Source organism: Bradyrhizobium ferriligni, assembly GCF_056837965.1.
Genome location: NZ_JBXEJO010000034.1, coordinates 56,092 through 98,543 on the forward strand (window position 1 = coordinate 56,092; position 42,452 = coordinate 98,543).

Here is a 42,452-nt window from a genome sequence, read left to right on the forward strand (position 1 = left end):
CGCCGGTCTCCCACTGGGTGCCCTCTTCGGGCGCGATGTTGGAGCCGATCACGACGCCGCCGGTAAGCGGCGCGATGGTCGAGGTGGGCTTCAGCGATTGCGTGTAGCTCGCATAGAGCGAGACCTGGTCGGTGAGCTTGAAGATGGCGCCGCCGAGCGGCAGCACCTTGTCGGCCGAGACATTGGTATTGGTGACGAACGGGCGGCCCTTGCCGGCGAGCTGGTCGTAATCCATGTAGCGCACACCGCCGACCAGCGCGAAGCGCTCGGTCAGATGCAGCGTGTCCTGGAAGAACAACGACCACTGGCCGAGCTTGTCGGTCTGGGCGCTGTCGGCGGCGGACACCGTCGTCCCCGGCGTGATCAGTCCATAGACCGGATTGTAGAAGTTGAAGCTCGGGGTCGCCTGCCGGATCAGGTTGTCGCGATAGATCGTGCGGTACTGGCCGTCGCCGCCGAACAGCACTTCGTTGCGCATATCGCCGAGCCAGACATTGCCCTGCAAATAGGAGGTGCCGTAGCTGGCATTGCTGAGCGAGCCCCAGGTGCCGTCATTGCTCCGGGTCTCGACGCCGGTCTTGGCGTTGACGCCGGTGATGCGGAGCTGGTTGGCGCTGAAGGTTTCGGTGTTGTAGCTGTAGGCCGCGAACAGCTTCCAGTCCTGGTTCAACCGGTGCTCGACCGAGGCCTGCATCAGGTCGGAGGTGCCCCACATGTTGTTGAAGGGCTCGTCGAGCCGGCGCGTCGCCGGGATCGCCAGCGGCGCCTTGGTCAGGGAATCGAATGCGGTGCCGCGGTCGAACGGCGTGATGAATTCGCGGTGCTCGTAGTTGAGCTGGACGGTGGTGTTTTCGCCGTACCAGGCCAGCGACGGCGCGACCAGCATTTCGCGTTGGCGCCCGAAATTGCGCCAGTAGTCCTCGCTCACGCCATAACCGATGAAGCGATAGGCGAGGCCGCGATCGCCGATCGGGCCGGTGATGTCGATGGTGCCGTCGGCTCCGGTCCTGGAGTTGGCGTAAGTCGAGCCGAGCAGGGTCACCGAACCGTGCTGATAGAGCTCGGGGCGCTTGCTGATCGTGTTGACGATGCCGCCGGGATCCATGATGCCATAGAGCAGCGACGCCGGGCCCTTCAGCACCTCGACGCTTTCGACCGCGGCGTTGAGGCTGCGGCCCTGCACCAGCGGCATGCCGTTGCGCATGATCGAGCCGTCGCGGTTGTCGCCGAAGCCACGGCGCATCACCGCATCCTGGGTGCCGGCGAGCGTATTGGCCTGGGTGACGCCGCTGACATTGGCCAGCGCGTCATCGAGGTTGCGCGGCAGCTGATCCTTCAGCACCTGCTCGGGCACGACGTTGACCGTCTGCGAGGTGTCCAGCGGCGAGGCGCCGCTGCGCAGCGTGGTTGAGCTCGGCATCGCGCGATAGTGGAGCTTGGCTTCGTTGAGCACCGCGGCGGCAGCTGCTGCGCGCTCCGCCGGTGTCGGCGGCGCCGGTTGGGCATTCCGGCCGCGCTGCCGTGCCGTGGCGGCCGCCTGCGTTCGCTGCGCCGGCTTTGCCGCGGCGGCGGCCGGCTTGCGCTTCTGCGTCGGCTGGTCGACCGAAACAGGCGGCAACGGGACGCTCGATTGGGCGTTTGCCGGAGTTGCCGCGGAGGCGACATCGGCGAGCAGGAATGCTGCGCCGATCAGCAAATGGGTGCGGCCCTTGTCGGCGGCATTTCGACGGTCGCCGACAACCCGGCCACCAGCATTCACAGGCACTCTTGGACTTCCGATTCACGCGCACTTGGTCACGCCGCGCCTCTAGCAGTCGGCGCGCGCGAAAAGAACCGGAGCAAACTTGAATCTCTCTAACAGGAATGGATTTGAATCGTTCTAAGACGCGACAGGGCCCGCGCGTGTGCGCGAGCCCTGAATCCCGTAACTTGCTTGTCGCGTCTGCGCGTCAGATGGCCGTGCGATCGTTGCCTGAGGCTGCAGCCGTCGTCCTGTCACATCTCAGGTGTATGGTTCGCCGTATGCCGCGCGATGCGCCTCACGACATCGCCAGGCTGACCGGTGCAGAGCCGACCATTCCCGTGCTGACGCCGTCGCGGGCCATCGATTCGATCGTGCCCCAGTTCTCGCGAAAGATCCGCGCCGCCTCGTTGGCGCTTTCCGCCTGGATCGTCAGACTGCACGCGCGTCTCGTGCCGTTGCTGGCGAGCTGGAAGTACAGAACATATCCAGACGATTCCGCACTCCGTGCGGCCAGCGGTGCCTGCTGCATGTAGGTTTTCCCCAAAGTGTTTTTGTTGTGCCACCCGCAGGCAGGATTTGACAGGGATGCGGCACAGTCGTGGTCGCGATCGAGCTAAGCTGAACGTTTGTTCATTTTGTTGGCCGGTGTTGCCAAGATTCAACACCGGGTGGAACTTGCTATAGCTCGTCACTGCAACTAAGCCGCGATCGCGGCATCAGCTCAACCGTCGTGGCGTCTACGCGTCGCCTTCTGGATGGACCATCAGCGTCTCTTGGATCGCGGTGGCGAGCATCGCGCCGTCACGGTCGTGGACGCGCGCGATCGACAGCCCGCGGCCGCCATCCGCGCACGGGCTCTCGGTTTCGACATGCATCCAGGCGTCCGGCGAAAATGCGCGATGAAACCAGATGCAATGGTTGAGGCTCGACAGATAGAGCGGCGCACGCGCCTGCAAGGCGTCGAGATGGCCGCCGACGCTGGAGAAGTTGAGCCACCAGTCCGAGAGATAGGCGAACACCGCGGCCTGGGCACGGGAACCGGCGGCGAGCGGTTGCCTGGATCTGATCCAGAAGCGCAGGCGCGGCTCTGCCGTCGCGGCCGAAAGCTGACGTTCGATCTCGGGGATGCGGAAATCCATGCTGGGCTTGATGTGCTGGGAATAAGGACCGAGCGGCCGCAACTGCGCCATCAGTGCATCGGGGATCATGCTCAGATCGGGCAGGCTTTCGGGATCCTCCGATCGTGCGAACGGCACCGCGTGCCGCGGGCCCGGCTGCGGCGCGCAGAATGTGGCCTGCGCGCTGAGCACGCTACGCCCGTCGCCTTGCGCGCCGACGATATGGCGGGAGGAGAATCGCTTGCCGTCCTGCAGGACCTGCGCGTCGAACGTGATGCGGCGGCCGGGATCGGCACCGCGCAGGAACAGGAGCTGCAGCATCGCGGCGGGACGATCTTCGGGCGCGCTGAGGGTCGCGGCCATCATCGCCTGGCCAAGGATCTGGCCGCCATAGGAACGGCCGTTGAGATTGCCGTCGCCGAACCGGCTGCGGTAGCGGAGCGGTGCGACGGTCTCGAGCGAGACCAGCGCCTCGGCCGCCCGGTTGTCCCATTGATCGCACCGGGCCTCGTTGCCCTCCGCGGCGCGCACGCCTTGCCCGTCCATCACATCGCCGGGAATTTCTGCGGGCCCGGATAGAGCGGATAGCCGGCGGCAACGCCGTATTCGCTGATGCCAAATCCGGTCTCGTTGCCGCTTTCGAGCCGGACGACATGGTCCGACAGCGTGCGTGCGATGGTGCGTGTCGTGGCGTCGTCGAGGTTCCAGATGTCGTGCGCGGCATGGTTCTCGCCGCGGTCATCGCCATGGGTCCAGCCTTGCAGGCCGCCATACATGCCGGCCTTGAGATAGAACCGGGTCGGTAGCCCGTGCATCCTGACCTGGCGCGGCTCGCCGCGATCGAAAGTGAAGGTGAAGTCGGCCACAGCGATGGTCTGGCCGAGCGGATCATTGGCCCATTCGATCGCATGCTCGACCGAGGTAACTTCGCGATGCGACACCGATCCGTCGGCCTCGCGGCGGAACTCGGTGCCCGAGAGGTAATGCGGCTTGCCCGGCGTGCGCTCCTTGATGAAGATCGACAGCGCCGACTCCGGGAACTGGAACATCGACCAGGTCCAGAAGAAATTGCGATGGGTCGCGACCGGCGGCCTGGTCTCGTCGGTGCGCATCTCGGAGCGCAGGCCCCAGGAGCGGTCGCGCTGCCCCCACCACAGCTCGGGCTCGATCTCGTAACGCTTGCCGTCGGCGACGATCCAGCCGCGCCAGCGGCCGAATTGCGAGACGCGCGCGAGGTCTTCCTCGACGACACCGTTGCGCTCGCGGAAATTCTGCTTCTCCTGCGCCGCCGGAAAGCTCGCCTTGAATTCGAGCGCGAAGCTGATGCCGGACGGATTGTCGGCGAGCGAGATCCTATGCAGGCTGTTACCCTCGACGATCTCGATCCTGAGCCCGCCGACTTCCGTGTCCAGCGGACGGGTCCCGAGCCGGCGCGAGGCGCGGAAATTGTGCTGGCGGCGGCCGATGGTGATGCCGGCAAAGCCGTCCATCACTTTGCGGTTCGGGTAATAGCCGAGCCCGATGTCGATCAGCAGTTCGCTGCCGTCGATCGGATGCGCGGTGTACCAGTAGCGCTCGGTGAACCTGACATCGCCGCCGCCTGCCCTGGCAAACGGTTGCGGCGTCTGGTGGCCGATGAGATCGTCCTGGGCTGTCAGCATTGTTCTTGTCCTTGTGTTTGAGCCGGTTCGGTCGGATGGGTAGCGCGGGATCAGTCCTTGGCCGGGCCGGCGCCCACGATGTCGCCGAACAGCACCCAAGTCTTGCCGTCGAAGCGGGCGAAACGGCGCTCGGTGATCGCTGCGTAGTCCTGCGGCGTGGTCTGGATCGTGATGCCCGGAAGCAGCATCGGCAGCTCGATGCCGCTGAGGTTGGTGGCCTGCTTCAGCACGTTCTCGCGCGTTAGATTGTCGCCGCAGCGCTGCAGGATGATGGCGCCGAGCTGGGCCGTGGTGTAGCCGGTCACCGCGATCACGTCGTTCGGGTCCATCCCCGGCATATATTTCGCGGCGAAGGCGAGATAGTCGGTCATGCCCTTGTCATTAGCCCAGGCCGGATCGTTCGGTGTCTTGTAGGAGGTCGTGGTCAGGATGCCGGTCGAGGCCTCGATGCCCGCCGGCACCAGCACGCCGGCGATCGAATTCGCGGTCGAGCCGAGGAAGATCAGCGGCTTCCAGCCGAGCTCGTGGATCTTGCGGATCGCCATCGAGGCGAATTTGTTTTGCGCGGCGATCAGGATGGTATCGGCGCCTGATGCCTTCAGGTTCACGATCTGGGAATCGATCGTGGGCTCGGTCGACTGATACATCGCCTCCTTGACGATCATGGTGTCGGTCCTGGCGCCGAGCCCCTCCTTCAGGCCGAGCACGAAATCCTTGCCGATGTCGTCGGCCTGCAGCAGCACGCCGATCCTGGCATCCGGCTTCTCGCGCAGCACGTAGCGCGCGATGATCCGGGACTCGTTGACGTAGGTCGGCGAGTAGGGCGTCGTCCAGGGGAACTGCTTGGGATCGTTCCAGCGGGTGCCGCCGCTCTGCACCAAGAGATGCGGAACGCCATTGCTGTTGAGATATTTCTGGATCGCGGCGTTGGTCGGCGTGCCGAACGGCGCCATGATCGCGAGCACCTTGTCGTTCTCGACCAGCGCGCGCGTCACCTCGACGGTCTTGGGCGGGCTATAGGCGTCGTCGCGGGTCAGGAAGTTGATGCGGCGGCCATTGATGCCGCCTTTCTCGTTCAGCATCGTGAAATAGGCGAGCATGGTTTTCGGGAAGCTCGCATAGATCGATGCCGGTCCGCTGTAGGGCGCGTTGGCGCCGAGCAGGATCTCGCTGTCACTGACCCCGGGGCCATAGGCCTTCTGGGCGTTCGCAGTTCCGAGCGCGCCGGTGAGCGCGAACGCCCACACCGCAAGCGTGACGATTGGCTTCCGCATCTTCCCCTCCCATGACGCCCTCTTTTGCGGGGCTGGTTGATCCGGCGATGGAAGCCTTCAAAGGCTTTACCCTTCGCATCGGCTGTGTAATAATAGACCGTCTGTCCGGATTATCAACTGGAATCTCCGGGCGGCGTATCGGCTTCACGCGTGACGGAAACATCCGCGCGCGTGCGCGGTCGCATGGCGGTTGAGGAGGAAACATGAAGCTGACGCAGGCGCTGATCGCGGCGGTGCAATTGCGCAAGGACGCACCCGGCACCATCCATGCCGGACGGTCGCGGAGTTGGAAGGAGATCGGCCGGCGCGTTGCCTGCGCCGCGGGCGGGTTGCGGCGGCTCGGCGTCGAGGCCGGCGACCGTGTCGCTATCCTCGCGCACAACAGTGACCTCTATATCGAGGCGCTCTATGCCATCGCCTGGGCGGGCGCGGTCGCGGTGCCGCTTAACACGCGCTGGGCAGTTGCCGAGAACGCCTATGCGATCGACGATTCCACGCCAAAGCTGTTGCTGGTCGACAAGACCTTCGCCGAAATCGCGTCGGCGCTGCGTGGTGCAAAATCACTCACCGCGATGGTCTATCTGGACGAGGGACCGGTCCCCGACGGCATGCAGGGTTATGATGAGCTTGTTGCGAACGCGCCGATCGCGGATGCGTCCGGCGCCTACAACGATCTCGCCGGCATCTTCTACACCGGCGGCACCACCGGATTTCCCAAGGGCGTGATGCTGTCGCACGCCAACATCATCTATGAATCGCTGGTCTGGATCTATGCGCTCCGTTTCCGCGAAGACACGCGGTATCTGCACTCGGCCGGCATGTTCCACCTGGCGGGCACCTCGCCGATGATCGCGCTGACCCTGGTCGGTGGCACGCACGTGACCATCGCGAAATTCGAGCCCGAGCTCGCGATGAAGACCATCGCCGAGCACAAGGTGGATTACTGCCTGTTCGTGCCGACCATGCTCAACATGATGCTTAATCATCCGTCCTTCGGCACGTATGATCTGAGCAGCGTGAGGGATTGCGAATATGGCGCGTCGCCGATGCCGGATGCGCTGCTGGTCAAGCTGATGCGCGTGCTGCCGAGCTGGCGTTTCCATCAGGGCTACGGCATGACCGAGAGCGCGGCGCTGGCGACGATCCTGCCTTGGGAGTACCACGCGCTGGAAGGGCCGCTGGCGGGCAAGCGCAAATCGGCGGGACGGGCGGCGCCCGGCGTCGAAATCCGCATCATCGATCCCGCGGGCAACGAAGTTCCGCGCGGCACCGTCGGCGAGATCGCGATCCGCGGCGCCGGCGTGATGCTCGGATACTGGCGCAAGCCCGAGGAAAGCGCGCGCGTGCTGCGCAACGGCTGGCTGTACACCGGCGACGGCGCCTGGATGGACGAGGACGGGTTTGTCTATATCGTCGACCGACTGAAGGACATGATCGTCTCTGGCGGCGAGAACGTCTATTCCGGCGAGGTGGAGAACGCCATCTTCCAGCACGAGCACGTCAAGGAATGCGCCGTTATCGCGGTGCCCGATCCGCAATGGGGCGAGGCGGTACATGCGATCGTCGTGCCGAAGGACGGTAGGAGTCTCGATTCCGAAATGGTGATCGCGCACTGCCGCACCTTGATCGCCGGTTACAAGTGCCCGCGTTCTGTCGATATCCGCCTCGAGCCATTGCCGCTGACCGGCTCCGGCAAGATCATGAAGTCGGCGCTGCGCGAGGAAAAGTGGCAAGGCTATACGAGGTCGGTCAATTGATGCCGGAGGCTGCGAAACGATCCGATCAAGATGTGCCGCGTGATGTGCCGGCGCCTGTTCGCCCGGTCGTGGTCAATGACGACGCGGTGCGGCCAGCACTCGCGCGGCATTTGTCGCGGATATCCGGGAGCCGGACGGAGATTGTCGGCTTCGGCCGCAAATCATCGGGTTTCTCCTGGATTACCTATGCGTTCGTGGCGCGCACTGCGGCTGAAGGTGACCGCAAACTGATCCTGCGCGTCGGTCCACCGAGCGGGCTCTTTGCGCCTTACTCGGTGCTGCCCCAGGTTTATGCGCTGCAGTCGCTGGCCGGCAGCGGCGTACCGGTGCCGACGTTGGTGTCATCAGAGCAGGATGGCGCCGAGATCGGCTTTCCTTTCTTCATCTGCGCGCATGTCGAGGGCGATGTTCCTACGCCCTGGGCGGCGAGCGGGCTTGATGTCGACCACAAGCGCGAGATCGCCCGGCAATTCGTCGAGATCCTCGCGTCGCTGCACCGGATCGACCCAGGCGCGACACCATTCGCTTCGCTGCAGCAGGGCGGGGAACGCGCCGAGCTGCGTGCGATCGCCGGCTGGCGCGCCTCTCTCGCGCGTCCCACTGCGCGCTATTATCCGCTGCTTGATTGGGGCGGGCGCTGGCTGCGCGACAATTGTCCGCAGCCGCCGCGCCGTACCATTGTGCATGGCGACTACCGGATCGGAAACTTCATCGAGCACCAGGGGCGGATCACCGCCATCCTTGATTGGGAGCTCACGCACCTCGGCGATCCCCACGAGGATCTGGCCTGGGCGATGATGCCGACCTTCAACGCCAGGAGCCGCAAGCTCTATGGCGTGCTCGAGCGCGCGGAGGTGATCGATCTCTATCAGCGTGCCTCCGGCATTGCCGTCTCGGACAAGAGTCTCGCCTTTTATGAGGCCTATGCGCTGTATCAGGCGGCCGCGATCCAGATGTGCGCGGTGCGCGCCTTCGAGGTCGATCGTTTCAACGACATGCGGCTTGCGGTGATGGCAAGCCAGATGCCCTCGATCGTGCGGGCCTTCGAGCGCGCATTGGAGGCCGCGGCATGAGTGCATCCTTCGAGCGGTTGATCGACGGCATCATCGATGCGCTGCAGAGCCATGTCGTGCCGAACAGCAGCGATGATTTCGTCCGCGGCCAGGTGTTCTCCGCGATCTACGCGCTGAACAGTATGAAGCTCGCCGCCGACTGGAAGGCCGGGCCGCTGCTCGAGCAGGTGCGGCTGCAGGACGATACTTTTGCCACGGTCAAACGATTGGCTGACGGCATGACGCATCCGGAGATTCCAGCGACGCCGCGCATCCCGAGCGACCCGTCCGACGCTGCCGCGATCGAGGCGCTGCGCGACGATGGCGACCGTCGGCTCGGGCAGCTTCTGCTCTGGGCGACCGGCGAGGGCGCGCGTGTGGCCAATCGCAATGCCGCGACCGAGATCGAACGCCTGCTGCGGCGGGCGACCTGCGACCAGCTGAAGATCGAGCTCGCGACAACGCCGAAGTCGATGCTGCAGCAGATCGCAGGCGGCGAACGCGACGGTGGCGCGGCGCAGGACTGAGCCCGTCGCATCGCCGGCTACCCGGAATTGCATCTTTGCGCAGTGTTCCGGGATTCATTGGTAGCGCCGGGAAAGAAGCTTGCCGGCCCGCGGTGCCCGTGCTATTAATTCACCGAACGGTCGTTCGGATTATTATTGACGATCGGTGAAGGCAACCGCTGCAGGCGGTCGGCGAGGGAGACGGAACGATGAACATGATGACCGACGCCTCGCCATGGGAACGGTTGATCCGGCCCGACCGGGTGCACGGATCGCTCTATACCGATCCCGAGATCTTCGAGGCCGAGCTCAAGAACATCTGGTACCGGACCTGGGTCTATGTCGGGCACGAGAGCGAGGTGCCGAACGCCAACGACTACGTCGTCAAGTCGATCGGCCCGCAATCCGTGATCATGACGCGCGACGAGCAGGGCAAGGTCAATCTGCTGCTCAATCGCTGCTCGCATCGCGGCAACCAGGTCTGCTCCTACGAGCGCGGCAATGCGCGCTCATTCACCTGTCCGTTCCATTCCTGGACCTTCGCCAATGACGGCCGCCTGGTCGGCTATGCCTTCCCGGACGGATATGAAGGGCAGGACAAGTCGCAGCTCGCGCTCGGTCGGGTGACGCGCGTCGCCTCCTATCGCGGCTTCGTGTTCGGCTCGTTCGCAGCCGACGGCCCGACGCTGAAGGAGCATCTCGGAGGCGCGGCCGAGACCATCGATCGCCTGGTGCGTACCTCGCCGGAGGGCGAGGTCGAGATCACGGCGGGTTTTCTCAAGCATCGCGTCAAGGCGAACTGGAAGTTCATCCTGGAGAACGAGTGCGACGGCTATCACCCGGCCTTCGTGCACACCTCGATCTTCGGCGTCGCCGACAGCATGATCGGCAAGCTCTACGGCGGCGCCTCGACCGCGCTGACGCGCGACTATGGCAACGGCCATACCGAGATCGACCTGCGGCCCGAGTTCCGCAAGCGCGATGCACCGATGAGCTGGTTCGGCACCAGCGAAGAACGGCTGCCGGACTACACCGCGCGCATGAAGGCCGCCCATGGCGACACCGCGGCGCGTGAGATCATGATCGACGGCACGCCGCATGTGATGATCTTCCCGAACCTGTTCATCGCCGAGATTCAGATGTTCGTGATCCAGCCGCTCGGCGTCGACGACAGCGTGCAGCACGTCACCGCGTTGCAGTTCAAGGGCGCGCCCGATCTGAACCGAAGGCTGCGCCAGCAGACCATGGGCTCGGTCGGCCCGGCCGGCTTCCTGCTCGCGGACGATTCCGAAATGTACGAGCGCTGCCATCGCGGCGTGCTGGCGCGCAATCCGGAATGGATCTTCCTCGGCCGCGGCGAGAAGCGCCAGCGGCAGGACGAGCTCGGCTTCACGGTCGGGCACGTCACCGACGAGGTGCCGTCGCGCGGGATCTGGACCCATTATCGCAAGCTGATGGAGCCTGACTGATGCTGTCGCGCGAGAGCAGCGCCACGTTGATGAGCGCCATCACCGCCTTCCTCTATCGCGAGGCGCGGTTGCAGGACGAGCATCAATACGAGGCCTGGGAAAAGCTCTGGACCGACGACGGCGTCTATTGGGTGCCGGCCAACGGCGCCGACATCGATCCGGAACGGCAGATGTCGATCATCTACGACAACCGCTCGCGGATCGCGCTGCGGGTCCGGCAGCTGATGACCGGCAAGCACTTTACCCAGACGCCGCAGTCGAACCTGCGCCGGCTGATCTCCAACATCGAATTGATGGACGAGCAGCCTGACGACGGCGACATCGCGGTCGCCAGCAACAGTCTCATTTTCGAGTCGAGCCTGCGTGACGACACGCTGTGGGCGGCACGCAATGAATACCGGCTGCGCCATGTCGATGGCGAATTGCGGATGGCCGCCAAGAAGGTCATCCTCGTCAACAACGACAAGGCGATCTACACGCTGTCATTCCTGGTCTAGGAAAGGTCTCGCCATGATCGACAAGGGCCCCGTCCTGCTCGACATCACCGACGGCATCGCGCGGCTGCGGCTCAACCGCCCTGATTCGGCCAACGGCATGAGCGCCGAGCTGCTCCGCGCCCTGTGCGACGCCATCATGGTCTGTCATGGTCATCCGGATCTGCGCGTCGTGCTGCTGAGCGGCGAGGGCACGAACTTCTGCGCCGGCGGCGACGTCCGCGCCTTTGCCTCCAAGGGCGAGAAGCTGCCGGACTATATCCGGCAGGCCACCGCGTATCTGCAGAATGCGGTGACCGGGCTGCTGCGGCTGGAGGCGCCGGTCATATCATCGGTGCAGGGCTTTGCGGCGGGCGGCGGCGGCTTCGGCCTGGTCTGCGCCTCCGACATCGTGATCGCGGCGGAATCGGCAAAATTCCTCGCCGGCGCGACGCGGGTGGCGATGGCGCCGGATGCCGGCGTCTCCGTCACGCTGTCGCGGCTGGTTGGCTTGCGGCGGGCGATGTCGATCCTGCTGACCAATCCGGTAATCCCGGCGGCCGAAGCGTTGCAGATGGGCATCGTCAGCAAGGTCGTGCCCGATGCCGAGCTTGCCGAGGCATCGCTCGCGCTGGCGCGCGAGCTTGCGGCCGGCGCGCCGAAGGCGCTGGCGGCGACCAAGCGGCTGGTCTGGGCCGGCACCGGGACCAGCATCGAGCAGTGCCTGTCGGAAGAGGCGCGCACCGTCGCCGAACTCTCGGGGATGGCCGATGCACGCGAAGGGCTCGCCGCGGTGATCGAGCGGCGCCAGCCCGTATTCACGGGGCGATGAGGTGGCGACCTTGCCATTCGGACGTCTCGATGGCCGCCGCGCCTTCGTCTCCGGCGGCGCGCGTGGCATCGGCGCCGCGATTGTTCGCAGTTTTGCCGGCGCAGGCGCCAGGGTCGTGATCGCCGATCTCGACGTCGCCGCGGCCTCGGAGCTGGCGCGCGAGACGGGTGCAGCGGTCGCAGGTCTCGACGTCAGCGATGCCACGGCCGTGCAAGCCGTGATGGCGCAGGATGGCCCATTCGACATTGTCGTCAACAATGCCGGCGTCGATCAGCACGTTTTCTTCACCGATACCACGGCGGAGGATTGGGCGCGGCTGATCGCGGTCAATCTCACCTCGGTGTTGGCCTGCACCCACGCCGCGCTGCCGGCGATGCAGGCGGCGCGCTTTGGTCGCATCATCAACGTCACCTCGGAAGCGGCTCGGCTCGGCTCAAAGGGCGGTGCCGTCTACTCGGCGGCCAAGGGCGGCGTGATCTCGTTCACCCGGAGCATCGCGCGGGAAAATGCACGCTATGGCATCACCGCGAACGCGATCGCGCCGGGACCGATCCGCACGCCGATGCTGGAGCAGGCCGTGGCCAAGGGCGGCGACAGGATCCTGCAGGCAATGACCGGCGCAACGCTGCTCGGCCGCCTCGGCGAGCCGGAGGAGGTCGCGGCCGCCGTGCTGTTCCTGGCTTCCGATCAGGCCGCCTATATCACCGGAGAGACGCTCGGCGTTTCCGGCGGCATGGGCATCGGCGGCTGAAATGGGCAGCGCGGACGACGATATCGCAATCACGCCGGTCGATCGCGCGATCGAGCGCTTGCGCGCGATCTATCGCGGCTGGACCCGCGATACATCGGTGGCGCAGATGCGCGACGACTGGGACGCCGCCTTTGCCGGCTGCTCGGTGCCGGTGACGTGCCAGCCGGTCTCGACCGGCGAGGTCGACGGCGAATGGCTCGTGCCGACAGACGCGCCTCGCGACAAGGCGAGCCTCTATTTTCACGGCGGCGGTTTCCGCATCGGCTCGGTCGCGTCGCATCGCGACCTGGCCGCACGGATTGCCGATGCATCCGGCTGCCGCGTGCTCTCGATCAATTACCGGCTGGCGCCGGAGCATCGCTTTCCGGCGGCGCTGGAGGATGCGCTGATTGCCTATCAGTATCTGCGCCATCAGGGGCTGGATCCGGCGGATATCGCCTTCGCCGGGGATTCGGCCGGCGGCAATCTCGTGCTGTGCACGATGCTGGCGGCGCGCGACCGCGGTTTGCCGCTGCCCGCCGCCGGCGCGCTGATGTCACCCTGGACCGATCTCACCGCGAGCGGCGCGAGCTATCAGAGCCGGGCCGAGGCCGATCCGATCCACCAGCGCGCAATGATCCTGGCGCTGGCGAAGAACTATCTCGGCAAGGACGGCGATGTCAGCGATCCCTTCGCCTCGCCGCTTTTTGCCGATCTCACCGGTCTGCCGCCGCTGCTGGTGCAGGTCGGCGACCGTGAGACCGTGCGCGACGATGCGACGGAACTGGCCGCACGGGCGAAGGCTGCCGGAGTCGACGTCGCGCTACAGGTTTGGGACGGCATGATCCACGTCTTCCAGATGTTCCCGGAGATTCCGCAGGCGCGAGAGGCGATCGCATCGCTGGCAGCTTTTTTGCGCAACCATCTTCACATCGGCCATGAGAGAGCGCCACAATGAACGTCATGACGTCGGATCCGCGCCAGCTCACTGAGACCGAGTTCCACTTTTCGGAGCAACCCAATCTGCCCGAGGAGCTGCGCATGCTGCGCGAGCAGGTGCGCCGCTTTGTCGAGAAGGAAGTGGTGCCGCATGCCGAGGCGTGGGAGCGCGACGGCAAGATCCCGCGCGAGATCTATCGCCGCATGGGCGCGCTCGGCTTCCTCGGCATGCGCCATGCGGCCGAATATGGCGGCACCGACATGGGGCCGCTGGCCTCGATGGTGTTCGCCGAGGAGCTGGGGCGCTCCAGCTTCGGCGGCTTCACCTCGTCGATCCTCGTGCATACCGACATGTCGGCGGTGCACATCTCCTTGCGCGGCACGCCGGAACAGAAGCAGAAATATTTGCCGGCGATCATCCGCGGCGAGACGGTCTGCTCGATCGCGGTGACCGAACCCGATGCGGGCTCCGACGTCGCTGGCCTCAAGACGCGCGCGCGGCGCGACGGCGATTTTTGGGTGATCAACGGCGCAAAGATGTTCATCACCAACGCGGTCTATGGCGACCTCCTGATCGTCGCCGCGCGGACCGATCCGCAGGCCAAGGGCAGCCGCGGCATCTCGCTGTTCATCGTCGAGCGCAACACGCCGGGCATTTCGGCAACCAAACTCGACAAGCACGGCTGGCTCTGCTCGGACACCGCCGAACTCGCGTTCCAGGACGTGCGCGTGCCGGCGGAGAACCTGCTCGGCGAGGAGAACAAGGGCTTCTATGGCATCATGGAGACCTTCCAGAACGAGCGCATCTGCATCGGCGGTATCTGCGCGGGCGAGTCCGCCAAGGCGATCGAGCTGACGGCGAACTACGTGAAGACGCGGCAGGCGTTCGGCGGCCCGCTCTGGAATCAGCAGGGCGTGCGGCTGAAGCTCGCCCAGCTTGCGGCGAAGGCGGCGGCGGCGCGGGCGCTGGCCTATCAGGCCGCCGAGCTCGCGGCGGCCGGGCAGGATTGCCTGCGTGAGGTCTCGATGGTGAAGGCGCTTTCGCCGGAGGTGCTGCATGAGGTCGTGCATGGCTGCCTGCAACTGCACGGCGGCTCAGGCTTCATGCGCGGCACGCCGATCGAGCGCATGGTGCGCGACGCTCGGGTGCTGACGATCGGCGGCGGTGCCACCGAGGTGATGCTGGAAGAAGTGGCGAAGCGGATGTGAACGCCGCGCCTGGAGCGGAAGCTGTCGACGCAGCCTTGTCCGCTCTTGCGATCGGTATCCTGGCGAGTGCGCGCGTGCGCAACCGGGCTTGAATTCTTGTGATCTCCGGCTATGTGATTGCGGCAGGGACTGGAGACGGCAATGACATGCAGCCGGATACGGCCAGCGCGCGTCGACGAGGCCGAGGAACTGACCCAGATCGCGGTGCGCGCGACGATGCGCAGTGGTTATGACGACGCGGCCGTCGCTCGGTTCATGCCGGGACTGAAGGTCAATCCTGCGCTGATCGCGGCCGGACTGGTCTTTGTGGCCGAGGACGAGCAGGGCAGTCAGCGAGGCTACACGGCCTTGAGACCTACAGGCATGGGCGGCCTCATTCTGCTCGAAGGCATTTTTGTCGATCCGACATGCGCGCGGAGCGGCTTTGGTACGCGGCTTTTCGAGACCGCAGTACAACTGTCGAGAAAGATGGCAGCAAGTGTCATCCTGATTTATTCGAGCCCACGCGCAGTGGAATTCTACGACCGTCTCGGCGCCATCAAGATCGGCATGACGCCCTTCGTATTTTCGCCCGAGATTCTATTGTCCATGTTCGCGTTCACGATACCTGCCTCTTAGCCTGAAGGCCGGACCTGGCCGACCGTTTGCGACATGATCCCCGGCTTCAGCCGCCAGTCCTCGCCAAAATCCGCGAGCGGATGGAAGAACAGCGGCTCGGTGGTTTCGAGCTGCCGCAGCCGCTCGGCATAGCCGTCGAGATAGCGGTGCCGTGTGGCCTCGTCGACGAAATTCACCGAATACGACACAAACGGCGGCAGCACCTTGCAGCCGGCATAGGCGAGCATGCCGTTCTGGATCGGCCACAGCACCACATCGAGTGCGCCGACCAGCCCGTCGGGTGCGCACATGCCGGGATAGGCGGCGGTCGAGGTCACGACCATGGCGCGGCGGCCGCTGAGGCCGCCGGTGTCGTAGCGGCGGCCGCTGCCGTAAATTGCGCCGTTGACGAACACGCGGTCGATCCAGCCCTTCATGATGGCGGGGACGGAGAACCACCACAGCGGAAACTGCAGGATCAAGAGGTCGCACCACAACAGCTTCTCGATCTCGGCGGCGATATCGCCGCTGAGCGCCCCGTGCTGCAGATTGTATTTCTGCTCGCGGTCATATTGCAGCCGGTCGGGAAACCGCCGCGCGCCAAAGTCTCCGGCAGTCGCCACCGGGTTGAAGCGCATGGCGTAGAGATCGGAGATCCTGACCGTGTGCCCGAGCGCGGTCAGTTCCGCCACCGACCGCGCCAGCAGTGCAGCGTTGAACGACTGCGCCTCTTGATGGGCAAAGACGATCAGGACCTTCATCTCTCTATTTCACCGGCTTGAAGCTGAGCGTCGCGGCGTCGGCCTGCATGATCTGCAGCTTCTGGTTGGAGAAGCGCACGCCGGGACCGAAGCTGATCGGCGCCATCACGCCGGTCTCGACATTCTTGGTCTTCTCCAGCTCCGCGATCGTGCAGGCCCAGGTCGGTTGCTTGCCGCAGCGCTCGATCGCCGCGATCAGGACTTTTGCCGCGGCATAGCCGGTCATGGTGTAGCGGTTGATGCCCTTGAACTCGGCCTCCGACACCAGCGGCTTGGCCTTCTCGAGGAACGCCTTGCCCGCCTCGCCGGCGAACGGCTCGACATAGTCGACCGCGTAGATGCCGTCGCCGGCCGGGCCCATCAGCTTCAGCACCGGCTCGATGCGGCCGGGCCAGAAGATGCCGGTCACCGGCTTGATGTTCAATTTCTCGAGCTCCTTTGTCATCGCGATGTTCTCGGCGATGATGCCGCCGGCCAAAAACACCTCGGCGGCGGAATCCTTCAGCTGCAGCATGTCCGACGAGAAGTCCTGCTGGCCCTTCTTGTAGTTGCCGCTGTAGACGACGTTCAGCTTCTTGGCCTTGACCACGGAATCGAAGCCGTCGCGCACGGTGATGCCGTAATCGTCGTCCTGGGTGATCAGGCCCCATTTCTTGCCGGGGTTCTTGTCGGCGAGGAAATTGACGAGGTGGATGATGCCTTCCTCGTAGGATTGCCCGACCACGAACACGTTCTTGCGCGGCGGCTCCCACAGGAATTTCACCGGCGCGACGTCGATCACGGTCGGGATACCGGACTTCTCGAGCACCGGCATCACCGCGATCGACTGGCCCGAGCCGGAGATGCCGAGCATCGCAAAGACCTTGTCGACGTCGATCACCTTCTTGACGCTCTGGATGGTGCGCGCGGTGACGTAGCCGTCGTCCTCCAGCACATATTTGATCTTGCGGCCGTTGATGCCGCCGGCAGCGTTGGCTTCGGCGATCGCGATCTTGTGGCCGATCGAGGCGGCGACGCCGAGCAGCGCCGGCGGGCCGGTCAGCGGCTCGACATCGCCGATCAGGATCTCGCTGTCGGTGATCCCGGGATCGGCGGCAGCAGCGGGCCCGACCGCAAGGCAGGCCGCGGAAAGCAGCAGCGAGGCCGCTGCCAGGTTCTTGATCATTGTCTCCTCCTCAAGGTGTTGCGTTTTTTGTTAGTAGCGCAGCGGCCAGTGCACCCAGGCCCGCCTGATGTCGTGCCAGGCGCCGACCAGCCCCCTCGGCTGGAAGCGCAGGAACAGGATGATGACGAGGCCGTAGAGCATGCTCTTCAGCTCCTGCGCGCCGGTCGTGAAGGTCGCGTCCATCTGTGCGCTGAACAGGCTGAAGACGATCCGTGTCGCCTCCGGCAGCAGCACGATCAGGATGGTGCCGAGCACCGCGCCGAGCGCCGAGCCGAGCCCGCCGACGATCAGGATCGCCAGCGCCTCGATCGAGAGCAGGAAGGGAAAGCCCTCGACGCTGACGAAGGAGAGATAGATGCCGTACAGCGCGCCGGCGATGCCGGTGATGAACGCCGAGGTGATGAAGGCGAACAGCTTGTAGGCATGCAGGTTGATGCCCATGACGCGCGCCGCGGTGTCGTTGTCCCTGATCGCGACGAAGGCGCGGCCGACCCGGCTGCGGCGGATGTTGAGGGTGGCGAACAGCGTCAGCCCCGCGGTGCCGAGGCAGAGATAGGTGAAGGCGGCATCGCTGTCGAAGCTGATGCCGAAGATCTCGGGCCGCTGCACCTGAATGCCGCGCGCGCCGTTGGTGAGCCAGCGCATCTCCAGGATCACGGTGTTGATGATGAAGGAGAAGGCGAGCGTGGTGATGGCGAGGTAAAGTCCTTTGAGCCGCAGCGACGGCGCACCGACGATCAGGGTCGCCAGCGCCGGCACCACGCCGGCGCCGAGGAAACCGACCAGCGGCGGCATGTGATACTTCGAAACCAGCACCGCATAGGCATACGCGCCGGTGACGAGGAAACCGACATGGCCGAGCGAGATCAGACCGGTGTAGCCGGTCAGGATATTGAGCCCGAGCGCGCCGGTGGCCGTGATCAGGATGATCATCAGGAACGACAGCGCGTAAGAATTCAGCAGGTAAGGTGCCGCGATCAGCGCCAGCAGCAGCACGGCCGACCATAGCCAGACCGGCGGGGAATCGATCAGCGCAACCAGTTCGCCATAGCTCTGCTTGTAATCGCCGGTGCGCATCACACCCTCTCGATGTCGCGTTCGCCGAAGATGCCGAACGGGCGGATCATCAGCACGATGATGATCATGGCAAAGCCCGCGACCTCCTTCATGCCGGAGCCGACATAGCCGCCGGCCAGGTTTTCGGTGATGCCGATCAGGAGGCCGCCGAGGCCGGAGCCGAGCACGGCGTCGAGGCCGCCCAGGATGGTGGCCGGAAACGCCTTCAGCCCGAGCTGGAACATCGCCGGCGATAGATCATAAGACAGCGCAAAGAACACCCCGCCGATGCCGGCGATGACCGAAGACGCGGCCCAGGCCAGCGCATGCACTCTTGTTGCGCTGATGCCCATCAGCAGCGCGGTGCGGTCGTCGGCTGCGACCGCGCGCATCGCGACCCCGATCTTGCTGTAGCGGAAGAACGCCCAGATCGCGGCAAGCAGCAGAAGCAGCGTCGCGATCACGGCAAGCTGCCCGGTGCGCACGCCGATGCCGCCGAGATGCACGATGCCGCGGCCCATGCCGATATCGAGGCCGTGCGGATAGGCGTCCCAGATGAAGTTGATGGCGGAGCGCAGGATCACGGCGAGCCCGATCGTCACCATCACGGTCGCGAATACCGGCTCGCCCAGCATCGGCCGCATCACGAGCCGCTCGATGATCAGCCCGAGCAGGACAGCGGCGAGAATCGCGCCCAGCGCGACGACGAACACATTGCCGCTGACCGTGGTCGAGATCGTCCAGGCAATATAGGCCGTGATCATGGTCATTTCGCCCTGCGCGAAATTGACCAGCCCGGTCGATTTGTAGATCACCGCGAAACCCATCGCGATCAGGCCGTAGATCGCGCCGATCGCGAGCCCCGAGATCAGCAGCTGGATCAGATACTGCATTCAGCCCTCCGCCCGGTAGATGATCGCGAGCTCGCGCGCGAACTTCTTCTCGATCATGGCGCGGCGTACCTTCTGCGTGGCGGTCAATTCGCCGTCGTCATGGTCGAGCTCCTTTTCCAGGATGGCGAACCGCCTGATGTTCTCGACCCGGGCGAACCGCTTGTTGGTCTCGTTGACGACGCGCTCGACGAGCTCATTCACTTCGGGAAGCTGCGACAGCGATTTGTAGTTGGTGTAAGCGAGCGCCCGGTCGCGCGCCCAGCGGCCGACATTGTCGTAGTCGACCTGGATGATGGCGCCGAGATACTTCCTGGCTTCGCCGACCACGATCGCTTCCTTGATGAACTCGGAATCCTTCAGCGCGTTCTCGATCTCCGACGGCGCGATGTTCTTGCCGCCGGCGGTGATGATGATCGCCTTCTTGCGGTCGACCACGGCGATCTCGCCATTGTCGAGGACATCGATGATGTCGCCGGTGCGCAGCCAGCCGCCGGGCTCCAGCGAGGCGGTCGAGGCGTTCTCGTCGAGGAAGTAGCCCTTGAAGACGCCCGGGTTCCGCAGCAGGATCTCGCCGTCGGTATCGCACTTCCATTCGGTCTGCGGCAGCGGCACGCCGCAGCCGCCGATCCGGTGATGGCTTTCGGTCTGGATGAAGGCGACGCCGCCGCTCTCGGTGAGGCCGTAGCCCTGTGATACCGGGCGGCCGATGATGTCGAAGAAGCGCAGCGTCTCCGGTGAGATCGAGGCGCCGGCACAGAGCCGGTGCCGGCTGTAGGCGAAGCCGAGATGGCGCTGCAAATTGCGGAACATCAGGAGATAGAGCAGCCCGTAGGCGGCGCGATCGGGCCAATTGTCGTTGCCGGCCTGCCGGCGGTCGGACAGCGTGCGGCCCCAGGCGAGACAGGCCCTGGTGAAGCTCTGGCGCAGGCGGCCGCTCTCGCCGAGGCGGAACAGAAAGCCCTGCTGCAGCTTCTCGTAGATGCGGGGAACGCCGACGAAGAAGGTCGGTGCGATCTCGCGGATGTTGATCGCGACGGTGTCGATCGATTCGGCAAACGAGACGGTGCCGCCGAGCACGAGATGCGTCACCGTGCCGTAGCAGCGCTCGGCGACGTGGCACAGCGGCAGATAGCTCACCGCCTCGAACGGCTTGTCGGCGATCCCGACGGTCCGGGCGTAGGCATAGGCGGCATAGACGAGATTGCGATGGGTCAGCATCGCGCCCTTGGGCGGACCTGTCGTGCCCGAGGTGTAGACGAGGATGCAGACGTCGTCGGGCGCGCCCTGGCTGATCAGGCGGTCGAGCGTGGCGTCGGCCTCCGGGTTCTGCTGCACGTAGGCCCTGCCACGCTCGCACAATGCGGCGAACGACATCAGCTCCGATTGCCGGTAATGCCGCAGGCCCTTCATGTCGATGCAGACGATGGCCTCCAGATCGGGAAGGCCGCCATTGCCCGCCATCGCATCCAGCACCTTGTCGGTCTGCTCCTGGTCGCCGGTGACGACGATGCGGGCGCCGGAATGCTTGACGATGTATTGCAGCTCGACCCAGGGATTGGTCGGATAGATGCCGACCGCCACCGCGCCGATCATCTGCACACCAAGATCGGCGTAAAACCATTCCGGCGTGTTCTCGCCGGCGATGGCGATCCGGTCGCCCGGCTTGATGCCGAGCGACAGCAGGCCAAGCGCCACCGCGCGCGCGGTGTCGTAATAGTGGCGCCAGGAATAGGGATTCCAGATGCCGTAATCCTTCTCGCGGAGCGCCAGCGCCTCGCCGTGCATGGCGGCGCGCTGCCGCAGCAATTGCGGGATGGTGATGGCGGCATCCGCAAGCGCGGCCTGCAACGCGTCGGCGCCGGTTGCCGGCGGGCTGCGCGGCGCGCTCGCTTGCAGCGGCGGATGAGCGGTGCGCAGGCTGTCCAGCGTCGACATCACGCGCCTGCCTTCATCGCCTCGGAGCGCTGGCCGCCGAGATAGGCCTCCGCGACCGCCGGATCGCGCCTGATCTCACCAGGCGTGCCTTCGGCGATCTTGCGGCCGAAATTCAGCACATGGACGCGGTCCGAGATGTCCATCACGATGCGCATCTCATGCTCGATCATCACGACGGTGATGCCGAGCTCGTCGCGGATGTCGAGCACGAAGCGCGCGATGTCCTCGGTCTCCTCCTGGTTCATGCCGGAGACCATCTCGTCGAGCAGCAACAGCTTCGGCTCGCAGGCGAGCGCGCGGGCGAGCTCGACGCGCTTTTGCTGGCCGTAGGACAGCGTGCCGACCACGGCGTCCCTGATATGCTCGATCTCGAGGAATTCGATGATGTGTTCGACACGCCGCCGTGCCGCGATTTCCTCCTTGCGGGTACGCCCGTAAAACCACACCGCATCGAGCACGGTCGAGCGCAGATGGGTGTGGCGGCCGGTCAGGATGTTCTCGACCGCGGTGCCGTGCTTGAACAGCGCGAGATTCTGGAAGGTGCGGCCGATACCGACCGCGGCGAATTTCCACGGCGAGATCGTCGAGAGGTCGATGCCGTCGAACGTGATGCGGCCGCCGCTCGGCCGCAGCACGCCCGAGATCATGTTGAACAGCGTGGTCTTGCCGGCGCCGTTCGGACCGATTACGCTGCAGATCTCGCCGGGCGCGACGCGCAGGCTGACGTCGGCGACCGCCTGCAGGCCGCCGAAGCGCTTTGACAGGTTCTCGACCGTGAGCAGCGCGGTCACGACAGCCACCGCTTGCGGCGCTTGTAATGCTTGACGTCGCGCAGGCTCTTGCGACCGGCGGAGGAGACGCCGAGATAGAATTCCTGGACGTCCTCGTTGGCGGTGAGCCTCGCTGCCGTGCCGTCGAGCACGACGCGGCCGGTCTCCAGGATGTAGCCGTAGTCGGCGATATCGAGTGCGCGCTGCGCGTTCTGCTCGACCAGCAGCACCGTCATCTTCAGTTCGTCGCGCAGCCGGACGATCACCTCGTAGATGCGGTCGATGATCAGTGGCGCGAGGCCGAGCGACGGCTCGTCGAGCGCCAGCAGCACGGGATCGGTCATCAACGCGCGGCCGATCGCGAGCATCTGCTGTTCGCCGCCGGACATGTAGCCGGCGATCTGGTCGCGCCGCTCATATAGCCGCGGAAACAGCGCAAACACCTTGTCGCGGCGCTCGCGCGCCTCGGCACTGGTCCTGGTGTAGCCGCCCATTTGCAGGTTCTCGTCGATGGTGAGTGCCGCGAACACGCGGCGGCCCTCCGGCACCTGCACGATGCCGCGGCGGACCAGCTCGTCCGGCGCAAGGCGATGCACCTCGTCATTGCGGAAGCGGATGCTGCCGTTCTCGATCACGCCTTCCTCGGTATAGAGGATGCCGGACATCGCCTTCAGCAGCGTCGATTTGCCGGCGCCGTTGGAGCCGAGCAGGGCGACGATGCTGCCCTCAGGCACCATGATCGAGACGTCGCGGATCGCCTCGATCGCATTGTCGTAGACGATCCGGATGTTGCGGAAGTCGAGCAGGCAATCCTGCGCCGGCGCGGCCTGCGGCGCTGCTTGCGGCATCGGATGCGGGATGGTCGTCGGCATCGCGCTCAGACCCGGCCGGCCGACAAGCGCGGGCGCGCGGCGAGGATAGCATCGGTGACGAGCTTCGCGGTCTCGGCGCAGGCCTGGGTGCCGCCATTGCCGTATTGCTTCACCGCGTCGCCGACGCACCACAGGCCATCGATGCCGGTCTCGCGCGGCAGATCGTAGCCGGCGCAGCTGCGTTGCGCCGGCCAGTCGTCGCGCATCACCCGGACCGAGAGGATTTTTGCCTGATCGAAATTCGCGAACTGCTCGCGCAGATCCTCGAGCGCGAGCGCGACCTCCGCGTCCGCATCGAAATCGCCGAGCGCGGGTACCGGCACGGCATAGGCGACGTAGAGGTGCCAGCCGGGTGGCGCCAATTCCGGGCAGGTGGCAGAGAGGTTCGCCATGTTGCAGAGCCGGCGCGTCTTGCCGAAGGTGACGATGCCGGGATGATTGATCAGCGGCTCGCGGCTCGCGACATTGATGACGATGTTGGCGGCCGGGCGAAGGTCGTTCTTCACCTTGGCGAGGTAGTCCGCCGGGAACGCCTCGCTGCCGGCAAGCGCGACCGTGGCCTTTGGCCCGGCATTGCTGATCACGAGATCGGTGTCGATCCGTACCCGCTCGCCGTTCCTGAGCACGGTGACGCCCTCGACGCGGCCGTTGGCGGTGTGGATCGTCGTCGCCGGCGTTTCGAGCCAGATGTCGCCATTGCGCCTGACAGCGTTGCCGAGGCTGTTCCAGACCCCGATCGTGCCTTGCGGGCAGAAGCCGAACTTCTTGAAGGCGCCCTTGCTGGTGAAATAGGTGAGGAAGGCGCGGGCCGGCAGCTCGGCGGCGTTGCAGGCGAAGATCGCCGCGCAGAGATTGCGGAACAGCGCGTGCACCGTGGCGTTGCTGGTGTAGCCCTTCAGCCAGTCTTCGGTCGATTGCCGCCCGTCGGGGAGGTTGCCGGAGCGGGCGTCGGCGAATTTCTCCAGGATGCGCGAGGCCTGTTTCGTCAGCTGCCCGAGCAGCAGCGACCAGCCGCCGCGGCCGACATCGATCACCTTGCCGTCGATGAAGAACGAGCTCGCGGGCTCCGGCGCGCGGATGTCGAGCGGGGCGCCGACGGTGTGGAAGGTTTCCTCGAACACGCCACCGAACTCGATCGCGATCGCCCCGATATTGACCTTGAAGCCGTCGATCTCCTCGGTCGAGGCGCGCCCGCCGAGCCGGTCCTTGTCGTCGACGACGAGCGTATGCAACCCGCCATGGGCAAGGCGCGCCGCGGCGCACAGCCCGCCGGCACCGGCTCCGATCACGACAGCATCGATCCTCTGAGAATCCACGCACAACCTCCCGCGATGCCGCCGGGTTGGTCCCGGCGTGCGCAATCCGCTTGCTTGATGGAAGACAGTCTAATATAATCCGACCGGTCGTTCAAATTATTTTTTGACGCAGGTCGCGTCATCGTGGGCGATCGAAGACTTCTGGTGGATGGTGCCCGCAAAGGGGAGGAGAGCGTGCGGCGGCGGTAGTATAGAGAGACAGCAGTCGCCCGATTCCGGCGGCGCCGATGGTGCACGAGAGAGACGGCAATGGCGCGGACGCGCTCAGAGAATTACGACGAGATTCAGCGGAACATTCTCACCACCGCCTGCGGCCTGTTCGCGCGGCAGGGCTATATGCGTGCCTCGATCGCCGACCTTGCGGATGCCTGCAAGCTGTCGCGCGGCGCGCTGTACCATTATTTCGATTCGAAGGAAGCGATCCTGTTCGCGATCCTCGACGCCCATATCCGCGAGATGATCACGGACGTCGAGGCCGCGATGGCCGAAAAGACGACGACGCTGGAGCAGTTCCGCGCCGCGATCCAGGCCATCGTCGCGCTGAATGCGCGTTCGAGCGACGAGCAGCGCGTGATCCTCAACGACCTCTCGTTCCTCGGCGAGACCGAGCAGGATGCGATCAAGGCGCTGGAGCGCCAGCTCGTCGACACGGTCTCGGATCTTCTGGTCAAGCTCGACAAGGAAGGCAAGATCGTCAAGCGGACCAAGAAAATCTACAGCATGATGCTGTTCGGCATCCTGAACTTCAGCCACACCTGGTACGATCCGAAGGGCGGGATCGATCCAGGGGAGTTCGCCGACATGGTGGTGGACCTGTTCCTGTACGGCTTCACCATGCCGGTGCCGGCAAAGGACGCCGCGCGGCCGCTCCGCCAGCGCGCCTGAGGCCATCGCGGCGCGCTCTGCGGCTGCGCGCCGATGATATCTCCCGCAGCGATTATTCCTCATCTCGTCTGCACATCATCGTGAAGGCCGAGACGTTGTCCCGCGCGTAACGCACGCGCGGCGCGCTGCGTAGTTCTGCCCACGAACGCCGCAACAGCGGCCGATGATGGCATCGCAGCGAGGGAAGAAACATCCAAATGAATCTGTCGTTCAACATCGCCGAACAGGGCGAGGGGTCTTATCGAGCGCTCGCGATCCTGCGCTGGGTCATGGTCGTGATCTTCGTGTCGTTCGGCATGCAGAAATTCACGCTGCAATCGGCGCAAGGCATCGCCCAGTTCATCGGCAACAGCCCGTTCATCTCGTGGCTTTCGGTGTTCGGTCTCCGAGGCGAGGCCTATGTGCTCGGGGTGGCCGAGTTCGGCATTGCGGCACTGCTCGTCGCCGGCGCGTTCAGCCCGCTTCTCTCGGCGATCGGCGCGCTGATGGGCGTCATCACCTTCGCGGTGACGTGGTCGTTCTTCTTCACGACGCCGGGGGTGGTCAAATGGAGCCTGTCGACCGATCCGATGGCCTGGAACCTGGCCGGCGAGTTCCTGTTCAAGGACATCGTGCTGCTTTGCGTCTGTCTCGTGCTGCTGTTGGCGTCGTTGCCGCGGTCGATCGTTCGCTTGCGCGCCACATAGGTCTCGCGCCGCGCGATCGATGGTTAATCGATGTTTAACGAGGCATCGCGCGCATCCCGCATCTGGAACAGGACAAAACGTCGCGGACGACCGTGTCTTGAAAATCGAATCCAATCGGCTTATGCAACCTTCGATTGACGAATTGTTGCTAGGAAGAAACGTCCCCGGTTGGGAGTGGAATGTGACGAAGTCAGAAATATCCTTGGCCCGATCGGCAAGCGCCGATCTTGCCTTTTCGTCGAAGCCCACTCCCGTCATTTTCAAACGTTCCGCATTTTTTTGTTCGATTGCAGTTCCCGCACCGTGGCTGGAGTGGGAGGGCGGTCGCGATCGCGGCTTCCGGAAGTGACCACCGGAACAGCGATCGGGCCGCCCCGTCCCCAGCCGGGATGGTAACGGCGCAAGACGCGTAATCGTGAATTCGGACGCATCGGTTCCACCGCTAGGATCGTGATGTTGCCATCTCTCGATGGTGAACAGACTCGCTCGCGGGTCACATCGCAACATCGTCCTGATTTCGTTCTTCATGAGACAATGGCTCACCGCCCGGATCGCGGCCGTCCTGCTCGTCGTCGCTGGTAGCGCGCTTGGGGTGGCGCGCGCGGATTCCGACATGGATGCGCAGATCAGGGACATCGTCACGACGGAACTCGCGCCGACCGCGACTGCGGCCGACCCAGGCGGCCTCGCCGCGGCGGTCTATGCCGGCGGCCGGGTCACCTTCTTCAACTACGGTTTCGCTGACACAGCGGCGAAGCGGCCGGTTACCCCGGACACGCTGTTCAATCTCGCCTCGTTGCGCAAGCTGTTCGAGGCGACGCTGGTCGCGCTCGGCACCGAGCGTGGCGAATTGCGGCTGGACGATCCCGTCAACAAATATCTGCCCGAGTTGCACGGCGACTACGTCAGCCGCGTCACCATCGGCGAGCTCGTCAATCATACGTCCGGGCTGCTGCTGCCGACCGACCATCCGCCATGGCCGGTCGGGACCTTCAGCCGTGATCAGTTCATCGCGATGCTCAATGCATGGACGCCTCCGGCAGGAGAGCGGCCGGGCAAGCAGCGCATCTACAGCCATGCCGGCTATGTCCTGCTGCAACTGGTGCTGGAGCGGCGCTATGACATGCCGATCGCGACCTTGATCGGGAGCCGTATCCTCAAGCCGCTCGGCATGACGTCGACCTTCGTTCCGGACCGCAGCGGGGGCGACCGTGCCACGATGGCGCCCGAGATGATGCAGCGTGTGGTTCAGGGCTATTCCCACGACGGCACAGCGATCGGTCCGCCGGGCAATCAGCAACGCTATTATGATTTTCCAGGCACCGGCCAGATGTTCTCATCGGCGCGCGATCTCGGCACATTGCTGGGCGCCTGCCTCGACGGCGCGGTGATCGATCCCGAATTGCGCGCGGCCTTGCAGATGACCGAGCGGGAGAGTTTTCGCGTCGACGAAAAGTTCGGCCAGGCGATGGCCTGGGAGCATGTGCGGCTGGACGGCGTCACCGTGATCGACAAGCCGGGCGGTCTCAATAATGCCTCAGCCTATGTTGGGCTGGTGCCCGCGCGCAGGCTTGGCATCGTGCTGCTCGCCAATCGCGGCGACTATCCGCACGAGATCGCGCGCTACAGAATTTTGCCGGCGCTCGCGCGACTCTAGTCGCAGGACGTGCCGGTCCAATGACACGGCCTGCGCGGCAGGGCAGGGGAAGCATGCAAAAATCGCGATGGCGCGGAACCATGATCGGCTGTATAAGCCGGTAGCTTCTTCTCCATTTTGAAGAGGCTGATATGACCGATCTGTATCCTGATTTGCACAATTGGCTTTCGCAACAGCCCCATGGGCTGCGAACCTTCAGGACCTTCCAGCAAAAACTCGAGATCCTTGGCAGGGACGACCCGGAGCAGCGCGGCGTTTGCCGGTTGCTGAGTGGTCTCGTCGGCAACTACGTCGAAACTTTCGACGAAGAGCCGTTGCCCGTCGCGGTCGCCGACCGCGCCTATGGCCGGCTGCTCGATCTCGTCGCAAGCCTTGATCTCAAGGGAAATCCCGACCGGCGCCTGGCCGACATCAACCGCGTCGCGTCCTGCGATCTCCTGAACTGATCGCCGCGGCTTAGCGCCGCGTCGTCGCGAGCTCGCGATAGAGGGCGGCGTAGCGGCCGGCGCGATTGTGCCAGGAGACATCGGTGGCCATGCCGGCTTGCTGCAGCCGGCGCCACGTCACCTTGTCGTTGAACAGCAGGTTTGCCTTGCGCAAGCCATGGGCAAGCGCATCCGAGGTCACGGGTGCGAACTTGACGCCGGTCGGCGCATCGCCGGTGATCGCGACTTCGTCGAAGTCGAGCACGGTGTCGGCAAGGCCACCGACATTGGCGACAACAGGGACTGCGCCGTAGCGCAGCGCGCACAGCTGGGTGAGGCCGCACGGTTCGAAGCGCGACGGCACCGCGAGCGCGTCCGCGCCGGCCTGGATCAGATGCGCCAGCGCCTCGTCGTAGCCGATCACGACCGCGATCCGTCCGGGATTGTCGTGCGCCAGCGCGGCGTAGCGATCCTGCAGGTCGCGATCGCCGCTGCCGAGCAGCGCGAGCTGGATGCCTTCCCCAAGCAGCGTCGGGATGTTCTCGAGCAGCAGGTCGAGGCCCTTCTGCCATGACAGCCGGCTGATGACGCCGAGCAGCATCGCATCCGGCGTGGGATCAAGCCCGAAGCGCCGCTGCAGCGCGGCCTTGTTCGCCGCGCGCTCCGCCGGCCGCTCGGCGCTGAAGCGCGCCGCGATGTCGGGATCGGTGGCCGGATTCCACACTGATATGTCGATGCCGTTGAGGATGCCGCTCAGCACGCCGGCGCGTTCGCGCAAGAGGCCGCCGAGCCCCATGCCGCCTTCGTCGCTTTGAATCTCCCGCGCATAGGTCGGCGACACCGTGGTGATGCGGTCGGCGAATTGCAGGCCGGCCTTCAACAGGCTGATGGTGCCGTAATATTCGACGCCGTGCAGCGTGTAGGATTCGCCCGGCAGGCCGAACGCGGCAAGCATGTCCGGCGAGAACTGGCCTTGGTAGGCGAGGTTGTGCACGGTCATCACCGTGCCGGGCCGCGGTTGTCCGGCATAATGCAGGAGGGCGGGTGCGAGGCCCGCCTGCCAGTCATGCGCATGCACGATGTCGGGGACGAAGGAGGTGATTGCGCCCTGGCCGATCTCCGCCGCCATCCGCGACAACGCGGCAAAGCGGATGCCGTTGTCCGGCCAGTCGCGTCCGTCCGGGCCGACATAGGGATTGCCTGGCCGCGCATAGAGATGCGGCGCGTCCAACGCGAACAGATCGAGGCCGTCATGCGTGCCGCCGAGCACGCGGATCGGCCCGCCGTAGAATTCCGGCCAGTGCAGCAGCGTCTCCGCCGAAGCCAGCGCCTTGAGCACGTCGGGATAGCCGGGCACCAGCGTCCGCGTCGTGACGCCGTGCTGCTGCAGCGCGGCCGGCAGCGCGCCGACCACGTCGGCGAGGCCGCCGGTCTTGACGATCGGGTAGACTTCCGAAGCGACCGCGAGGACGCGCAGTTGCGTCATGTCTCGAGCCTGTCGATCATCGCCTGCGTGATCAGCGTAATCCCGTTCTCGGTGGTGCGGAAACGCTTGCCGTCGAACTCGGGATCGTCGCCGACCACGAGCCCTTCCGGAATCCGCACCCCGCGATCGATCACGACGTTTCTGAGCCGCGCTCCGCGGCCGACATTCACATAGGGCATGATCACCGCATTCTCGACATTGGCGTAGGAATTGACGTGGACGCCGGTGAACAGCAGCGAGCGCCGCAGCGACGCGCCCGAGATGATGCAGGCGCCCGAGACCAGCGAGGTGACCGCCTGGCCGCGGCGGCCTTCCTCATCGTGGACGAACTTGGCCGGCGGTGTGATCTCGGCATAGGTCCAGATCGGCCATGATCGATGGTAGAGGTCGAGCTCGGGCACCACGTCGGTGAGATCGATGTTGGCGCCCCAATAGGCGTCGACGGTGCCGGCGTCGCGCCAGTAGGCGCGCGGATCGTCGCCGGAACGGACGCAGGAATCGTTGAACTGGTGCGCGATCGCGCGGCCGTGCTTCACGATATAGGGGATGATGTCCTTGCCGAAATCGTGCGCCGAGTTCGGGTCGGCGGCATCGCGGCGCAATTCGTCGAACAGGAATTCCGAATTGAAGACATAGATACCCATGCTGGCCAGCGACTTGTCGGGCTTGCCGGGCATCGGTGGCGGATCGGCCGGCTTCTCGAGGAACGACTGGATCAGGCCGGTCTCGTCGATATGCATGATGCCGAAGCCGGAGGATTCCGCGCGCGGCATCTCGAGGCAGCCGACCGTGACGTCGGCGCCACTCTCGACATGCTGCTTCAGCATGATCTCGTAGTCCATCTTGTAGACATGGTCGCCGGCCAGCACCAGAATGTACTTGGTGCCGTGCGCCTCGATGATGTCGATGTTCTGGTACACCGCATCCGCCGTGCCGACATACCACATCGTCTCGGAGACGCGCTGGCTTGCGGGCAGGATATCGAAACTCTCGTTACGTTCCGGACGGAAGAAGTTCCAGCCGCCCTGCAGATGCCGGATCAGGCTGTGTGCCTTGTACTGGGTCGCCACCGCGATGCGGCGGATGCCGGAGTTCACAGCATTGGAGAGCGCGAAATCGATGATGCGGGATTTGCCGCCGAAATACACCGCCGGCTTGGCGCGCCTGTCGGTGAGCTCCTGAAGTCTGCTGCCGCGTCCGCCGGCCAGCACGAAAGCGAGGGCGTGACGCGACAATGGTTCATTTCCGACTGATCTCATGGTCTTCCTCCCAGAACTTCAGGCGCGGCCCCGCTGCCTTCTCTTGTCCGGAAGGCCTGATCGGGCGCCAACGGGGCCGATTGGGAACGTAGCAAGTGCATCCCGGTTGAGCAAAGCGGATGGCGAGCTTTCGTTCCCCGAATCCGGTCTCCCGGAGATCGGGGTTGCGGGCCGGTTAAAGCTATTGACGAGGCGCGATTTCGGCCTAGAGCAAGCCTGCCCGTTTCCTGCCGAGGCCAGCATTCCATGACACTTGCTTCCGTCACGCCCCAGACCATCCGCGCAACGCTGCTGCTGCGCCGGGAGATCGCGCTGCTCGACGTCAGGCATGAGGCGGAATTCGCCACCGGCCATCCGCTGTTCGCCGCCAACATGGCGGCCGGCCGGATCGCGCTGGAAGCCGAGCTGCGACTGCCGCGCAAGGACGTGCCGATCGTCCTTTATGACAACGGCGAGGGGCTGGTCGCGGCCGCGGCCGAGCAGTTGCGGGCGCTGGGCTACGGCGACGTTGCCGCGCTTGCGGGCGGCTTGCAGGGCTGGAAGGCGGCCGGTTACGAGGTGTTCGAGGACGTCAATTCCTACGCCAAGGCGTTCGGCGAACTGGTCGAGTCGCGCAGGCACACGCCGTCGCTGAGCGCCGACGAGGTCGCCGCGCTGATCTCGGACAAGGCGAACATCGCGATCCTCGACGTCCGCCGCTTCGACGAATATGCCACCATGAACATCCCGGGTTCGGTCAGCGTGCCTGGCGCCGAGCTGGTGCTGCGCGCAGGGCGCGCGGCGCCCGATCCCGACACCACCATCATCGTCAACTGCGCCGGTCGCACCCGCTCGATCATCGGCACGCAGTCGCTGATCAATGCCGGACTGCCCAACAAGGTGCGGGCGCTGCGCAACGGCACGATCGGCTGGACGCTGGCGAAGCACGATCTCGAGCACGGCGCCGGCAAGCGCGGCGGCATCGGTCCGTTCGAGGGCGCAAGCGACAATGCGCGCGACGTCGCCTATCGCGCCGGCGTCCGTCACATCGGGATCGATGAACTCGCCGCACTGGACGAGGACGCGCACCGTACGCTGTATCGCTTCGACGTGCGCGATGCCGAGGAATACACGGCCGGTCACCTTGCCGGCTTCCGCCACTATGCCGGCGGCCAATTGGTGCAGGAAATCGACATGGCCGCGCCCGTGCGCGGCGCGCGCATCGTGCTGAGCGACGACAAGAACATCCGCGCCGACATGACGGCGTCCTGGCTCGCGCAGATGGGCTGGGAGGTCTATGTGCTCGACGGCGGCTATGACGGCCGGCTCGAAGTCGGACCACCGCGCATCGTGCCGCGGCCCGATCCCGCGCACCGCTACCGGCGACCCTATGAAGGCACCGGCGTCGCGGAGAAGGCGATGCAGGCCTATCTCGATTGGGAGTACGGCCTCGTCGATCAGCTGCGCCGCGACGGCACGCACGGGTTCTATGTGATCTGAGGGATGACGTGGTGACGGCGGTGCGACCGCATCGGTCGGTGCCGAGCTGCAGGGGCGCGCTGCCAAAATATCGAAAACAACCCCATGCAAAGGAGCCGGTGGCCCGCCGGTGGACAAGGTAACTTGACTCGTCGGGCAAATCAGCGGTATATTTCCATTATCCAGAAATCGTGATGTGAGTCCGGGGCTCCTCCAACACGTCGTCCCTGCGAAAGCAGGGACCCATACGCCGCGGCGGACCTCGTTGAAGGGACTTGTCGTTCCAGCATCGCCCAACAATTGGCATTTGTGGTTATGGGTCCCTGCTTTCGCAGGGACGACGATGAGGATGGTTCTCGATAAGGCGTCACACTACGCGGTGTCATCACCCGCGCATTGTTTAGCCCGGACAGATCACTGACGGGTGTTCGGAGACATAGCTGACACATCAACCTTGGCTGGATTGGTCCGATTCGGGAGGCCGCCATGCCGTGGAGTGAGGTGTCAGTAATGGATCAGCGCCACGAGAGCCGCGGCGTACTGGATCGCCCGGTCGAGCCGGGCGATGACAGCGGTGGACGACGATATACGCCCACAGACGACGCTTCGCGTCGTTCATCGCGCGTCGACCTCCCCCGTAAACGGGAGAGGTACAGCTAGTCAGTGGACCGAGATCGCGATACTTCGCTCTTACTTCGGCAGCGCGATCGGCGTCAGCTTGAACGGGCCGGGGTCCTTGCCCTTGTTGTCGCCGATCACGTAGGACAGCTTGCCCTCGGCGACCCAGCCGACATCGCCGACCTGCGTCACCGAGACCGGCTCGGCCAGGCCATCCTTGATGGTGTCGATGGTGGCCTCGCTGCCCTTCACCGTGATCTTGTCGAGCTTGCCGTTGCCCTCGATCAGCAGGAAGCCGCCGCCATGCGCCCGCAGCGCGTCGGCGTGGTCGAGCGGCCGCGACGGCTTCAGCTCGGTCACGGCGCCGGCCTTGCCGTCCTTCATCTCGATCTTGAACAGCTTGGCCGGAATGAAGGTCGTGACGTAAAGATTGCCGTCGGCGCCGATCGCGATGCCGTCGAGTCCGACGCCGTCCTTGGCGGGCGCGAGCTGCGGATCGGTCGCGAACGTCGTCAGCGCCGTGCCGCCCGGCTTCAGGCTGTAGACGAACGGCGCGAAGGAATCGCTCACATAGGCGGTGCCGTCGGCACCGACCACGATGTCGTTGCAGAACGATTTCGGATCGCTCAAGGCAAAGCTGCCCTTCGGCGCGCCGCTCTTGAGATCGAAGGTTTTCAGCCAGGCGCCCTTGGTATCGCTTGGCCCCGCAACGCCCATCGCGCTGATGTCGTTGGAGCAGACATAGAGCGTGCCGCTCTTCTCGTCGGCGAGCACGCCAAGCGTTGAGCGGCTGTCGGCGGCGCCCGGCTTGACCAGTTGCTCGGCCTTGCCGCCCGAGATCTTCGTCACGCCGCCATGGTTGAAGCTGCCGACATAAAGCGTCCCGTCGGAGGTCGAGGTCACGCTCTCCGGAAAGCTCTTATCGGGAACGCCGATCGGAGCCGTTTCGGCGCGCACTGCGCCGGCCGCACCGAGCGCGAGGATGATGGCCGCAGCGCTCGCTAGATACCTGGTTTGACGCGTTTTCTTCACGCGAACCTGTATCCACTTCGCTCGAAAACGCTCCAGCGATGCGCGGCGGATCTTGAGCAGTTCTCCCGTTGCGCGCGGACGTCCCGCGTCGCCATTGTTCTTTATCATGATCGCGTTTCCTCAATGAACCTGGTTGGACCAGGCAGGATTTTCTCGGCGATCGTCTCCGGTCGATGATCGTTGTCTGCAGGGTTCCCGACCGGATTGTTCACCCGCCTGCCTTGTCGTCTCGATATATACGATAGTATATAGCGTGAGGGAAGCAGCGGAGAGGAAGCTGCGACGGCTGGAGAGCGCGTCATGGAACGAGAATTGGCGTCGCACCACCGATGCGTGTGCTGTGGTGGCCCTATCGAGGGGATCGTCGACGATGAGGCGATCGGCCTCGATGCGCGGATCGGCCTGTTTACGGATGAGTGTGCGTTCGTCTGCAACGAATGCACCGCGAGCCTGATCGCGGCCGCAGCACGGCGCAGGCAGGAACCGGTTCGCGGCAATAGACGAGGGTGACGGAACTCAATCCGGGCTGAACGCGTCGTAGACCAGCTTGCGGAACGCGGGCGTGATGCGCTGGCGCTCGTTCTGGGTCTGCTCAAGCATGATGTAGATCATGTCGAGCTTCGGATCGACGCCGAAATAGGTGCCGCTGCCGCTGTCCCATTTCAACTCGCCGATCGAGCCTGGCGGTGGCGGCTTGGCAATGCCGGGATCGGTGCGCACGGCAATGCCGTAGCCGTAGCCAAAGCCGTCGCCGGGGAAGTACCAGTAGTCGCGGCCGACGCCGGAGCCCGGCCCGATATGGTCCGTCGTCATGGCCTTGAAGGCTGCGGGGCTGAGATAGCGCTTGCCGTCGAGCTCGCCGCCATTGAGCAGCATCTGCGCGAAGCGCGCATAGTCGAGGATGGTCGATACCAGGCCGCCGCCGCCGGATTCCCACTCCGGATGCGCGCGCCGGTCATTCTCTCCCTCGATCAGGATCGTGTCCGAGGGCAGCGGCTCCGCCAGCCGCGTCCGTTCGGTCTCGGCGTCGAGCACGTATGTGGTGTCCTTCATCCCCAGGGGATCGAAGATGCGCTGCTTCTCGAACTGATAGAGCGTCTTGCCCGAGACGATCTCGATCACCCGGCCGAGCACGTCGGTGGAATGACCGTAACGCCACAGCGTGCCGGGCTGCCGCGACAGCGGCAGCTTGGCCAGCCGCGCCGCGAATTCCTTGTTGTCGAATTTCCCGTCGAAGAGGTGGCCTGCGCGGTAAATCTTCTGGATCCAGTCGGCGCCGATATATTCGTAGGTGATACCCGAAGTGTGCCGCATGATATCTTCAATGGTCACTGGCCGGATCGGCGGCACCAGCTCCACCTTGGCCGGATCGTTCCCGCCATCCGGTTCGATGGCGACCTTCACGTCGGCGAAGGCCGGGATGTATTTCGACAGCGGATCCTGCGGCGACAATTTGCCCTCGTCGACCAGCATCATCGCGGCGGTGTTGGTGATCGGCTTGGTCATCGAATGCAGCGCGAACATCGTGTCCGGCCGCATCGGCGATTTGGTCGTGACGTCGCGATAGCCGAAGGTCTTCAGATAGACCGGCTTGCCGTGCTGCTGGATCAGGATGACTGCGCCCGGAATTTTTCCTGTCGCAACCTCGTTGTCAAAGAATGAGGTGATGCGTTCGAGTTTTTCCGGCACCGGGGCAGGGGCATCGGAGGCGCGCGCCGCGCCTGATATGACAACTGCAAGACAACCGATCGCGGTCACTGCCCCGCGAAGCGTCAGCACAGCACGGTGGACTGCCCGTTCATATCCGCACGACATTGAAAAGCCTGCCCCTGCCTGATGCCCTGAGCGCAGAGTTTTAGCGGCGTGCGCTCCCGCGCACCATAATCATTTTGGAGCGAGTTTATTCCCGGCGATCGCCGGAATTATACGATTTGGGTAGCGCCGACGGGCGTGCGCACCGCATTCGACAGCACCTGCAGCGCCTGGCTCAGTTCGGCGCGGTTGCGCGCGGCGCCCAGCGACACGCGCAGGCCGCGCGGCGCGGCTTCGCCCGCCGCAAAGGCGTCTTCGCCGACCACGGCGAGGCCGTTGCGCATCAGATGCGACAACAGGTCGGTGCCGTCGAAATGTTTCGGCAGCGGCATCCAGAGATGGTGGCTCGCCGGCCGCGCCGCATAGCTGACGCCCTTGAGGAAGCGGGCTGCAAGCTGCTGGCGCGCCGCGGCCTCGTTGCGAATGGCGCGGATGATGTCGGCGGCGACGCCGGAACGCAGCCATTGCGTGACCAGCGCGACCATCAGCGATGGCGGCATCTGCATGGTGGCCTGCATGCCGGCGCGCATGCGCTGCTCGGCGCTCGCATCGGGCGCCAGGAGATAGGCGACGCGCAGGGCCGGCGCGATGCATTTTGCGATGCTCGCGGCGAAGTAGGTGCGCTCCGGAATCAGGGTTGCGATCGGCGCCATTTGCGGTTCGAGCGGCCCGTAGACGTCGTCCTCGATCAGGACGCAGCCGCGCTTGCTGATGATATCGGCGATCGCCTTGCGTCTGATCGCGCTCATCGTCGCCGTGGTCGGGTTTTGCTGTGTCGGCACCAGATAGACCGCCTTCGGCTTGTGCTTGCGGCAGGCCTCGTCGAGCGCCTCGGGCTGCGCGCCCTCGGCGTCCATGGCGACGCCGACCAGGCGGACATCGAGCCGCGCCGCCGCGGCCTTGATGCCGGGAAACGTCAACGCCTCCGTCACCACGACATCGCCCGGCGACGTCAGCGCCAGCAGCGCGTTGAAGATGATCGCCTGCGAACCCGGATAGATCACGATGCGGTCGGCCGAGGCCTGCGGCACCCGCGGCGCGAGCCACGCCGCTCCCGCTTCGCGCTCCTCAGTGGTGCCGCCGGGACGCGCATAGCCGAGATAGGCGGAGAACCCGGCCTCGGAGCGGATGGTCGCAAGTCCCTGCGCGATGCGCAGGTCGAGATTGGCCTCGACCGGCTGCGGCGGCAGGTTCATCGACAGGTCGATGTTGACGGGCGCAGGCAGGTCGGAGGCGGCGCGCGCGGTGGTCTCCGAGACGAATGTACCCTGGCCGACACGGGCGTCGAGCAGTCCGCGCCGCCGCGCCTCGCCATAGGCGCGCGTCACCGTGGTCAGATCGATATCGAGTGCCGAGGCCAGCGCGCGATGGGTCGGCAGCCGCTGGCCGCGGACCAGCCGGCCGCTCGCGATATCGGCGGCGAGCGCATCGACGATGCGCAGGAACATCGGGCCGTGCCATTCCGAAACTGTAGGGATCCAATCCATGCAATCCGACGCTTTGTCTTTGATTGTAGGTGTTCGATTGCATATTGTATGGATCATCAGATCAGGTCAAGGACAACGGCCAAAGGAAAACGACGATGACCGAGACGGTTTCCCTGCCAAAGGCGATGTGGCGCGGCTTCACCATGAAGTGCCCGAACTGCGGGCGCGGCCATCTGTTCGGCCGCTTCCTCAAAGTCGCCGATCACTGTGAAGTCTGCAGCGAGGACTTCACCCCGCAGCGTGCGGACGATTTCCCGGCCTATCTCGTGATCGTCGTCGTCGGCCACGTCGTGGTGCCGGCGCTGCTATGGCTCGAGATGAACTACGCGCCGCCGGCCTGGCTGCAACTGGCGATCTGGCTGCCGGTGACGTTGTTCAGCGCGCTCGCGCTGCTGCAGCCGACCAAGGGCGCGATCGTGGGCCTGCAGTGGCAGCTCGGGATGGAGGGATTTGCGGCGACGCGGCGTGTCGCCGCTCCGGCGCGAGCGCGAAGTGCCGCCGGACGGACTCGCGAAGCCTGAAACGGGTTCCGGACTTGTAGCCCGGATGAGCGAAGCGATATCCGGGAGCAATGGTCCCGCATATCGCTGCGCTCATGCGGGCTACAGCAGCGGGTCAAGTCAGGATCGTAGCCCGGATGGAGCCAACGGGTCGCGCGAACGCGCGCCCGATGACAGGCTCCGCGCAATCCGGGGTTCGTGCGGCAGGCGATACCGTCCCGGATTACGCTTCGCTTCATCCGGGCCACGAAGATCAAATCGGATGATGATGCGGCCGGAACATCCGGCCCTTCTCCGTCACCAAGACGACGGCGAGCGCGGCCAGCGTGCAGAGGAAGAAGCCGGTCGCGAACGGCAGCAAGGTGCCGTCGTAATCCTGGCCGATCGTGATGCCGACGCCGATTCCGAGCAACGTCGTGATCGTGCCGTACAGCGATGACGCGGTGCCGGCGATCTTGCCCTGCGGCTCCATCGCCAATGCCGTGAAGTTCGCCATCATCAGTCCGAACGCGAACATCATCAGGCCCGACAGCACCATGAACAGCGGCAGCGACAGCGTGTCGGTCTTCACCGCCAGCAGCAGGGCCCCTGCGACGACGGCAAAGCCGGTCAGCGCGGCGTGCGAGATCACCCGCATGCCGATGCGGCCGACGATGCGCGAATTGAGGAAGCCGGCGATCGCGACGCCGACCGCGCAGGCCGCGAAGGCGACCGGGAAGTAATGCCCGAGCTTGAAGATCTCGGTGAAGATCTGCTGCGAGGAGAACACGAAGGCAAACAGCGAGCCCTGCACGCCGCCGGCGGCGAGCGCATAGCCGAATGTCTGGCGGTTTGTGATGGTCTGACGGAACGCGGACAAGACCTCCGGGATCGCCAACGACTTGCGCAACTCCCTGGGCAGCGTCTCCGGCATCCGCATCGCGCTCCAGGCCAGCGCGATCACGCCATAGATCATCAGCAGCACGAAGATGCCGCGCCAATGCGTCAGCAGCATCACCGCCTGGCCGAATGACGGCGCGATCACCGGCACCGCGATGAATACCATCATCGCGAGCGACATCACGCTCGCCATCCGGCGTCCCGCGTAGCAGTCGCGCACGATCGAGGTCGCGATCACGCGGGTCGCCGCGGTGCCGAGCCCTTGCAGCGCGCGCGCCAAGAGCAGCGTCTCGAACGAGGGCGCCATGATCGCGAGCAGGCCGGCGATGGTGTAGACGGTCATGCCGCCGAGCAGCACCGGGCGGCGGCCGAAGCGGTCCGACAGCGGGCCCATCACGAACTGGCCGACGCCGAAGCCGACCAGGAAGATCGACAGCACCATCTGCGGACGGTTGGCGTCGGCGATCTGGAACGCGGAACGGATGTTCGGCAGCGCCGGCAGCATCATGTCCATCGCCAGCGGGTTCAGCGCCATGATCGAGGCGATGACGACGACGAATTCCGGGAAGCCCATCGGGCGGTGGCCTGAGGAAACCCAGGCATCGGCATTAATATCAGACACTTAGCAACCTCTTGGGAATCCTTGCATCGTAGCGATCTTGCTGCGATGCACAATCGGCGTTTCGGGATAGCTGCCCGCCGATCGCGGTCGAGGTAGCGGGGTCGGGAACCGGGGTCAGAAGCACAATTCGCCGAATATCGTTGCGACTGCAACTATTTTGCTCGTGTGGCGCGGAAACCTCTGCTAATCCCGCGCCCAGCATCCGTGCGGGAAGGCGCATCGCCGCCGACCACGCCCGCGCGGCCAAGAACAGGTTCAAGAACGGGTTTTGGGGAGGCGACATGTCCATCGAAATGTCCGCGCGCTCGCGCGGCGCTGAACTGTCGGATGAGGAGCGCAAGGTCCTCACCGCAACGCTCGTCGGCACCACCATCGAGTGGTACGACTTCTTCGTCTACGCCCAGGCGGCGGGCCTGGTGTTCGGCGCGCTGTTCTTCGCGCCGATGAACGCGAACAATCCGCTGCTGGCGCAGATCGTGTCGTTCGCGACGCTCGGCCTGTCATTCCTGTTCCGCCCGTTAGGGGCCATCGTCTGCGGCCATCTCGGCGACCGCTTCGGGCGCAAGAACATGCTCGTCGTCACGCTGCTGTTGATGGGGGCGGCGACCGCGCTGGTCGGCCTGCTGCCGACCTACGCGCAGATCGGCGCCTGGGCGCCGGCGCTCCTCATTCTCCTGCGCATCCTGCAAGGCTTCTCGGCCGGCGGCGAGTGGGGCGGCGCGGCGCTGATGGCGGTGGAATCGGCTCCCGTCGACAAGCGCAGCTTCTTCGGCTCGTTCCCGCAGATCGGCACGCCGCTCGGCATGATCCTGGCGACCGGCGTGCTGTGGGTGCTCACCGCGACGCTCGGCAAGCAGGCGATGATCGAGTGGGGCTGGCGGATTCCGTTCCTGCTGTCGATCGTGCTGATCGTCGTCGGCATCGTGATCCGCCGCACGGTCGAAGAGTCTCCGGTGTTCAAAGCGATGCAGCGGCGGCACAAGGAATCCTCCGCGCCGCTGCGCGACCTGATGCGCAATCACAGCAAGGAAATCCTGCGCACCGCGCTGATCTTCATGGCCAACAATGCGGCCGGCTACATCCTGATCGCGTTCATCATCAGCTACGGCGCCAACACGCTGAAGATGCCGTCCGAGCAGCTGCTGCTGATCGGGACGCTCGCGGCCGTGAGCTGGTTCATCTTCACGCTGCTGGGCGGCATCCTCGGCGACAAGATTGGCCGCGTGCGCTGCTTCCAGATCGGCTACACCCTGATGGTGCTGTGGGCGGTGCCGATGTGGTTCTTGATCGACAGCAAGAATCTGCTGCTGTTCTTCGTCAGCGCCGTCGGCCTCACCATTGCGCTCGGCCTGTCCTACGGCCCGCAGGCGGCGCTCTATGCCGAGCTGTTTCCGGCCAAGGTGCGCTATTCCGGCGTCTCGATCGGCTATGCGCTCGGCGCCATTTTCGGCGGCGCCTTCGCGCCGATGATCGCGCAGTGGATCATCGGCACCTACGGCCAGTCCTGGCGCGTCGGCGTCTACATCGCGGTGCTGTCGCTGATCTCGCTGATCACGGTGTCGACGATCAGGGATCCGCAAGGCGTCGATCTGAACGTGCACGACGCGGGAGCGTGATCACTCCAGGGCGGACTACCGGCTGGGTCCGTCACGCCCGAGCATCGCCGGCCATTCCGCGCCCACTGAAGGGCGCGGTCATTCAGATGCGGGCGCCGCGGTTGTAGCCGTCGACGAGCTGATTGTAGTCGCGCATCAGCCGCGCCGGCGATCCTTCCACCATCCAGCCGGCGCCGGCGTTGCTCAGCATCATCTTCTCACCGGAGCTGTAGGGCACCTTGTCGCGAACGCGGCGCATGAGCTGCTTCGCCGTGGTGAGGAATGATTTGGCGCTGCCGATGAACATCGAGCCGAGCTTGGCGTCGCCGTCCTTGCCCGAGGTCTCGTCCATTGCCTTCACCGTGGCCTCATACTCGTTGAGCGCCTGGGTTATCGCGTCGAGGTTGGGTTTGTCGGCCTGCTGCGCGCGAAGCACGCGTTTGGCCTGGATCATCAGGGCCTCGACATAGTAGTGCGACTTGCGGCCTTCGCTGGCCTCGATCGCGGCCAGTTGCTCGGCGGCGCGCTTGTCATTGATGGCCTCGACGCCGGCGCGCAGCGCCTTGTCGGCGCCGGCAAACGCATCCCAGGCCGCGGCCAGGCGCGGATGCAGCGCCTTGCCCTTGGCCATCTTGTCGTCCTTGTAGTTCTCCTGGGTGTAGTAGCCGTCCGCCTCCTTCAACAGCGGCTCAAGCGTGGTGACGGCTGCAACATACGCGTTCGCGGCGGCCTCAAGCTCGGCGTCGTGCGGGTCCGCTGCATTGGCCTCCGCGACGCTCGTCTTGCAGTCGGACGTGTCGTAGATCGTGTAGGTCCCGTAGATGATCCGCTCCTTGCCGGTGGGACCGCTCTTGGCGGCCCAGGAAAAGTAGCGTTCGCGAGATTCGTACGAGCGCGCCGAGAGACGGTTGATGCACCCGACATAGGCGTTCAGCTTGTGCGTCAGTTGCGCGGCAGAGGCGCTCGCCGATGACGCAGGCGGGGCCTGTTGCGCGGCGGCAGGTTCGAGGAAAGCAACGATGGCCGCAATCGCAAGGAAAGGGGTATTTCGCATCGGTAGTTTGCCCTCGTCTCGGCCGGAAATTGGCCGCCTCAGCCTGGAAAGCTTATGTGACGGCAGAAGGAGACGTCACACGGGTCTCCGCCGAGGCCGCGAGGCACACTATCGATAGACTTGTTTGTCGGCTACGGGCCAGAAGCCACTACCGCCGAACCTGGCGATCATGGATCGCGCCTACGCGATTCCCAGCATCGCCTTCAGCTTCTTGACCGCGCTGTCGGGCGTCGTCAGCACCTCGCGGCCGGTCACTTCGGCGACGCGCTCGGCCGCCGGGGCCATGCTGTACTGGGCGAGCGCGATCAGGTCGCAGTCGCGCAGCTCCTCGGACGCCTCGACCACGATGCGGTCATGCTCGGCGCGGTCGCCGCGGTCGAGCGCCGCCAGCGCGCCCTCGGCAAGCTTCGGCACCAGCGTGACCTGTGACGGAAATTCCGGGGGCATCGAGACCAGCGTCGGCGGAAAGGTCGAGAGCAGGCCGATCCGCTGGCCCTTCGCCACCGCCTGTTCGATCATCGCCTCGTTCGGCTTCAGCACCGGCATCGGCGCGTGCTCGCGCGCCACCGCCTCGATGCACGGCCCGAACGCCGAGCAGGTGAACAGAATGCCATTGGCGCCGGTGCCGACAGCATAGCGGCCCATGGTCAGAAACCGTTCGGTCATGCGCTCGTCAAGCTTGCCGTCGCGCGCGAGGTCCGCCGACAGGCTGTCGTCGAGCAGGTTCATCAGCCGCGCCTCCGGCCAATGTCGTGCGAATGATGCTTCGATCGGCACGATCGAGTGCTTCAGGGCGTGAATCAGGGTGATGCGCATCGATGTTTCTTGCTCTCCCTCTCCCCGCTCTTTCGCGGGGAGAGGGGTGGGG

General features: G+C 65.0%; 39 protein-coding genes (1 of these 39 running past the window's edge). 18 read left to right on the forward strand and 21 right to left on the reverse strand.

Annotated features, from left to right (window positions below; all coding sequences use genetic code 11):
- The 5 genes from AC1VNY_RS21070 to AC1VNY_RS21090 form a co-directional block, all read right to left on the reverse strand.
- On the reverse strand, positions 1–1,759 hold the 5' portion of the coding sequence (locus tag AC1VNY_RS21070) for a TonB-dependent siderophore receptor (RefSeq protein WP_482406669.1). 575 nt of this gene lie to the left of the window's left edge; only the first 1,759 of its 2,334 coding nucleotides appear in the window; the start codon lies at positions 1,757–1,759; the stop codon falls past the left edge of the window.
- Positions 1,760–2,039: 280 nt separating this feature from the next.
- Positions 2,040–2,273 carry a hypothetical protein gene (locus tag AC1VNY_RS21075; protein WP_028339610.1) on the reverse strand — a complete coding sequence of 78 codons (234 nt, stop codon included), beginning with the start codon at positions 2,271–2,273 and terminating at the stop codon, positions 2,040–2,042.
- Positions 2,274–2,481: 208 nt separating this feature from the next.
- Entirely contained in the window at positions 2,482–3,408 is a 927-nt protein-coding gene (locus AC1VNY_RS21080) for an acyl-CoA thioesterase (protein WP_482406636.1), read from the reverse strand.
- Positions 3,408–4,523 carry an Rv3169 family protein gene (locus tag AC1VNY_RS21085; protein ID WP_482406637.1) on the reverse strand — a complete coding sequence of 372 codons (1,116 nt, stop codon included), beginning with the start codon at positions 4,521–4,523 and terminating at the stop codon, positions 3,408–3,410. The genes AC1VNY_RS21080 and AC1VNY_RS21085 overlap by 1 nt, the downstream gene beginning before the upstream one ends.
- 50 nt (positions 4,524–4,573) lie before the next feature.
- On the reverse strand, positions 4,574–5,797 hold the full coding sequence (locus tag AC1VNY_RS21090) for an ABC transporter substrate-binding protein (protein ID WP_482406638.1): 1,224 nt from the start codon (positions 5,795–5,797) through the stop codon (positions 4,574–4,576).
- Between the two features lie 203 nt (positions 5,798–6,000).
- Here AC1VNY_RS21090 and AC1VNY_RS21095 point away from each other — a divergent pair, with 203 nt between their 5' ends.
- From AC1VNY_RS21095 to AC1VNY_RS21140, 10 genes are all read left to right on the forward strand, one after another.
- Positions 6,001–7,554 carry an acyl-CoA synthetase gene (locus AC1VNY_RS21095; RefSeq protein WP_482406639.1) on the forward strand — a complete coding sequence of 518 codons (1,554 nt, stop codon included), beginning with the start codon at positions 6,001–6,003 and terminating at the stop codon, positions 7,552–7,554.
- Entirely contained in the window at positions 7,524–8,627 is a 1,104-nt protein-coding gene (locus AC1VNY_RS21100) for a phosphotransferase family protein (protein ID WP_482406640.1), read from the forward strand. Before AC1VNY_RS21095 ends, AC1VNY_RS21100 begins: the two co-directional genes overlap by 31 nt.
- Positions 8,624–9,133 (forward strand): hypothetical protein, encoded by a 510-nt coding sequence (locus AC1VNY_RS21105; protein ID WP_482406641.1) that lies wholly within the window; start codon positions 8,624–8,626, stop codon positions 9,131–9,133. The genes AC1VNY_RS21100 and AC1VNY_RS21105 overlap by 4 nt, the downstream gene beginning before the upstream one ends.
- 188 nt (positions 9,134–9,321) lie before the next feature.
- Positions 9,322–10,581, forward strand: coding sequence for an aromatic ring-hydroxylating oxygenase subunit alpha (locus AC1VNY_RS21110; protein WP_482406642.1), 1,260 nt, complete (start codon positions 9,322–9,324; stop codon positions 10,579–10,581).
- Complete coding sequence (locus AC1VNY_RS21115; protein WP_038387409.1) at positions 10,581–11,078, forward strand: aromatic-ring-hydroxylating dioxygenase subunit beta; 498 nt, start codon at positions 10,581–10,583, stop codon at positions 11,076–11,078. The genes AC1VNY_RS21110 and AC1VNY_RS21115 overlap by 1 nt, the downstream gene beginning before the upstream one ends.
- 13 nt (positions 11,079–11,091) lie before the next feature.
- Positions 11,092–11,886: an enoyl-CoA hydratase/isomerase family protein gene (locus tag AC1VNY_RS21120; protein WP_482406643.1), complete on the forward strand. Its 795-nt coding sequence runs from the start codon at positions 11,092–11,094 to the stop codon at positions 11,884–11,886.
- Between the two features lies 1 nt (position 11,887).
- Entirely contained in the window at positions 11,888–12,637 is a 750-nt protein-coding gene (locus tag AC1VNY_RS21125; protein ID WP_482406644.1) for an SDR family NAD(P)-dependent oxidoreductase, read from the forward strand.
- Between the two features lies 1 nt (position 12,638).
- Positions 12,639–13,574, forward strand: coding sequence for an alpha/beta hydrolase (locus AC1VNY_RS21130; protein ID WP_482406645.1), 936 nt, complete (start codon positions 12,639–12,641; stop codon positions 13,572–13,574).
- Positions 13,571–14,764, forward strand: coding sequence for an acyl-CoA dehydrogenase family protein (locus tag AC1VNY_RS21135; protein ID WP_482406646.1), 1,194 nt, complete (start codon positions 13,571–13,573; stop codon positions 14,762–14,764). Before AC1VNY_RS21130 ends, AC1VNY_RS21135 begins: the two co-directional genes overlap by 4 nt.
- A gap of 141 nt (positions 14,765–14,905) precedes the next feature.
- Positions 14,906–15,382 carry a GNAT family N-acetyltransferase gene (locus tag AC1VNY_RS21140; protein WP_482406647.1) on the forward strand — a complete coding sequence of 159 codons (477 nt, stop codon included), beginning with the start codon at positions 14,906–14,908 and terminating at the stop codon, positions 15,380–15,382.
- Here AC1VNY_RS21140 and AC1VNY_RS21145 read toward each other — a convergent pair.
- The 8 genes from AC1VNY_RS21145 to AC1VNY_RS21180 are packed head-to-tail and all read right to left on the reverse strand — an operon-like array spanning position 15,379 to position 24,129.
- A complete protein-coding gene (locus tag AC1VNY_RS21145; RefSeq protein ID WP_482406648.1) occupies positions 15,379–16,122 on the reverse strand; it encodes an NAD(P)H-dependent oxidoreductase in 744 nt (247 codons plus the stop codon). The two genes, AC1VNY_RS21140 and AC1VNY_RS21145, sit on opposite strands and share 4 nt — an antisense overlap.
- A 4-nt stretch (positions 16,123–16,126) precedes the next feature.
- Complete coding sequence (locus tag AC1VNY_RS21150) at positions 16,127–17,287, reverse strand: ABC transporter substrate-binding protein (protein WP_482406649.1); 1,161 nt, start codon at positions 17,285–17,287, stop codon at positions 16,127–16,129.
- A gap of 30 nt (positions 17,288–17,317) precedes the next feature.
- Positions 17,318–18,364, reverse strand: coding sequence for a branched-chain amino acid ABC transporter permease (locus tag AC1VNY_RS21155; RefSeq protein WP_482406650.1), 1,047 nt, complete (start codon positions 18,362–18,364; stop codon positions 17,318–17,320).
- Positions 18,364–19,236, reverse strand: coding sequence for a branched-chain amino acid ABC transporter permease (locus AC1VNY_RS21160; protein ID WP_482406651.1), 873 nt, complete (start codon positions 19,234–19,236; stop codon positions 18,364–18,366). The genes AC1VNY_RS21155 and AC1VNY_RS21160 overlap by 1 nt, the downstream gene beginning before the upstream one ends.
- Complete coding sequence (locus AC1VNY_RS21165) at positions 19,237–21,171, reverse strand: AMP-dependent synthetase/ligase (protein WP_482406652.1); 1,935 nt, start codon at positions 21,169–21,171, stop codon at positions 19,237–19,239.
- Positions 21,171–21,962 carry an ABC transporter ATP-binding protein gene (locus AC1VNY_RS21170; protein ID WP_482406653.1) on the reverse strand — a complete coding sequence of 264 codons (792 nt, stop codon included), beginning with the start codon at positions 21,960–21,962 and terminating at the stop codon, positions 21,171–21,173. Before AC1VNY_RS21170 ends, AC1VNY_RS21165 begins: the two co-directional genes overlap by 1 nt.
- The gene (locus tag AC1VNY_RS21175) at positions 21,959–22,813 is read right to left on the reverse strand and encodes an ABC transporter ATP-binding protein (protein ID WP_482406654.1); all 855 of its coding nucleotides are present in this window, start codon (positions 22,811–22,813) and stop codon (positions 21,959–21,961) included. Before AC1VNY_RS21175 ends, AC1VNY_RS21170 begins: the two co-directional genes overlap by 4 nt.
- A 5-nt stretch (positions 22,814–22,818) precedes the next feature.
- Positions 22,819–24,129, reverse strand: coding sequence for a phytoene desaturase family protein (locus AC1VNY_RS21180; protein ID WP_482406655.1), 1,311 nt, complete (start codon positions 24,127–24,129; stop codon positions 22,819–22,821).
- Between the two features lie 249 nt (positions 24,130–24,378).
- On the opposite strand from AC1VNY_RS21180, the gene AC1VNY_RS21185 reads away from it, so the two are divergent.
- The 4 genes from AC1VNY_RS21185 to AC1VNY_RS21200 all read left to right on the forward strand — a co-directional run bounded on the left by AC1VNY_RS21185 (position 24,379) and on the right by AC1VNY_RS21200 (position 27,803).
- The gene (locus AC1VNY_RS21185; protein WP_482406656.1) at positions 24,379–25,014 is read left to right on the forward strand and encodes a TetR/AcrR family transcriptional regulator; all 636 of its coding nucleotides are present in this window, start codon (positions 24,379–24,381) and stop codon (positions 25,012–25,014) included.
- A gap of 197 nt (positions 25,015–25,211) precedes the next feature.
- Positions 25,212–25,700 (forward strand): DUF417 family protein, encoded by a 489-nt coding sequence (locus AC1VNY_RS21190; protein WP_482406657.1) that lies wholly within the window; start codon positions 25,212–25,214, stop codon positions 25,698–25,700.
- Positions 25,701–26,226: 526 nt separating this feature from the next.
- A complete protein-coding gene (locus tag AC1VNY_RS21195) occupies positions 26,227–27,357 on the forward strand; it encodes a serine hydrolase (protein WP_482406658.1) in 1,131 nt (376 codons plus the stop codon).
- A gap of 131 nt (positions 27,358–27,488) precedes the next feature.
- Entirely contained in the window at positions 27,489–27,803 is a 315-nt protein-coding gene (locus tag AC1VNY_RS21200) for a hypothetical protein (protein WP_028339587.1), read from the forward strand.
- Positions 27,804–27,813: 10 nt separating this feature from the next.
- On the opposite strand, the gene glgA is transcribed toward AC1VNY_RS21200, so the two are convergent.
- Together glgA and glgC are read right to left on the reverse strand one after the other, a co-directional pair.
- Complete coding sequence (glgA, locus tag AC1VNY_RS21205; protein WP_482406659.1) at positions 27,814–29,268, reverse strand: glycogen synthase GlgA; 1,455 nt, start codon at positions 29,266–29,268, stop codon at positions 27,814–27,816.
- Positions 29,265–30,527: a glucose-1-phosphate adenylyltransferase gene (gene glgC / locus AC1VNY_RS21210; RefSeq protein ID WP_482406660.1), complete on the reverse strand. Its 1,263-nt coding sequence runs from the start codon at positions 30,525–30,527 to the stop codon at positions 29,265–29,267. The genes glgA and glgC overlap by 4 nt, the downstream gene beginning before the upstream one ends.
- A gap of 246 nt (positions 30,528–30,773) precedes the next feature.
- Here glgC and AC1VNY_RS21215 point away from each other — a divergent pair, with 246 nt between their 5' ends.
- Positions 30,774–32,006, forward strand: coding sequence for a rhodanese-like domain-containing protein (locus tag AC1VNY_RS21215; protein WP_482406661.1), 1,233 nt, complete (start codon positions 30,774–30,776; stop codon positions 32,004–32,006).
- A 669-nt stretch (positions 32,007–32,675) separates the two neighbouring features.
- Here the strand turns inward: AC1VNY_RS21215 and AC1VNY_RS21220 are convergent.
- Entirely contained in the window at positions 32,676–33,743 is a 1,068-nt protein-coding gene (locus AC1VNY_RS21220) for an NHL repeat-containing protein (protein ID WP_482406662.1), read from the reverse strand.
- A gap of 192 nt (positions 33,744–33,935) precedes the next feature.
- On the opposite strand from AC1VNY_RS21220, the gene AC1VNY_RS21225 reads away from it, so the two are divergent.
- Complete coding sequence (locus AC1VNY_RS21225) at positions 33,936–34,145, forward strand: hypothetical protein (RefSeq protein WP_482406663.1); 210 nt, start codon at positions 33,936–33,938, stop codon at positions 34,143–34,145.
- A 6-nt stretch (positions 34,146–34,151) separates the two neighbouring features.
- Here AC1VNY_RS21225 and AC1VNY_RS21230 read toward each other — a convergent pair whose 3' ends face one another.
- Positions 34,152–35,450: a serine hydrolase domain-containing protein gene (locus AC1VNY_RS21230; RefSeq protein WP_482406664.1), complete on the reverse strand. Its 1,299-nt coding sequence runs from the start codon at positions 35,448–35,450 to the stop codon at positions 34,152–34,154.
- Positions 35,451–35,557: 107 nt separating this feature from the next.
- Positions 35,558–36,934: an aminotransferase-like domain-containing protein gene (locus tag AC1VNY_RS21235; protein ID WP_482406665.1), complete on the reverse strand. Its 1,377-nt coding sequence runs from the start codon at positions 36,932–36,934 to the stop codon at positions 35,558–35,560.
- 95 nt (positions 36,935–37,029) lie between these two features.
- Here AC1VNY_RS21235 and AC1VNY_RS21240 point away from each other — a divergent pair, with 95 nt between their 5' ends.
- A complete protein-coding gene (locus AC1VNY_RS21240) occupies positions 37,030–37,455 on the forward strand; it encodes a DUF983 domain-containing protein (RefSeq protein ID WP_461193876.1) in 426 nt (141 codons plus the stop codon).
- A gap of 232 nt (positions 37,456–37,687) precedes the next feature.
- On the opposite strand, the gene AC1VNY_RS21245 is transcribed toward AC1VNY_RS21240, so the two are convergent.
- Positions 37,688–38,887, reverse strand: a complete 1,200-nt coding sequence (locus AC1VNY_RS21245; RefSeq protein WP_439711190.1) for a multidrug effflux MFS transporter — start codon at positions 38,885–38,887, stop codon at positions 37,688–37,690.
- Positions 38,888–39,216: 329 nt separating this feature from the next.
- Between AC1VNY_RS21245 and AC1VNY_RS21250 the strand changes: the two genes are divergently transcribed.
- Positions 39,217–40,551 carry an MFS transporter gene (locus AC1VNY_RS21250; protein WP_482406666.1) on the forward strand — a complete coding sequence of 445 codons (1,335 nt, stop codon included), beginning with the start codon at positions 39,217–39,219 and terminating at the stop codon, positions 40,549–40,551.
- Positions 40,552–40,633: 82 nt separating this feature from the next.
- On the opposite strand, the gene AC1VNY_RS21255 is transcribed toward AC1VNY_RS21250, so the two are convergent.
- Positions 40,634–41,584, reverse strand: a complete 951-nt coding sequence (locus AC1VNY_RS21255) for a YiiG family protein (RefSeq protein ID WP_482406667.1) — start codon at positions 41,582–41,584, stop codon at positions 40,634–40,636.
- A 180-nt stretch (positions 41,585–41,764) separates the two neighbouring features.
- Positions 41,765–42,400 (reverse strand): aspartate/glutamate racemase family protein, encoded by a 636-nt coding sequence (locus AC1VNY_RS21260; protein WP_482406668.1) that lies wholly within the window; start codon positions 42,398–42,400, stop codon positions 41,765–41,767.
- Positions 42,401–42,452: the final 52 nt, after the last annotated feature.

Bases quoted from the DNA above. Each gene is read 5' to 3' on its own strand.
- AC1VNY_RS21075 (WP_028339610.1), bottom strand. From the start codon at position 2,273: ATGCAGCAGGCACCGCTGGCCGCACGGAGTGCGGAATCGTCTGGATAT.
- AC1VNY_RS21080 (WP_482406636.1), bottom strand. From the start codon at position 3,408: ATGGACGGGCAAGGCGTGCGCGCCGCGGAGGGCAACGAGGCCCGGTGC.
- AC1VNY_RS21085 (WP_482406637.1), bottom strand. From the start codon at position 4,523: ATGCTGACAGCCCAGGACGATCTCATCGGCCACCAGACGCCGCAACCG.
- AC1VNY_RS21090 (WP_482406638.1), bottom strand. From the start codon at position 5,797: ATGCGGAAGCCAATCGTCACGCTTGCGGTGTGGGCGTTCGCGCTCACC.
- AC1VNY_RS21095 (WP_482406639.1), top strand. From the start codon at position 6,001: ATGAAGCTGACGCAGGCGCTGATCGCGGCGGTGCAATTGCGCAAGGAC.
- AC1VNY_RS21105 (WP_482406641.1), top strand. From the start codon at position 8,624: ATGAGTGCATCCTTCGAGCGGTTGATCGACGGCATCATCGATGCGCTG.
- AC1VNY_RS21110 (WP_482406642.1), top strand. From the start codon at position 9,322: ATGAACATGATGACCGACGCCTCGCCATGGGAACGGTTGATCCGGCCC.
- AC1VNY_RS21115 (WP_038387409.1), top strand. From the start codon at position 10,581: ATGCTGTCGCGCGAGAGCAGCGCCACGTTGATGAGCGCCATCACCGCC.
- AC1VNY_RS21120 (WP_482406643.1), top strand. From the start codon at position 11,092: ATGATCGACAAGGGCCCCGTCCTGCTCGACATCACCGACGGCATCGCG.
- AC1VNY_RS21130 (WP_482406645.1), top strand. From the start codon at position 12,639: ATGGGCAGCGCGGACGACGATATCGCAATCACGCCGGTCGATCGCGCG.
- AC1VNY_RS21135 (WP_482406646.1), top strand. From the start codon at position 13,571: ATGAACGTCATGACGTCGGATCCGCGCCAGCTCACTGAGACCGAGTTC.
- AC1VNY_RS21140 (WP_482406647.1), top strand. From the start codon at position 14,906: ATGACATGCAGCCGGATACGGCCAGCGCGCGTCGACGAGGCCGAGGAA.
- AC1VNY_RS21145 (WP_482406648.1), bottom strand. From the start codon at position 16,122: ATGAAGGTCCTGATCGTCTTTGCCCATCAAGAGGCGCAGTCGTTCAAC.
- AC1VNY_RS21150 (WP_482406649.1), bottom strand. From the start codon at position 17,287: ATGATCAAGAACCTGGCAGCGGCCTCGCTGCTGCTTTCCGCGGCCTGC.
- AC1VNY_RS21155 (WP_482406650.1), bottom strand. From the start codon at position 18,364: ATGCGCACCGGCGATTACAAGCAGAGCTATGGCGAACTGGTTGCGCTG.
- AC1VNY_RS21160 (WP_482406651.1), bottom strand. From the start codon at position 19,236: ATGCAGTATCTGATCCAGCTGCTGATCTCGGGGCTCGCGATCGGCGCG.
- AC1VNY_RS21165 (WP_482406652.1), bottom strand. From the start codon at position 21,171: ATGTCGACGCTGGACAGCCTGCGCACCGCTCATCCGCCGCTGCAAGCG.
- AC1VNY_RS21175 (WP_482406654.1), bottom strand. From the start codon at position 22,813: ATGCCGACGACCATCCCGCATCCGATGCCGCAAGCAGCGCCGCAGGCC.
- AC1VNY_RS21185 (WP_482406656.1), top strand. From the start codon at position 24,379: ATGGCGCGGACGCGCTCAGAGAATTACGACGAGATTCAGCGGAACATT.
- AC1VNY_RS21190 (WP_482406657.1), top strand. From the start codon at position 25,212: ATGAATCTGTCGTTCAACATCGCCGAACAGGGCGAGGGGTCTTATCGA.
- AC1VNY_RS21195 (WP_482406658.1), top strand. From the start codon at position 26,227: ATGAGACAATGGCTCACCGCCCGGATCGCGGCCGTCCTGCTCGTCGTC.
- AC1VNY_RS21200 (WP_028339587.1), top strand. From the start codon at position 27,489: ATGACCGATCTGTATCCTGATTTGCACAATTGGCTTTCGCAACAGCCC.
- glgA (WP_482406659.1), bottom strand. From the start codon at position 29,268: ATGACGCAACTGCGCGTCCTCGCGGTCGCTTCGGAAGTCTACCCGATC.
- glgC (WP_482406660.1), bottom strand. From the start codon at position 30,527: ATGAGATCAGTCGGAAATGAACCATTGTCGCGTCACGCCCTCGCTTTC.
- AC1VNY_RS21215 (WP_482406661.1), top strand. From the start codon at position 30,774: ATGACACTTGCTTCCGTCACGCCCCAGACCATCCGCGCAACGCTGCTG.
- AC1VNY_RS21220 (WP_482406662.1), bottom strand. From the start codon at position 33,743: ATGATAAAGAACAATGGCGACGCGGGACGTCCGCGCGCAACGGGAGAA.
- AC1VNY_RS21225 (WP_482406663.1), top strand. From the start codon at position 33,936: ATGGAACGAGAATTGGCGTCGCACCACCGATGCGTGTGCTGTGGTGGC.
- AC1VNY_RS21230 (WP_482406664.1), bottom strand. From the start codon at position 35,450: ATGTCGTGCGGATATGAACGGGCAGTCCACCGTGCTGTGCTGACGCTT.
- AC1VNY_RS21235 (WP_482406665.1), bottom strand. From the start codon at position 36,934: ATGGATTGGATCCCTACAGTTTCGGAATGGCACGGCCCGATGTTCCTG.
- AC1VNY_RS21240 (WP_461193876.1), top strand. From the start codon at position 37,030: ATGACCGAGACGGTTTCCCTGCCAAAGGCGATGTGGCGCGGCTTCACC.
- AC1VNY_RS21245 (WP_439711190.1), bottom strand. From the start codon at position 38,887: ATGGGCTTCCCGGAATTCGTCGTCGTCATCGCCTCGATCATGGCGCTG.
- AC1VNY_RS21250 (WP_482406666.1), top strand. From the start codon at position 39,217: ATGTCCATCGAAATGTCCGCGCGCTCGCGCGGCGCTGAACTGTCGGAT.
- AC1VNY_RS21255 (WP_482406667.1), bottom strand. From the start codon at position 41,584: ATGCGAAATACCCCTTTCCTTGCGATTGCGGCCATCGTTGCTTTCCTC.
- AC1VNY_RS21260 (WP_482406668.1), bottom strand. From the start codon at position 42,400: ATGCGCATCACCCTGATTCACGCCCTGAAGCACTCGATCGTGCCGATC.